Here is a 56918-nt window from a genome sequence, read left to right as displayed (position 1 = left end):
TACGGGACGATGTCCGGCCGTCCGGCCCCGAGGCCGGTGCCGAAGATGCCGCCGGTGCCCATCCCGAAGAGGGACTGGACGAGCTGGTAGCCCGACCCCAGCGGGTCGTCGAACGGGTGCAGCCAGATGTTGACGCGCACCCGGACGTGGCTGAACAGCTGGTAGGCGAGCAGGGCGCCGCCGACGAACCCGAGCAGTCCGATGATCAGCCAGGACACCCGACCGGTGGCCAGGTAGATCATCGTCAGCATCGTGCCGAACAGCAGCAGCGTGGTGCCCAGGTCGTTGCCGCGGACCAGCACGGCGAGCGCGACGACCAGGGCGACGACCAGCGGGCCCAGGTCCCGCAGCCGCGGCAGGACGAGCCCGAACACCTTCTTGCCGGCGGTGGACAGCACCGTCCGCTTGGCGGTGAGGAAGGCGGCCGCGAAGACGATCAGCGCGATCTTGGCGAACTCCGCGGGTTGAATGGAGAACAGCCCGGGGACCTTGATCCAGATCTGCGCGCCGTTGACCTGCGAGTACCGCGCCGGCAGCACGGCCGGGATCGCCAGGAACACCAGCCCGGCGAAGGCCAGCGTGTAGGCGTAGGACTGCAGCACGGTGTGGTCGCGGATGATCACCAGCACGAGCAGGAAGAGCACCAGGGCCAGCCCGGTCCACACCAGCTGCAGCGAGGTCTGCGACGTCGGCGGGTCCTCGCCGCGGTTGGCCGCGCTGACCTGGGCGGCCAGGTCGAGCCGGTAGATCATCACCAGCCCGAGGCCGTTGAGCAGCGCGACCAACGGGAGTAGCAGCGGGTCGGCGTACGGGGCGAAGCGGCGGATGAGCAGGTGCGCGACGGCCAGTGCGGCCAGGTAGCCGCCGCCGTAGGACGCCAGGTCCCAGCTGATCGTCCGGCTCTGGTTGAGCTCCACGATGATCAGCGCACCGGTGACCAGGACGGCGGCGAACACCAGCAGGCCGAGTTCGGCGGCGCGGCCGGTCGGGCGGGGTTCGTCGGCGGGGGGCGTCGTGGCGCCGACCCGGGGCTGGACGCCGGTCATCCGGTCACCCGGCAGGTGACGCCCGGCTGGGGGGCCGCGGAGGACAACGGTGTGCCCGACGAGGACGCGGGGGTCGTCGGGACGGTGGGCCCGGTGGCCGGGTTTCCCGGGGTGCCGTTCTCCTGGGTACCGGTACCGGTACCGGGTTCCGGGACGGTCTGCGCGGACGACGTCGGGTCGACCAGGGACGGGCCGGTGGACGTGGGCAGCGTGGCTCCGGTGGTCTCGGGGAACGTGCCGGCGCTCAGGGTGGCGGACACCGCGGGCGGGACGACGCAGGCGGGCAGCAGCTGCCCGGCCAGGCGGCTGACCACCCCGCGGGCGTCGGCGAGCGTGCCGGCCTGGATGCCGGCGACCACCTGGTCCTGGGCGGCCGGGACGAGATCGGCGACGAGCAGCGGCCGGCAGTCGTTCAGGCCGGGGGTGCAGGCCCCCTCCTCGGCCGAGTACAGCCGCCAGCCGAAGAGCGAACCGTTGACCCCGCGGAACACGGTGACCTCGTCGTCCTGCGCGGCGACGAAGTGCTGGCTCTGCACCCAGAGCAGCGACCCGCCGACGGCGACGGCGGCCAGTACGACCAGAGCCAGGGTGAACGCGCCCCGGCGACGCCAGCTGCGGGCCCGGGTGGGGGCGGCGAGGCCGGCGGCGGGGGCGGCGGCACCGGTGCGGACGGGCGCGGTGGCCGCGGTGTCCGGGTCGCTCTCGTCGTCGGCCCAGTCGTCGTCGGTGTCGTCCGGGTCGGTGTCGTCGTCGTCCTGGGCCCAGTCGTCGTCGTCCGGGGCAGTGACGAACTCCGGTCGGGCCGGCGGGTCCTCCGGGATGCCGGGCAGGGGCACCCGGGGCATCTCCTGGGTCATCCGCACGGAGGCGAACGAGCCGATCGGGCCGGTGGCGTCCGGGTCCTGGGCCGCCCAGGGTTCGTCGTCGACCCCGGTCTCGACGACGTCGGCGACGATGACGGTGATGTTGTCGGGGCCGCCCCCGGCCAGCGCCAGCTGGATGAGCGCGTCGGCGGTGGCGGCCGGGTCGCCCGCGTTGCCGAGCGAGTCGGCGACGGCCTCGGGTGAGACGACGGCGGGCAGGCCGTCACTGCAGACCAGGTACCGGTCGCCGACGCTGACCTCGCGGGTGGTCAGCGAGGGGTCGAGGTCGGTGCCGTTGAGGGCCCGGAGCAGCAGTGAACGCTGGGGATGGTGGGCGGCCTCGTCCGCGGTGATCCGGCCGTCGTCGATCAGCGACTGCACGAAGGTGTCGTCGTGGGTGAGCTGGTGAAGGACGCCGTTGCGGTACAGGTAGGCGCGCGAGTCGCCGACGTGGGCCATGCCGAGCCTGTCCCCGGCGAACAGCAACGCGGTGACGGTGGTGCCCATGCCGTCGAGTTCGGGATTGCCGTCGACCACGTCGGCGATGGCGGCGTTGCCCTGCCGGACGGCGGTGGCCAGTCCGCGCAACAGGTTGGTCGCGGTCGGCTGCTCGTCCAGGGGGGCGAACGCGTTCACCACCAGGCGGGAGGCCATGTCGCCGGCCGCGTGCCCGCCCATGCCGTCGGCCACCACCAGCAGGCGGGGTCCGGCGTACACCGAGTCCTGGTTGTTGGAGCGCAGCAGTCCGCGATCGGTGCGTGCCGCGTAGAGCAGCTCGTGGGTCATCGCGGCGGCCCCCCGGGGGTCCGGGTCACGGGCGCAGCTCGATCACGGTGCGCCCGATGCGAATGGGCACGCCGATGGCGACCGGGGTGGGTGAGGTGATCCGGGCCCGGTCCAGGTAGGTGCCGTTGGTCGAACCCAGGTCCTCCAGGAAGTACTCCTGACCCTGTTGCAGGATCCGGGCGTGCCGGGTGGAGGCGTAGTCGTCGTCCAGCACCAGGGTCGAGTCCTCGGCGCGGCCCATCAGGATGGGGCCCGGGCCGAGCTTGAGCCGGGTGCCGGCCAGCGAACCCGCGGTGACGACGAGCGTGCCCGGCACCATCCGCCCCGCCGGGGTGGGCACGGCGGGGCGGGCGGGGGAGGACTGCTCACGCCGTCGCCCACGGGAGGACTCGCGGCGGGCGATGACGTCGGCCCCGACGCGCAGATCGGCGCGGATGACCCGGATCGCGGCCAGCACGAACAGCCAGAGCAGGATGAGGAATCCGATTCTGGTGAGCTGGAGGATCAGTGCCGGCATGTGGATCCCGCCGTCAGGTCCGGCTCGAGAACCTGACAGCGGAGTGCCCCAGGCTGATCACGTCCCCGTCCGCGAGTTGCCAGGTCTGCACCGAGGACCCGTTGACGGTGGTGCCGTTGGTGGAACCGAGGTCGTGCAGCACGGCGGTGTGCCCGTCGAAGTAGACGTCGGCATGACGACGCGAGACGGAGGTGTCGGGCAGGCGGAACGCGGCGTCCTGCCCACGCCCCAGCACGTTGGAACCGCGCTGCAGCCGGTAGGTGCGGTTCGAGCCGTCCTCGACCGCGAGCACCGCGGTGGCCTCGCGCTCCGGCTGGTACTGCGCCTCGCCGTAACCGGCGCCGTACCCGCCCCCACCGGACGGCCGGCCCTGCTGGTCGTGGCCCTGCCCGCCGTACTGCTGGGCGCCGTACTGCTGGGCGCCGTACTGCTGGTCTCCGTAGGGCTGGCCGTACTGCTGCCCGTACTGCTGCCCGTACTGCTGGCCGCCGTACTGCTGACCGGCGTACTGCTGGCCGGAGGGGGCGACGCCGTACTGCTGGCCCGCGGGCGGCGGGGCGTACTGGCCCCCGTACTGCGGCGCGCCGGAGGGCTGGCCGTACTGCTGGCCGTCGCTCTGGCCGCCGTACTGCGGGGACCCGCCGTAGGAGTGGCCGTAGGGCTGCTGGGCGGGGTCCGGATATGCGGGCTGCTGGCCGTACTGCTGACCGTAGGGCGCCGGGTCGTACTGGGGCCCGTACTGGTTCTGGCCGCCCTGGCCGTGGTGCGGCGGGTCGTACGCGAGCTGGTCCTGATCGGCGCCCGCGGCGGGTCCGGCCTGGTAGGGAGACCCGGGGGTGAAGCTCGGGAGTGCGGTGCCGCGCTGATCCGCGCCGGCCTCGGCGTCCGGACCCGGGGCGCCGGCCCGGTCCGCCTGGTGCTCGGGCCGACCGTGGTCGGGCTGCTGCGACATCTGACCCACCCCTGCTCTCGGACTGCGGGAGCGCCGGTCGACATCGGGGTCGACCGACGAGCTGATGCGGAACTGACCGGTGTGCAGGGTCGCCGACTCCTCGAGGGTGACGGCCACGTCGCCGAAGGTGTCCCAGCCCTGCTCCTGCAGATACTCGTCGATCATGTCCGACAGGGCCGCCTCGACCTGGGTGCGCTCGCCGCCGAAGTGCTCGCGATCGGTCGGGCCCAGTGCCACGGAGTAGGCATTGGGGGCCACCGTCCGGCCCCCCTGCTGCTGCAGGTGGGCCTGGGCCTCCCCCTGGAGGGCGTCGGCGACCTCGGCGGGTTGCACCTTGCCGCCGAACAGGCGCGCGAAGGTGTTCCCGACGGCGCCCTGCAGCCGTCTTTCCATGTTCTGCAGTGCGCGCATCGCCACCCCCTCGTTCGCGGTCCCCTGGTCGCAGGACGGACCGATCGTAACGGTGACGTGTAGCTGCAGGGTCGGTTGCGTGGTATCCGCCGGATCGAGCCGTCCGAGTGGACGTGCCGGCCCGCCCGGACGGGGCCCGGGCCGGTGGTCCGGGAGTCCCCGTGGGGCGTGTTAACCTCGTTCCCGTCACTGGGCAAGTGGCGAAATGGCAGACGCGCACGGTTCAGGTCCGTGTGTCCGAAAGGACGTGGGGGTTCAACTCCCCCCTTGCCCACTCTGGTTGAGACAGACGACAGAGCCCCTGGCCGCGTGAGCGGCCGGGGGCTCTTGTCGTTGTCGGCTCGTGTCGTTATTGCCGGCAGGTCTGTCGCCGCCCGGGCGCGGCTCGATGTCAGGCCGTCGTCGTGGCGCCGGTGGTCGGTGCACCCGGCGCCCCGGACGGCGGTGTGCCCATCCGGCCGGTGGGCGGTGTGCCGCCGGGTCCGCCCGTGCCGCCGGTCGGCGGGGTGCCGCCCTGTCCGCCGCCCCCGCCGCCGCCGGGCACGGACCCGCCGGTCGGGGCGGTGGTGGTGTCCACACCCACGTTCAGACTGGCGGCGTACCCCTGGGTGACGTCGCCGGTCACGGACCCGAGTTGCAGAGCACCGCCGTCGTCGCCGAACACGTTGTCGGACTGCAGGGTGACCTGCGCGAGGTTGGCCGGGGACTCCTCGTAGCCCGCGGTGGCGTAGACCGCGTCGCAGACGTCCTTCGGCAGGGCGACCTGGGACGTGGCGATGGCCTTGGTCGCGTCGGTGATGGCGGCCTCGTCCGGGTAGACCTCGAAGTGGATGTGCGGCCAGCGGCCGCTGTAGCAGGCCGGGAAGACGCTGGTGTAGCTGACGACCCCGTCGGCATCGGCGATCTGGACGCCGCGCAGGTAGTTCTGGTCCGTGACGCCCTCGGAGTACATGGAGTACTCGCCAGCGGCGTTGCAGTGCCAGACGTACACGGCGACCCCGGCGAACGGCACCCCGCCGTTGGCCAGGTCCCGGATGGTCAACCGCAGGGTCATCGGCACCCCCTCGGCGGTGCCGGAGGACGCGCCGAAGCTGGAGCGGATGTCGCTGCGGACGACACCGCTCTCGGAGAGCACATCGGGGCCGTTGGAGCCGTCACCCGGGTACGGGCCGGCCGTCTCGTCGGGGATCTCGCTGCCCGATGCCGCGGCGGAGGAGGCGGCCGACGAGGACGCGGCCGACGAGGTCGCCGCCGCCGACGTGGTGGCGTTCGCGCTGGTCGCGGCCGTCCCGCAGGCGGCGAGACCGAGGCCGGCCACGCCGAGTCCGAGGGTGCGCAGCATCCGCCGCCGTCCCATCAGGGTGCCGATGTCGAAGGCCAGGCCCTGGTCGACGACCTCCTCGTCCGGACGGGGGAGCGGGCGGCCCTCGTGCGTGGGGACGGCGGGGGTGCTGCGCATGGCGGGTCTCCTGGGATCGGGGGAGGAATGACGGGCGGCGGTACCGGCACGCTCTCCGCCGGTCTGCACCCACTCTCGGCGGCCGGGCTCGGTCCTCGCTGTCGGGAGCCTGTGCCTCGGCTGTGCGCACGGACGCCGAAACCGATGGCCGGGAGCGGGGGCGTCGGACAGACTGCCCGGGTGTACCTGACCATCACCACCACGTCCGACGATCCCGACGCGCCCGCCACCGATCTGGGCTTCCTGCTGCACAAGCACCCCGGTCGGGCGCAGAGCTTCGCGGTGTCGGCGGGGACGGCCCACGTCTTCTATCCGGAGGCGACGGCAGCGCGGTGCACGGCGGCGCTGTTCGTCGAGGTGGACCCGGTGGCCCTGGTGCGGGGGCGGGTACCCGTCGCGCTCGACGGGTACGTCAACGACCGTCCGTACGTGGCGTCCTCCCTGCTCGCGGTGGCCCTGCCGCGGGTGTTCGGCAGCGCGCTGCACGGCCGGTGCACCGCCCGCCCCGACCTGGTCGGCCGGCCGCTGCCGCTGACCGTGCGCATCCCCGTGCTTCCGGCGGGGCGCGACGGGGACCTGGTGCGCCGGTGGTTCACACCGCTGGGCTGGACGGTGCGGGAGACCCGCCTGCCGCTGGACGAGGAGTTCGGTCAGTGGGGGCCGTCCGGGTTCGTGGACGCCGAGCTGACCGCGACCATGCCGCTGGACCGGGCGCTGACCCAGCTCTACGTGCTGCTGCCGGCGCTGGACGACGACAAGCACTACTGGGTCGGCGACGACGAGGTCGACAAGCTCGCCCGGGCCGGCGGCGACTGGCTCGCCCACCACCCCGAGCGCGACCTGATCCTGCGGCGGTCGCTGGCCCGTCAGCGGGATCTCGTCGACGAGGCCCGGACCCGGCTGACCGCCGACGACCCCGACGACCCTGACGACACCGACGAGAAGGGCGAGCCGACGGCGACGACGCCCGTGGCCGGGCCCGGCATGGCCCGGCTGCGGCTCGAGGCCGTGCTGACCGAGCTGCGGGCCGCCGGGGCGAACCGCGTCGTCGACATGGGTTGCGGGGAGGGACATCTCGTGGCGGCGCTGCTGCGGGAGGGTGCGTTCAGCGAGGTGGTCGGCGTCGACGTGGCCGCCCGGGAGCTCGCCCGGGCGGAGAAGCGGCTCGCGCTGGAACGCATGCCGGACGCCCAGCGGGCCCGGTTGCAGCTGCTCCAGTCGTCGGTGACCTACCGCGACCGGCGGCTGGCCGGGTACGACGCGATGGTGCTCATGGAGGTGGTGGAACACCTGGAACCGGAGGCCGTGCCGGCGCTGGTGCGCACGGTGTTCGCCGACGCCCGCCCGCGCACGGTGGTGCTGACCACGCCGAACGCCGATCACAACGTCCGCTATCCCGCGCTGGCCGGCGGGGGGATGCGGCACCCGGATCACCGGTTCGAGTGGACCCGGGCCGAGTTCACCGCCTGGACGGACGATGTCGCCGCGGAGCACGGCTACACCGTCCGGCTCGAACCGGTCGGCCCGGACGATCCCGAGGTCGGCCCGTCCACCCAGCTGGCCGTGTTCACCCGGGTCGACGCCGACGTGTCCGAGAGGCGGTCCGCATGAGCGCGCCCGACGTGGCCGAGAACGTGCTGGAGATCCCGGCCCTGTCCCTGGTGGTGCTGGTCGGTGCGTCGTCGTCCGGCAAGTCCTCTTTCGCCCGCCGGCACTTCGGGCCGTACGAGACGCTCTCCAGCGACGTGTTCCGCGGGATGGTGAGCGACGACGAGAACTCCCAGGCCGCCACCCGGGATGCGTTCGACGTGCTGAACGTGGTCGCCGGCAAGCGGTTGACGGCGGGCCGGCTGACCGTCGTCGACGCGACGAACGTGCAGCGGGACTCGCGTCGGCAGGTGCTCGAACTGGCCCGCGACCACGACGTGCTGCCGGTGGCCATCGTCCTGGACCTCCCCGAGAAGCTGCTGCAGGAGCGCAATCTCGCCCGGGCCGACCGCGTCCTGCCGCCCCGGGTGATCGGCCGTCACGTGAACGAGCTGCACCGGTCATTGCGTGGGCTGGCCCGGGAGGGCTTCCGCACCGTGCACGTGTTGCGGAGCCAGGAGGAGATCGACGCGGTCCGGATCGTCCGGGAGCCGTTGCGCAGCGATCGTCGGGACGACCACGGTCCGTTCGACGCCATCGGTGACGTGCACGGCTGCCTCGCCGAGCTCGTCGAGCTGCTCGACCGGCTCGGGTACGCGGTGGTCCGGGACGGGCAGGGGCGCCCGGTGGACGCGGTGCACCCGCAGGGCCGGCGGGTGATCTTCCTGGGCGACCTGGTCGACCGGGGTCCCGACGTGGTCGGCGTGCTCCGCCTGGCCATGGGCATGCACCGGGCCGGACACGCACTGGCGGTGCCGGGCAATCACGAGCACAAGCTGGTCCGGGCGCTGCGCGGCAGGGACGTGCAGCGCACCCACGGTCTGGCCGAGACCCTGGACCAGCTCGACCGGGAGTCGGCGGAATTCCGCGCCGAGGTCGCGCAGTGGTGCGACGGTCTGGTCGCCCATCTCGTGCTGGACGACGGGAAGCTGGTCGTCGCGCACGCCGGGCTGAAGGAGAGCTACCACAACCGCGCGTCCGGTCGGGTGCGCAGCTTCGCGCTGTACGGCGACTCGACGGGGGAGACGGACGAGTACGGCCTGCCGGTCCGCTACCCGTGGGCGCAGGACTACCGCGGTGCGGCGACGGTGCTCTACGGGCACGTCCCGACGCTCGAGCCGGAGTGGGTCAACAACACGATGTGCCTGGACACCGGCTGCGTCTTCGGCGGCCGGCTGACGGCACTGCGCTACCCGGAGCGTGAGCTCGTCTCCGTTGCCGCGCACCAGGTCTGGTACGAGCCGACCCGACCGCTGGGCCCGGTGACGCCGGCTGCGGAGCGCGCGCCGGACGCCCTGGACCTGGCCGAGGTGCTGGGTGCGCGGACGGTGGAGACGTCCCAGCACGGCCGGGTCAGCGTGCGGGCGGAGAACGCCGCCGGCGCGCTGGAGGTCATGTCGCGCTTCGCCCTGCCGCCGCGGTGGCTGCCGTACCTGCCGCCGACGATGGCACCGGTGGCGACCTCGTCGCTGTCGGACGTGCTGGAGCATCCGGCCGAGGCCTGGTCCGCCTACGGGGCCGCGGGGGTCACCCAGGTGATCGCCCAGGAGAAGCACATGGGGTCGCGGGCCGTCGTCGTCCTCTGTCGTGACAGCGCCGTCGCGACAGCGCGTTTCGGGGCGCAGGACGGGGAGACCGGGGCGGTGTACACCCGGACGGGGCGCGCGTTCTTCGACCGGCCGACCACCGAGGCCCTGCTCGCGAAGCTGCGGGCAGCGGTCGACGCGGCCGGGCTGTGGGACGAGCTGGGCACCGGGTGGCTGATCCTGGACGGTGAACTCCTGCCGTGGTCGGCAAAGGCGGTCGATCTGCTGCGCGGTCAGTTCGCGCCCGTCGGGGCGGCCGCCCGCTCCGTGCTGCCCACCGCCGTGGCCGGCCTCGAGCAGGCGGCCGCCAAAGGGGTGGACGTCGGGGATCTGCTGACGCGCACCCGGTCCCGGTCGGCGAACGCCGACGGCTTCGTCGCGGCATACCGGCGGTACTGCTGGCCCGTGGACGGGCTCGACGGGGTCGCGCTGGCCCCGTTCCAGCTCCTGGCCGCCGAGGGCTTCCTCGGCCGGGACCGTGACCACCTGTGGCATCTGGCCCTCGCCGACCGCCTGGTGGCCGCCGCCCCCGACCTGATCCGCACCACCCGTCGGCACCTGGTGGACACCGCCGACGAGGAGTCCTGCGCCGCAGGTACGGCGTGGTGGACGGAGCTGACCGCCGGCGGCGGGGAAGGCATGGTCGTCAAGCCGGTCGGCGCGACCCGCGGCCCGAAGGGCCTGCTGCAGCCGGGTCTGAAGGTGCGTGGTCGGGAGTACCTGCGCATCGTCTACGGGCCCGACTACACCGAGCCGGACAACCTGGTCCGGCTGCGGGAACGGCACCTCGGGCACAAGCGCTCGCTGGCCCTGCGGGAGTACGCCCTGGGCCAGGAATCGCTCGACCGGTTCGTCGCCGGCGACCCGCTGTGGCGGGTGCACGAGGCGGTGTTCGCGGTGTTGGCGCTGGAGTCCGAGGCGGTCGATCCGCGACTCTGAGGGCCGGCCGCACGGCCGGGACGCCCTGCGGCGGGCCCGTGGCACCCGGCGCGAGCCCGCGACCGGCTCACCGCACGACACCGCTCACCGACGGCCGACCACACACCAGGCCGTCGCGGTGACGACGAACGGCCCGACGGGGAGCCGCGCGGCGCACCGGTCGTGCAGCACCGTCCTGTCCCCCGGCGACAACCGGCCCAGATGGTCACCGGCCGGACCGACCCCGAGGGTGTACGGCCTCCACCACTGCTCGACGTCCTCGTAGGTCACGGACACGGTGAGCTCGGTGTCCGCCACGAGGGTGAGACCGGCACCGCGCGCGAGGGTCGCCAGCTGACCCGCTCCCGTGCCGGCCCGCCCGGACTCGTCCTCGACCCCGGGATGCAGGGCGCGGGCCTCGTCCCAGAACAGGGCGAGGGGCCCACGGCCGCCGGCGTGGTCCCACACCGTGGCGGCCACCGTCCCGCCGGGCGCGGCGACCCGCACCATCTCCCGGAACCCGGCGGCCGGGTCGGGCAGGAAATGCACGACCAGCGACGCCGTGACGACGGCGAAGGTGTCGGCGGCCCACGGCAGCGCCTCGGCCCGTCCGGTCCGGACGTCGATCCCGGGGATCCGGTCGGCCAGCGCCCCGACGAAGGATGCCGAGGGGTCCACGGCGCTGACCCGGCCGGTCCCCCACCGGTCGACGAGGCGGCTGGTCATCGCGCCCGGGCCGCACCCGACATCCAGGACGGGCCGCGTGACCGTCGTGGGCAGCAGGTCCACCAGCCCATCGGCCAGCGGCTCGCTGTAGCGGCCCATGAACATCCCGTACGCCTCGGCGGCGACCTCGAAACCCATCGGAGGATGCTCCACCCGGGCGACGGTGTCCGGGAAGGGCCGGACGGGCGACACCACGGGCCGGGGGAGTCCCTTCCTCTGGACGGCTCGACCCGTCGTGCGCCGATCGCCACGGTGAGAACCGTGCGCGCACAATGAACACCACCACCGGGGTGGTGGGCTCCCGGCGGGACGGGGGACCGCGGGCTGTCGCGGTCAGCGTGAGGTCGAGTCGCGGACGACGAGCTCGCCGCGCAGGGAAGTCCGCAGCGACCGGCGCGGTTCGGCCTGGGGCTGCAGCAGGCTCCGGATCAGCCGGACCGCCTCTCCGGCGACCGCCGACACCGGTTGGCGGACGGTGGTGAGCGACGGGGTGAGGAAGGAGGCCTGGGGTATGTCGTCCAGGCCGGTCACCAGCACGTCACCGGGAACCGAGACGCCCAGGCGGGCCAGCTCGCGCAGCAGGCCGGTGGCGATCTGGTCGTCGGCGCAGACGATCGCGGCCGGGAGCGGGCCGGCCGCGACGAGGGTGGATGCGGCCTGCGCCCCCCACTCCATGGAGAACTCGCCGTCCAGCACGTCGGCGACGGTGACGCCGTGATTCGCGGCCGCGACCCGCGTCGCCGTGGTCCGCAGGCGCCCGGACGAGTTCTGGGTATTCGAGGTGACCAGCGCGAGGTCGCGGACGCCGCGACCGGCGAGGTGGGCGACGATGATCTCCAGCGCGTGCATGTCGTCCAACCCCACCCAGTCGATGTCGACGTCGACGGCGCTGCGGTCGAGCTGGACGACCGGGACCTTGCGCTGGGCCTGGGCGAGGGCCGGCCCGGAGTGCACGGTGTCGCACGGACTGATCAGGATGCCGTCGACCGCGCCGTCGCACATCGACGCGAGACGCTGTGCCTCGATGGCGGTGTCGTCGCGCGAGGTGCACAGGTAGAGGTTCGTCCCGGTGCCGCCCAGGTGCTTCTCCACCTCGTCCACCAGCATGGTGAAGAACGGGTTGGACACCGACGGCACGAGCAGACCGATGTTGCCCGTCGCGTTCTTGCGCAGGGCGCGGGCGATCGGGTTCACCCGGTAGCCCAGGCGCAGGGCCGCGTCCCGTACCCGGGCCGCCGTGTCCGGGCTGACCGCGGTGGAGCCGCTCAGGGCCCGGGACACCGTCGCGGTGGAGACCTGAGCCCGCCGGGCCACGTCGGCAATCGTGGCGCTGGGCCCCCCGTCCGGCATGGGCGGAGCGTAACCCAGCCCCCGTGCGGCGGAGCCGAAGCGGTCTCATGACATCGTTTACAGAGGAGAAACAAAGCGTTCACGTGCGACGACGACGGGTTCCCGTAGAACTCTTGCAGGCGGTTGTGCAAACGATTACATTCGCCTCCACCCCGCGTTGGCCCGGCTGGACAGCCGATGAGAGAGGACCCGGACACCATGAAGAAGATCTCTGCGTTGGTCGCGCTCGCGGCCGCGTCGGCCCTGGTGCTGAGCGGCTGCTCGACCACCCAGTCGTCCACGACCGCGTCCAGTGCCACGAGCGCGTCGAGCGCCGCCGGCGACTCCGGTGCGGCCGCGTCCGGTGACGGGGTCAAGGTCGCGTTCGTCTCGCAGATCGAGGGCATCCCGTACTTCAACGGGTTCAAGACCGGCGGCGAGAAGGCCGCCCAGGATCTGGGGATCACCTACACCCAGACGGGTCCGGCCACGACGAACTCCGCCGAGCAGGTCAAGATCCTCGACGGCCTGGTCGCGCAGCAGTACGACGCCATCGCCGTCTCCCCGCTGGACCCGACGTCGATCAACAGCTCGATCGCCTCCGCCTCGTCGGCCGGCGTGAAGATGGCGACCTCGGACGCCGACGCTCCGGAGTCCGAGCGCGCGGTGTTCGTCTCCCAGGCCTCCGACGAGGCACTCGGCGGCACCGTCATGGACGAGCTGGCCAAGGCCACCGGCGGCAGCGGCCAGTACGGCATCATCTCCGGCGGCGCGGACACGGCCACCTTCAACAACTGGATCAAGGCCGCGCAGGACCGGCAGGCCGCGGAGTACCCGGGCATGGAGCTGGTCGGCGGCATCAAGTACACGACCGACACCGCCAGCGCCCTGCAGGAGGCGCAGAACCTGATGACGGCGTTCCCGGACCTCAAGGGCATCATCGCCATCCCGTCGACGGCCATTCCCGGTGTGGCGCAGGCCGTCCAGAACGCGGGGGCCGCCGGTCGGGTCGCGGTCACCGGCTTCGGTTCGCCGAAGACCGCCGGTGAGTTCCTGGAGTCCGGCGCGATGACCTCCACCGTGCTGTGGGACGTCGAGGACCTGGGCTACCTGACGGTGTGGGCGATGGACCAGCTGGTCGAGGGCAAGCCGTTCGCGGCGAGCAACACGGTGCCCGGGCTGGAGAACCCGGTGACCTACGACGAGTCGACCAAGACCCTGCTGCTGGGTGATCCCACCGTGTTCACCAAGGACAACTACGCGAAGTACGACTTCTGACCCCGGCTTCGCCTCGCGCGGTCGCCCCGACACCCAGCCCCCAGTCCACTCCCGATCCGGGACGGAGAAGCCATGAGCACGACCATCCTTCAGGCCCGCGGGGTCTCGAAACGGTTCGGCGCCACCCAGGCCCTGGACGACGTGTCCCTCACCCTGGTCGCCGGGGAACGGGTCGCCGTCATGGGCGAGAACGGCGCGGGCAAGTCGACCCTCATGAAGGTGTTCGCGGGTGTCCACACCCCGGACGCCGGGTCGATGGACCTGCACGGCACGCCGTTCGCCCCGCGGACGCCCACCGAGGCGATCCTGCGCGGGATCTCGACGGTGTACCAGGAGCCGGCGGGGTTCCCGCACCTGTCCGTCCTGGAGAACCTGTCCATGGGTCGGCAGCAGCACACGGCCGGGTGGCTGCAGAACGGGCGGATGCGGGACGAGGGGGTGCGACTCCTGGATCGCATCGGCCTGCCCGCTCGGACGCTGCGGCGGTCGATGGGAGAGCTGTCGCTCGCCGAGCAGCAGCTCGTGCTCATCGCCCGGGCCGTGGCCGCCGACCCCAAGGTGCTCATCCTGGACGAGCCGACCTCGATCCTCACCGACACCGAGTCCCAGCGGTTGTTCGGTCTGGTCGACGAGCTGGTGGCCGGCGGGGTCGGGGTCTGCTTCATCACCCACCGCTTCGACGAGCTCGATCGCATGGCCGACCGTTTCCTGGTCCTGCGCGACGGTCGTCTGGTCGGGGAGACCACGAACCCCGACCGGGACGGGTTGCTGGCCATGATGGGTGGCCGGGACCTGGGTGGGGCTCCGCGCCGCGCCGCTCCCGCACCGGCGCCCGCCCCGACCGGTGACGCCCCGCGCGTCCGGTCGGGGCCGGCGATCGGGGAGACCGTCCTGCGGCTCGACGGCTGGACCCTGGCCGGCACGTTCGAGGACGTCTCGCTCGACGTGCAGGCCGGCCGGATCACCGGCCTGTACGGGCTGGTCGGGGCCGGGCGCACCGAGATCGCCCTGAGCGTCCTCGGTGAGCTCGGGCACGACGCAGGGACGCTGGAGTACCTCGGTGCGCCGATGCGGCCGAGCGGCAGCCGGGCCGCCCTGGCCAAGGGCATCGCCTACCTGCCGGAGGACCGCAAGACGCAGGGCATCCTGCGGCACATGACGGTCGCCGAGAACGTCTCGATCGCGGCGCTCCCGTCGGTGACCGACCGGGGCGTGGTGAACCGTCGTCGGGAACGGGATCTGGTGGGCTCCTGGATCCAGCGGATCCGGATCAAGACCGCCGGCCCGGCGGCGCCGATCACCTCGCTGTCCGGTGGCAACCAGCAGAAGGCGCTGCTCGCCCGCCTCCTGGCCATCGATCCCCACCTCCTCGTGCTGGACGAGCCGACCCGGGGCATCGACGTGGCGACCAAGGCCGAGATCCACCGGGACATCAAGGCTCTGGCCGCCCAGGGGGTGGCCGTGCTGCTCATCTCCTCGGAGATGAGCGAGCTGCTCGAGCTCGCCGATGTCGTGCACACCCTGCACGAGGGCCGCATCACTTCCGTCCTGCACGGCACGGAGATCACCGAGCAGGCCGTGCTCCGCGGAGCCACCGGCGTGCTGGCCGCCGCGTCGGTCTCCGCTGTCACCCCCGCTGACACTCCCGCCGCCGCCGCCACCCAGGCGGCACCGAACGATCCCGAGGAGGCCCGATGACCGCGGTGGCCGTCGCGGCGCCCCCCGCCGCCCGCCGACTGGTGGTGCTGCGGCAGATCCGCACGTACCTGTTGCCCGTCCTGCTGATCGTGGAGGTGGTGCTGTTCGCACTCCTCTCGCCGCAGTTCCTCACCGCGCAGAACTGGGTCAACATCGCCACCAACTCGGCCGATCTGGCCCTGGTGGCGGCCGGGCTGACGCTGATCATCCTGATGGCCGGCATCGACGTGTCGACCGGATTCGCGGTCGGGCTGGTGGGGTGGTTCGTCGCCACCGGCATGTCGCAGGCCTACCCGCCGGTGCTGGTCCTCCTGGTCGCCCTGCTGATCGGGGCGGTGCTCGGTCTGGCCAACGGCCTGCTCACGGTCCGGTTGTCGATCCCCTCGATCGTCGCCACCCTGGGCACCAGCGCGATCTTCCAGGCCGCGCTGTTCTTCCTGTGGGACTCCACCGACGTGTTCGCCCGGCCGGTGTTCCCGTGGCTCTCGGGGCAGTCGCGCCTCTTCGGCATCCCGGTCGTCGCCCTCCTCGTGGTGGCCGTCTACGCCGTCCTGCAGATCGTCCTGTCCCGCACCGTGTTCGGACGTTCGATCTACGCGATCGGTTCGAACGTGGAGGCCGCCCAGCTGGCCGGCATCTCCATCAGCCGGGTCCGGCTCGGCGCGTACCTGCTGCTGGGCGCGCTGGTCGGGCTCGCCGCGGTGTTGTACTCCGCGCGCATCGGCGTCGTGCAGGCCAGTTCCGGCGGCGAGCTGACGATGCTGGCGATCGCCGCGGTGGTGGTCGGCGGCACCTCGATCCTGGGCGGCGAGGGTTCGGTGCTGCGCACCCTCGGCGGCCTGCTGTTCATCGCCGTGCTGCGCAACGGCGTGGTGCTGGCCGGTGTCCCGTCCCTGTGGAACGGCGTGCTCATCGGCCTGGTCATCCTGCTGGCCGTCGTCGTCAACGGCCTGGTCATCCGGGCCTCCCGCGAACGTCAGAGGAGTGTGTGACATGTCGACCGAGACAGACGCGAAGGACGTCAGGGATCGTCCTGCGCGGACCCGGTTCGTCGCACCGGCCTTCCTGAAGGACCGGCGGGGCGCCCTGCTCCTGCTGATCGTGCTGGCGATGATCGTGATGTCGCTCAGCTCGCCGTACTTCCTGCAGGTGCCGAACCTGCTGACGCTCATGCAGTACTCCGCCGTGGTCGGCATCCTCGCCCTGGGCCAGACGATGGTGATCCTGGGTGGGGGTGGCGGGATCGACCTGTCGATCGGGTCGATCATGTCGGCCTGCTCGGTGGTGTTCGGCATCCTGGCCGGGGAGCACGGGGTCAGCCCGTGGCTCGCGGCCCTGGTCGCCCTGGTCGCCGGGGCCGTCCTCGGGGCGCTGAACGGGCTGCTCATCACCGCGCTGGGCCTGCCTCCGCTCATCGTCACCCTGGGCACCTGGTACCTGTACGCCTCCGCCGCCCAGGTGGCCACCGGCGGCACCGACGTGTCGGGCTTCGACCGGGACGGGTTCACCCTGCTGGGCCAGACCTCGGTGCTCGGCGTGCCCTTCCAGGTGCTCTGCATCCTGGTCCCGCTGGGCGCGATCATGGTCTTCCTCACCCGCCGGACCGCCTACGGCCGCAACGTCTATGCGGTCGGCTCCAGTGATGTCACCGCCCGGCTCGCCGGTGTCCCCGTCGATCGCATCCGCATCTCGCTGTACGCGATCTCCGGGACGACGGCGGCCGTCGGCGCGATCGTCACCGCGTCCTGGCTGCTGAACGCCAAGTCCACCGCCGGGTCCGGGCTGGAGCTGCAGGCCATCACCATCGCCGTGCTCGGCGGCATCGCCATCACCGGTGGTCTGGGCCGGATCAGCGGCGTGCTCATGGCCCTGGTGCTCGTCGGCATCCTGAGCAACGGCCTGCAGCTGGCCGACGTCGGCTCCACGTTCCAGCGCGGGCTGCTCGGCGCCGTGCTCGTCGTGTCGATGCTCGTGCGCTCCCGCGCCGAGGCCCGTCGTCTCGTCACCTGACCGCACTCCGCACTCGTCACCTCCGCCTGCGGCCGACCCGCCGCCCCCGCACGAACTCCTCCGAACGAAGGGACCCCCACCCCATGTCACCCCGCAACGACGACGCCGTCCTCGCCGCGATCGAGGACCGCGAGGAATCGACGATCGCGTTCCTGCAGGACCTGCTGCGCGCCCCGAGCGTCAATCCCTGGTTCACCGACGCCCCCGAACACCTCGGTGAGGCCGCCGTGCAGGACGTCTTCGAGGCCCGCCTGCGGGCTCTGGGGGCCGACACCATCGACCGCTGGGAGCCCAGCGCCGACGCCCTGGCCCACCGGGCCGACGGCCCCGGCTACTACCCGGGTCGCGACTTCACCGGCCGGCCCAACCTGGTGGCCGTGTTCAAGGGCAGCGCCCCCACCGGCCGGTCGGTGATGATCCAGGGCCACTGCGACGTGGTCGAGGTCGGGTCCGGGTGGACCGAGGACCCGTTCGGCGGCGAGCGCAAGGACGGCCGGATCTACGGGCGCGGCGCGGTGGACATGAAGGGCGGGATGGCCGCGGCCATCGGCGCTCTCGAGGCGTTGCAGGCCACCGGGGTGCGCCTGAAGGAGGACCTGATCGTCGCCTCCGTGGCCGACGAGGAGGCCGGCGGCATGGGCACCCTGTCCCTGGTCGACCGCGGCTACCGGGCCACCGGCGGCGCCATCGTCCCCGAGGCCACCAACCTGAACATCGCCCCGCTCTGCCGGGGGATCCTCTGGGGTCGGGTGACCCTGCAGGGCCGGGCCGGACACATCGAACTGGAGCGCAAGCCCTGGCGGGAGGGCGGCGCGGTCGACGCCATCGCCTACGGCCACCTGCTCATGGACGCGATCCGCGAGCGGAACGCGCAGTGGGCGGACAACCCGGTGAAGAACCACCAGTACCTGCCGATCCCGTGCCAGATCTACGTGGCCCAGCTGGCCGCCGGGGAGTTCCCGACGACCTACGCCCGGGAGTGCACCATCACCTTCAACGCCCAGTACCTGCCGGGCCAGAAGGACGCCCACGGCCTGGGATCCACCGTCAAGGCCGAACTGGAGGAACTGTTCACCACCTTCGTCACCGGCGACGACTGGTTCGACGAGCACCCGCCGGTCATCGAGTGGCTGGTGGACGCCGACTGCGGCGAGACCGCCGACGACGAGCCCGTCGTCACCACCACCCTGGCCAACGCCCAGCGACTCGGCCTGCCCAGCGTCCTGCAGGGCTGCATGTCGCACACCGACATGGGTCTGCAGATCGACGACGGCACGCCGACGATCAACTTCGGCCCGGGCCACATGGGGGTGGCCCACCAGGCCGACGAGCACCTGCTGGAGACCGACCTGCTCGTCGCCACCAAGGTCTTCGCCCTCACCATCGCCGATCTCTGCGGCACCCAGGACTGACCACCGGCCCACCCGCCGCAACGACCACCAGCAGGAGAGAGACAGACATGGCGAGGATCTTGTTCGCAGGCGAGTCGTGGTCGGTGACCTCGACGCACGCGAAGGGCTTCGACACCTTCACCACCACCCACTACGCCGAGGGCGGCGACGCCATCATCGCGGCGTGGCGCGACGGCGGGCACGAGGTCACCTACCAGCCCTCGCACGTCGCGGCCACGGAGTTCCCGACCACCGTGGAGGAGTTGGACCAGTGGGACGTGGTGGTGCTCAGCGACATCGGCTCCAACACGCTCCTGCTGCCCGCGTCCACGTTCCAGGGCGGCCGCAAGCACGGCAACCGGCTCACCGCGCTGCGCGACTGGACGCTCGGCGGGGGCGGATTCGCCATGATCGGCGGCTACCTGACGTTCCAGGGCATCGAGGCGAAGGCCAACTACCGGACGACCCCGGTCGCCGACGTGCTCCCGATCGTCATGGAGATCGGCGACGACCGGGTGGAACGGCCGGACGGGGTGCGTCCGGTGATCACCGGGGAGCACGTGACGGTCGACGGGTTGGCCGGTGTGGGTGAGGAGCTGCCCGAGCTGCTGGGCTACCAGCGCTTCGTGGCCAGGCCGGGGGCGTCGACGCTGATGACCGTCGACGACGAGCCGCTGCTGGTGGTCGGCGAGGCCGGCCGCGGGCGGACCCTGGCCTACGCCAGCGACATCGGGCCGCACTGGGCGCCGACCGAGTTCACCGACTGGCCGGGGTTCGCCACGATGTGGCAGCGGGCGGCCACCTGGCTGGCCGGGCAGGACTGAACCGGCCGCGGTCGGACGGCGGACCCGGTGGGCGGGAGGCGGGTGTGATGACCCTGGCGGACGATCCTGTGCGGCTCGCGGTCGAGTTGATCCGGTGCGACACGGCCGGGCGGAACGAGGACGCGGCGCTGGACGTCGTCGAGGCGTGTCTGCGTCCCGCCGGGTTCGCCGTGGACCGCGTCCCGTGGCGTGACGGCCGGTCGAACCTGGTGGCGCGGTACGACGGGGGCGGTCGGCTGACCTTCGCCGCCCACGTCGACACAGTGCCCTTCGACGCCGATCGGTGGAGCGTCGATCCGCTCGGTGGCGAGATCCGCGACGACCGGTTGTTCGGCCGGGGCGCGAGCGACATGAAGTCCGGGGCAGCGGCGATGGTCTCGGCGGCCGTCGCCGCGGTCCGCGGCCCCTGCGCGCCCTTCTCCCTGGTGTTCACCTCCGCGGAGGAGGTCGGGTGTCTGGGGGCGGCGTCCGTCGCGGCCGCCGGGCTGCTCGCGGCCGACCCGATCCTCGTCGTGGGGGAGTCCACCGGGAACCAGGTCCGGTTCGGGCACAAGGGCGCCACCTGGGTCCGGGTGTCGGCCCGCGGGCGGTCGGCGCACGGCTCCCGGCCGGATCTCGGAATCAACGCCATCCACCTCCTCAGCGACGCGATCCAGCGCTTGCGGCAGGCGGAACGCACCGGTGGGCTCGGCGGGCCGCACCCCGTGCTCGGTGACCCCACGGTCAACGTGGGGACGATCCTGGGTGGTCGGCAGGCCAACCTGGTGCCCGACCACGCCGAGATGGTGCTCGACATCCGCACGGTGCGGGACGGCGACGTCCGCACCGTTCTCGACCACGTCGACGGGCCCGGGCTGACGTGGGACGAACAACTCGCGGTCCGCAGCGTCTGGACCGAACCGGACGACCCGATCTCGCGGGCCGTCCGGGCGGTCGCCGGGTCGGTCACCGCGACAGCGGGTCCGCCGGAGCCGGTGCCCTACTTCACCGACGCGGCGGTGCTGGCCGGGGAGGTTCCGCTGGTCTACATCTGCGGGCCGGGCGATCCCGACCAACCCCACACGGACGACGAGTCGTGCTCCGTCCGGGCCGTCGGCGAGAGCGCGCGGATCTACCGCGGGCTCCTGGCGGAGTGGACCGCCGGTCGGCTGGGCTGAGGCAGGGCAGCCGGCCCGGACCGCGAGCGGGACGACGGCCCGCCGCCGGGTGGGAGTGTGTCCTCCCACCCGGCGGCGGCGCATCACCGACCGACGCGCACCCGGAGCGCGGCGGCGACGAGATTCCCCAAGGCGGCGACGGTCTCGGCTCGACCCCGGGTCTTGAGTCCGCAGTCCGGGTTGACCCACAGCCGTTCCGCGGGCAGCACCGTCGAGGTGGCCCGCAGGTGGGCCTCCATCTCGTCGACCGACGGGACCCGCGGCGAATGGATGTCCCACACGCCCGGGCCGACCTCGTGGGGGTAACCCGCGTCGGCCAGTTCCGCACCGATCCCCATCCCCGACCGGGCGGCCTCCACGCTGATCACGTCGGCATCGAGATCGAAGACGGCGCTGAGGATGTCGCCGAACTCGGCATAGCACATGTGGGTGTGCACCGCGGTGTCCGTCGCGACCCCCGAGGTGGCCAGGCGGAACGCCCGGGTGGCCCAGTCGAGGTAGGCGGCGCGGTCGGCCCGGCGCAGCGGCAGCGTCTCCCGCAGGGCCGGTTCGTCGACCTGGATGATCGCCGTGCCGGCGGCGTCCAGATCGACGACCTCGTCCCGCAGCGCGAGGGCGACCTGCCGGGCGGTGTCGGCGATCGGGAGGTCGTCCCGGACGAACGACCACGCCAGCATGGTGACCGGGCCGGTGAGCATGCCCTTGACCGGCCGGTCGGTGCGGGCCTGGGCCCACGTCGTCCAGGGCACCGTCATCGGCACGGGTCGGGAGACATCACCGACGAGGATCGGCGGCCGCACGCAGCGGGTGCCGTACGACTGCACCCACCCGTGGTGGGTGACCACGAACCCGTCGAGCTGCTCGGCGAAGTACTGCACCATGTCGTTGCGCTCCGGCTCGCCGTGCACCAGCACGTCGAGGCCGAGCTCGGTCTGCAGGTCCAGCACGGCGGCGATCTCGGCCTGCATCGCCGACCGGTACCCGGCCGGGTCCAGCTGCCCGGCGCGCAGCGCGGCCCGGGCCCGGCGCAGGTCCCCGGTCTGCGGGAACGAGCCGATCGTCGTGGTCGGGAACAGCGGGAGGGGCAGTCGCCGCCGATGGGCCGCCCGGCGCTCGGGGTAGGGCGGCCGGACGAGATCGGCGTCGACGACGGCGGCCGCCCGGGCGCGCACGGCGGGGTCCACCACCACACCCGAGGTCCGCCGGTCGGCCAGCGCCACTCGGGCGGCGGCCAGTTCCGCCTCGACCGCCGACGGGCCGTCGGTGATCCCGCGGGCGAGCACGACCAGCTCGGCGAGCTTCTGCCTGCCGAAGGCGAGCCACGGCACCACCGCGGGGTCCAGGTGCTGCTCCGTGGTCAGGTCCAGCGGCACGTGCAGCAGCGAGCAGGAGGCGGCCACGTCCAGCGACCCGGCGAGATCACCCGCCCCGGCCGCCACGGCCAGCGCCGCGTCCAGATCGGTGCGCCAGACGTTCCGGCCGTCGACCACCCCCAGGACGAGGCGTCTCCCGGGCAGGCCGCCCAGCTCGCGCAGGGCCGCCAGGTCAGCGGTTCCGGCCACCAGATCCAGGGCGAGCCCGTCGACCGGGGAACCGACGAGCACCGGCAGGGCGTCCCCGAACGATCCGAAGTAGCCGGCCAGGAGGATCTTCGGCCGGGCGGGGACGGCGGTGAGACGGTCCAGCACCCGTGCGGCCAGGTCCAGCACGGCGGGCGGCTGGTCGAGCACCAGGATCGGTTCGTCGATCTGCACCCACGACGCCCCGGCCGCCTGCAGTCGTGCGAGCAGCTCCTCGTACAGCGGGAGAACGGTGTCCAGCAGGTCGAGCGGTGCGAAGTCCGCCGGGCTGTCGGCCGTGGGCTTGCTCAGCAGCAGGAAGGTCAGCGGCCCGAGGACCACCGGGCGGGTGGTCACCCCCAGGTCCCGGGCCTCGGCCAGCATCTCCAGCGGGCCGGACGGGTCCAGGGCGAACCCGGTGTCGGGCCCCAGTTCCGGGACCAGGTGGTGGTAGTTCGTGTCGAACCACTTCGTCATCTCCAGGGGCGCGACGGCGTCCGTTCCCCGGGTCATCGCGAAGTACCGGTCCAACCGGTCGGCCGCGGACTCCTGGCCGGGGACGGCGGCGCGGTGCCGGTCCGGGACGGCCCCGAGCAGCCAGGCGGTGTCGGCGACGTGGTCGTACAGCGAGAACTCCCCGGGGATCTCGGACAGCCCGGCGTCACGCAGCTCCACCAGGCGGTCGCGGCGCAGCTGCGCCGCGACGGCGAGCAGGCCGTCGGCGTCGGCCCGGCCGGCCCAGTACGCCTCGACGGCCCGCTTGAGCTCCCGGTCGGGGCCGTGCCGGGGGTAGCCGTGCACGGTGGCACCACAGGTGCGGGGGATGGGGGGAACGGTCATCGGAACTCTCCTTCGCGAGTTTCGAGATCGACCCGCGGAGAGGACGCCGACACACCCGTCCCCGGGCATGCGGGGACAGGGCAGCGGCGACGACCCACCCACGAGGTCGGATGCCACCGCCCCGTGGTCACGGGGCGGGCTCCTGGCAGGTCTTCGGACTCACGGGCACGGGCGGCACGGATGCCACCCACCTACCGGCCGTCGCTTCCCGGACGCCACGCGTCCAGTGCTTCATGACAGCTGTCGTTCCCGTTCACCGCTGCGGGGCAGTCCCGGATTCCCACCGGGTTCCCTCTTGCCTCGTCGACCCTGGACTGCGGGGGCGACGAACCAGATGCGGGGCCGACTGTAGCCGCCGCCGAGGACACGACGGGGTGACCGGGGCTGCGCCCGCCGACGTCGCCCTGGCACCCTGACCCGATGACCGAACTGAGCCGAGGAGCCAACGCCCCGCTGTCCGGGGGCACCGTCCGCATCGCCGTGGCCGGCGCCCGACCGGGGGCTGTCGACCTGATGGCCTTCCAGCTGACCGGTGACCGCGTGGTGCGGGACGACGCCGACTTCGTCTTCTTCAACCAGCCGGCCTCACCGGAGGGGGCGGTGCGACTGGTCGACGGGGCCACGCTGACCCTGGATCTGGCCGCGGTGCCGCCGGCGGTGCAGACGGTGGCGGTGACCGTCGCCCTGGACGACGGGCAGACCGGGTCGCTGGCGACGGTGTCGGGCCTCGCCGTGGCGATCACCGACGGGACGTCGACGCTCACCGCCCCGGCGAGCGGGCTGACCACGGAGCGGGCCGCCGTGCTCGTCGAGGTCTACCGGCGGGGCGAGGCGTGGAAGGTGCGCAGTGTGTCGGCCGGCTGGGCGCAGGGGCTGGCCGCTCTGGTCCGCGAGCACGGGGTCAGCGTCGACGACGAGCCCGCCGCTTCGGCGCCGCCCGCCGCACCGGCACCGGTGGTGTCACCGTCACCCGCCGCCGCCGCCCCGCCCGCCGTCGACGGCCCGCGCTCGGTGCCCGGGGAGGAGCGGCTGTCGCTGGTCAAGCGGCAGGCGCTGGACCTGCGCAAGAAGGAGGTGCACAAGGTCCTGCTGACGAAGGGGGCCGCGCAGGAGCGGGCGCGCATCGTGCTGGTGATCGACAAGACCGGGTCGATGTACGAGGAGTTCCAGTCCCGCCTGGTGCACCGGGTGGTGGAGCGCATGGTGCCGGTGGCCATCCAGCTCGACGACGACGGCTCGCTCGAGGCGTATCTCTACGCGGTGAAGTTCGCCAAGCTGCCCGATCTGCACGTCGCCGATCTCGAGGAGTGGCAGGAGACCTACCTGCACCTGAACGGCAAGCACGGTGGTATCGACTACAAGAAGATCGGCGGCTACAACGACGAGATCCCGATCCTCACCGAGGTGATGTCCTCGGTCGACGCCCGCGCCGGCAAGCCGACCCTGGTGCTGTTCTTCACCGACGGCGGGTTCGCCAAGAAGAAGGCCATCACCAAGCTGATGAGCGGGGCGTCGTCGCTGCCGATCTTCTGGCAGTTCGTGGGCATCGGCCGCAACGACTACGGCCTGTTGACCTCGCTCGACGAGATGGAGGGCCGGGTCGTGGACAACGTCGGGTTCTTCGCCCTGGACGACATCGACCGGGTGGACGACGCCGAGCTCTACCGGCGGCTGCTGGGGGAGTTCCCGGACTGGCTGAGGGCGGCCCGGACGGCGGGCATCCTGCGCTGACTGAGCCCGGGCGGGCGGATCTCGGGGGAGGATGAGGTCGTGGGCATCGAGAGCTACGACCGGGTACTGGGTCGCGCGAAGGCGCTGAAGAAGGAACGGGACACCCTCGCGGCCTATCTCAACGCCGACGAGACGGTGCTCGCCCGCAGCCTGGCCGAGGCCCTGGTCGACACCACCGCGCTGACCGCCACCCGGCGGCCGCTCCCACCGCTGGCCGTCCCCGTGGTGGAGGCGGAGGGAGCGGCCGAACTGATGACCGGCGGCGTCGTCCTGGTCATCACCGATCGCAAGCTGATCGCCGCCACCAGCACCGGCGGATTCCGTCCGCGGTGGGAGGCGCTGACCCTGCCCTACGGCCAGTTGGAGCCCGAACTCCGGGAGGTACCCGCCGACGGAGGCTCCACCGTGCTGATCGTGCCGACCTCGGGCCGCCGCGACTTCGGTGCCCGCTTCCGCGACGCCGGGCCGGCCGCCGACTGCGCCGCCGCCCTGCGGGAGGCCCTGGGCACCTACCGGCGGGAACGCATGGGTCTGTAGTCCACAGGCCCCGCGTGCCCGGTCCCACGGGTCGACGTGACCCGCGGGACCGGCTGTCGGTGCGGATGGATCAGGCTGCCGCGACGGCGATCTCGTTGGGGGTGGCCGGCAGGGTGGCATCGGCGACCACCTCGCCGGAGGTCAGGTCGACGGCCAGGATGCGCTGCTTCGCGGGTTCGGTCACGTAGGCGGTGTTCCCGTGCACGGTCAGCGCCGGGTGGGCGTCCTGCCACTCCTCCGGGGACGTCCACGGGTCGATGACGTCCCAGGACTGCCGGATCTCGCCGGTCGTGGGATCCAGGGTGTTCAGGGTGCCGTCCGCGCTGAGCAGCACGGCCTCGTCGGCCGGGCCCCGGGCCACGTCCCGCCAGGTGTACTCGACACCCGCGGGCAGGTCGACGACCTTCAGCGTGCCGGCGGTGGTGTCGATGAGGGCGAGCTCGGAGAGCAGGTAGCCCTCGCTGTCCGGGTCGCTGTTGTAGTCCCCGACGACCAGCGGGGAGGTCTCGCTGACGTAGGCGTTGCCCATGCGGCCGTAGGCGTCCGGCGCCTGCAGCTTGGTGAACGCACCCGCCTCGTACATCAGGACACCGTCCTTGCAGCCGAAGACGACGACCTCGTCGGCGGCCGTGCCCTCGCCGTGGACGGCGGGGCACTCCTCGCTGCGCGCGGTCTCCGTACCGTCCGGGCCCAGGACCCGCACCCCGGTCCGCCCGTCGGCCGTGCCCAGGGTGGACAGCACCGAGCCGTCGGCGAGTTCGATCGCCACCCCGTGGTGGGCGGCCTCCGAGGCGATGACCTCGGTCTCGGGCTTCGTGTCGGCGCTGAGGGCATCGGTGTCGAACGCGGTGATCTCGCCGGTGCCGTCGGCGAAGAGCACCGTGCGGCCGGCGTGCCGGACGACGTGGCCGGGGGTGTCGGCCGCGAACACCAGGTCGGTCAGGGCCGGATTACCGGTGCCGGAACCGATGTCGGTGCCGGCGTCGAGCACCTGGAAGCCGTCGGCGGTGGACACCAGCACATGACGGCCGTCGCCGGCCGGGTTCAGCCGGTTGAACCCGGCCAGCGGCAGATCGGCGGCCACCTCCAGCGTCGTACCGTCCAGCACCAGCACGCCACCGTCGTAGGTGAGCGCGACACGTGCTGTGGTCGCGGTGTTCCCGACCGCACCGGTGTTCGGGGCAGAACCGGTCGTGTCGGACGGGGAGGAGGACGAGGTCGGGGCGGCCGAGCCGCACGCGGTGACCAGGAGACCGGCGCCGGCCAAGAGGACGAACGGGCGGAGGAGGGAAGGGGGCTTCATGACGCCAGCTTATCGAGAAGCATTCTCAGGAAGCAAGCGCAGCGGTGATGCGGTCCGCGTTGCTGCGCATCATCTCGAGGTAGGTGGCCGCCCCGCTGTCTTCTCCAGTACCCGTTGCTGCACTGAGGGATTCGGTGAACAGGGGTACCACCTCGACCTGGACGTCGGCCTCGTCGGCGAGGACCCGCATGAGGCGCTCCGGTTGGGCCACGTCCGCGAAGACGACGTCGACACTGGCGGTCGCCATGTCCTGGATCAGGTCATCGAAATCGCTGGCACTCGGTGCGGCCAGGGTGGTCCCCCCGGGGAGAACCGTTCCCACCACGGTGAAGTCGTAGCGTTGGGCCAGGTACCCGAAGACGTTGTGGTTGGTGACCAGGGCGCGCCGGCTCGCCGGGATGGTGGCGAACAGCTCCGCGAGGTGCGCGTCCAGGTCGCGCAGCTCTTGCCGGTAGGTTTCGGCGGAAGCGTGCAGGGCGGGTCCGTCCACGGCGTCGAGGGCGGCCAGGGCCGGTTCCAGGGCGTCGAGGACCTGCAGCATCCGCCGGGGATCGGTCCACAGATGCGGGTCGGGGCCGGACATCTCGTCGTCGGTGTAGGCCACCGTCTCGACGTGGTCGCCGGCCACGAACCGGGGCACGCCGTCGGCCGCGGCCGCGTCCAGGTGATGCTGGACGCCCTCCTCCAGGCCGAGCCCGTTGGACACCAGCAGATCGGCCCCCCGCAGCCGGGCCGCTTCCTGGGCGGAGATCTCGAAGGAGTGCGGGTCCGATCCGGGGGGCATGAGCACGAGCACGTCGGCCTGGGCGCCGATGACCTCCCGCACCACGTCGCCCAGGATGTTGGTGCTCACCGCGATCAGCGGGCGGTCCGGGGCGGATGCGTCTCCCGAACACCCGCCGAGCAGCAGGGTGGCGGTCAGGAGCGCCGGCAGGAGCCGGTGGCGGGCCCTCATCGACCCAGCTCCGCGAAGAACATCGGCACCGCCGGGGTCGGGAACTCACGGGAGATGCGGCCCCCGTCCCCGTGGTCGATCTCCAGCAGCCGGCGGCCGGCCGGGTCGTTGACGTAGGCCCGCGCGGCGTCCACCTCGAGGGTGACGGCGGTGGCCAGCGCCGGGTCCGCCAGGCTGGCGGCCAGCAGCGGGTCGGTCGTCGCGGTGGTGGCGCCGGTCTCGGCGTCGAGCACCAGGATGCGGCCGCTCCGGTCGACGGCGACGACGGCATGGTCCCGGTCGTCCACCGCGGTCACCGCGACGAGGGGCTCGTCGGTCTCCAGGAGCGACCAGGTCCGTTCGCGGGTGTCCAGGATCCAGGCGCCACGGTCACCGGCGACCGCCGCGACCACCGGACGATCCTTGCGGGCCCGGAACACGGTGGCCCGCTCCGCCGCGGAGACCGCAGTGGGGTACGCGATGTGCTCCAGGGAGACGGGCCCGCCGCCCTCGGTGTCCGCGACCGCGAGGACCGCGCCGTCCGCGCAGCCGACGACCACGCCCACGCGGCTGGTGATGGTGCCCGCCGCTGCGGGGCAGGCGATCTCGGCCCCGGCCACGGGAGCGCCGGCGCCGTCCAGGACCCGGACGGTGTCCGGAGCGGTGTCGGGCCCCCCGGCGACGGTCTGCACGAGGTGGTCGCCCAGGGGGACCAGGAGCCCGTCGGCCGGGACATCGGTGACCTCGGCGACGGGGACGACGGTGCCGGTGCCGAGCGCGGTCCCGTCGAGCACCGTGGCCGTGCCGCCCGCTGGGTCGGTCACCGCGACCCGTGAGGTGGTGGCGGTCGCACCGGCGCCGTCGATCTCGCCGACCAGCCGGGGTTCGGCGAGGTAGTAGTGGGAGTGGTCGCCGTGCGGAACGGTCCAGGCGCCGCCGTCCAGCACGGTGAGCCCGGACGCCGAGGTGGCGAACAGGTAGCGGCCGTCGGTGCTCACGGTGGTGGGAGCGGGCAGGTCGGGCAGGTCGACCGGGTCGCCGGTGAGCAGGTCGATGCCGGTGGTGGTGCCGTCGGGGGCGACGACGGCGAGACGGAGTGGCGGCTCGGTCATCTCGACGGCCCCCTCCACCCAGCCGTAGGTGTCGCCGGTGGACTCGTCCGCCCCCGGAGTGCCCGGGCCTGGTTCGGTGGCGGACGTTACGGCCGGGGTGGCGCGGATGGGCTCGCCGGGGGCGCAGGCGGTCAGGGTCAGGCCGGCGGCGAGAACACCGGCGGCCCACCGTGGACGGGACAGACGGACGGGCACGGAGAGGATCCTTTTCTCGGGTGACGGGAGTCGGCCGGGGTGGTCAGCGGCGGAGCAGCGGTGTGCTGTCGGCGGCCGGTGGGACGGCCGGTGCCGCCGTGACGGGGCGGGTCCGCCGGGCCGCGCGGAGCAGGACGGACAGCGGGTAGGACGCGACGGCCAGCACCGCGATCGATGCCCCGGCGGCGGTGCCGGCGTGCCAGGAGAGCAGCAGTCCGGCGACGACGGCGACGGCGCCGATGCCCGCGGCCACGGCCATCGAGGCGGCGATGCCGGAGGTCCACGGCCGGGCTGCCGCGGCCGGTCCCACCAGCAGGCCGACGACGAGCAGGCTGCCGACCGCCTGGTACGAACTGACCACGGCCAGGGTCACCAGGACGGTCACCGCTATGCGGCCGACGTGGGGCCGGAGCCCCAGCGTCGCGGCCTTGGCCGGGTCGAAGGCCAGCGCCACGAACGACCGGTGGAAGCCCGCGGCCAGCGCGACCGTGAGCAGGACGGCCACGGCCAGTTGGACCAGGTCACCGCCCCGGATGGCCAGGACGTCGCCGAACAGGACGGCGGTCAGATCGGTGGCGAACGAACGGGACCGCGAGACGATGAGGACGCCGAGGGCGAGCATCCCGACGAACAGCAGGGCGATCGCGGTGTCGTCGGACAGCCGCCGGTTGCGGGTGAGCAGGCCGACCCCGGTGGCCATCGCGCCGGCACTGACCGCCGCCCCCAGGATGCTGGGGAAGCCGAGCAGGGCGGCCAGGGCGACCCCGGGCACCATGCCGTGGGCCAGGGCCTCACCCAGGAAGGCCGACCCGCGGATCACCACCCAGGTGCCGGCGACGCCGCAGATGCCGGCGACGAGCAGCCCGCCGACGAGGGCGTGCAGCATGAACGACGCGGAGAACGGATCGAGGAGCCAGGACACCCGGGAACCGTACATGAGAACGATAATCGTTCGTTACGATGCCGGGTGTGACGGACAGCGTGCGGGTCATCGGTGTGAGTGCCTTACACGGACGGGTTCTCGCCGTCGACCGGGTGGACGCGGTGTTCCGCGCCGGTGCGGTGACCGCGGTGACCGGAGGCAACGGGTCCGGCAAGTCGGCGCTGGTCGCGGTGGTCGCCGGCGTGCACCCGGCGGCCCAGGGGGAGGTGGTGCGACCGCCCGGCGGTGTCGCCCTGGTCCCGCAGTCCTGGTCGGCCGACCGCCCCCTGCCGCTCAGCGTCCGGGCCGCGGTCGCCATGGGTCGCTGGCACCGCCGCGGCCGGTGGGGGCGACTGTGCACGGCGGACCACGCGATCGTCGCTGATGCGATGGAGCGCCTGGGGGTGACCGACCTGGCCGGACGCCAGATCGGGGCACTGTCCGGGGGGCAGCGGCAGCGGGTCCTGGTGGCCCAGGGGCTCGCCCAGCGGGCCCCGGTGCTCCTGCTCGACGAGCCGACCGCCGGTGTCGACGCCCCGGCCCGTGCGTGGATCGAGGACGCCCTGGCCGCCGAGGCCGATCGCGGCACCGTCGTCGTCCACATCACCCACGACCCGGCCTCGGTCGAACGGGCCGGGTACCGCCTGCATCTCGAGGCCGGCCGGGTGGCGGCGCCGGTCCCGCCCACCGCCGGCGCTGGGATCGGCGTCCGGTCTTGACGTGCCGCGCCCGGTCGGGCCCACTGGGTCGGTGGCCTTCGCGTACCCGACCCATGTCGTCGCCGCGGCACTGCTCCTCCGCGACACGGCCGGCGCCGTCCTCATGGTGCGGACCGCCTACCGCGAGCACCTGGTGCTGCCCGGCGGGCTGGTCGAGAACGACGAGGCCCCGGCCGTCGCCGCCGTGCGGGAGGTCCGGGAGGAGACCGGGCTGACCTGTGCGGCCGCCAGACTGCTGGCCGTGCAACACATCCCGGTGCGCCCCGCTCTCCCCTCCACGCTGCAGCTCATCTTCGACACACCGCCGGTCCCCGTCGGCGTCGCCCTGGTGTTCCCGCCCGACGAGGTCACCGAACTGTGCTGGCTCGCCCCGGCCGACGCCGCGGCTGCGGGCGGTCGGTGGGGCGCCGAACGCATCACCGCCGCGCTGGCGGCGCAGGCGGACGGGGTGGTGCGGTACCTGGACGGGTGAGACGAGCGGGCGGAATGACGGTCGATCGTCGGCGACCTCGATCCAGCTGCCCTTTTCCCGTTCAGTCATTGTTGATCACGGATTGCGAAATGTTTTCGAGATTCAGAGGGTGACATTCACGATCGGGTGACCGTAGGTTGAGCCGGCGGACCGCCGAATGTCGGACGGTCACCATCCGGGGGTTCCATGCGCATCAGGTCCATGCTCGCTGCCCTACCGATCGTCCTGTTGTCCCTCACCGCGTCGCCCGCATGGGCTGCCGCACCCTCCGGCCCGCCCGTCGGGTCGCTGGATTTCGTCTCGCTCGGTGCCGACGGCAGCCTGACCGTCCGGGGGTGGACCGCGGACCCCGACACCCTGCGCGAGTCCATCGGCGTCCACATCTACGTCGACGGCGTGCGGGGATACCCGTACCGGACCGGCAGCGAGGCGCGTCCGGATGTCGCCGCCGTCGTCGGGGCGACGCAGGCGGGCTACCGGGTCACGCTGCCGCCCCAGGGGCCGGGGCCGCACACCGTCTGCGCGTACGGCATCAACACCGGTCCTGCCGCCCCCAATGCCCAGGTGGGTTGCCTGACATACGGTGTCGACCGTGCCCCGGTCGGCAGCCTGGACGTGGCGGTCGGGCAGCCGGACGGGAGTGCCACCGTCGCCGGATGGGCGACCGACCCGGACGATCCGGCCGCGCCGCTCGCCGTCCACTTCTACGTGGACGGACGATTCGCGGGCGTGACCGCCACCGACGGCCCGCGGGCGGACATCGCCGCCCTCTTCGGTGCCCCCGCTGCCGGGTACCTGACGGCGCTGCCTGCCCAGGGCCCCGGGAGGCACACCGTCTGCGCCTACGGCATCAACATCGGCACGGTGGCGCCGAACTCCCAGCTGGGTTGCGCCACCTACGGCCTCGACCGGACCGCGATCGGCAGCCTCGATGCGGCGGTCCAGATCGACGAGGCGAACGTGCGGGTCGCCGGATGGGCGACCGACCCGGACGATCTGGCGGCGCCGCTCGCCGTCCACTTCTACGTGGACGGACGCTTCGGCGGTTCCACGTCCACCGGGGGCGTGCGGCCCGATGTGGCCGCGATCTTCGGTGCCCCCGCAGCCGGTTACGAGGCCACCGTGTCCGCGGCCGGCATCGGATCCGGGTCGGGTCAGCATCGGGTCTGCGCCTACGGCATCAACATCGGCAACCGGGCGCCCAACCCCGAACTCGGGTGCCTCACCTTCGGCACGCCCATCGCCCCGCCGCCGGTGGTCACGCCCCCGCCGCCGGTGGTCACGCCCCCGCCGCCGGTGGTCACGCCGCCCCCGGTGGTGACGCCCCCGACGACGCCCGCGCTCATCGACTACCCCAATTGCGACGCGATGCACCGCGACCACCCGCATGGGGTGGGGCGACCCGGTGCTGTCGACAGACCGGTACCCGGTGTCCTGAACTTCACCGTGTCGCAGGCGTTGTACGACCTCAACAGCGAGAGTGACCGGGACAAGGACGGCGTCGCCTGCGAGGCCTGATCGCAGCAGGCGGTCCCTGGTGTGCAGTGCGGACGCTGGGGGCCGCCGACCCTCCGTCGATGCTCACTGCCCGAAGCTGAACCGCAGGTGAGCGTTGATGATCTGGTTGAGCCGTTTGCCCATGTGACCCAGCAGGGGTGGGTCCGGCTCGGGCGGTTCGACGAGCAGGATCCAGGTCAGGTCGGTGCCCGAACGGGACGGCCGGTCGGCGAGGTCGAAGCGCACGACGGCGTCGGGGCGGCGGAGCCACAGGCCCGTCCAGGTCACGACGCCGGGTGCTTCGGCCTGCGTCTGTGGTGGCCGCTCGTCCCACTCCAGGACGAGCCACCGCGGCGTGCCACTTCCCGGTCCCCGGACCGGTCGACCTCACCGCTCCGACCATCGGCCCGGCCCCGGGCACATCCGTCACCGTCCCCGCCGTCCCGGCCCCCACCCTCCCGGGAGGTGCCGCATGACCCTGCCCGTCGATCCCAGTGCCATTCCCGACTCCGGTGGCGACGTGCCCACCGCCGGCATCGGGCGCCGTGCCTGGCGGAGCCTGCGGCACGACATCCCCGCCCTGCTCTCGCTGGTCGTGCTGGTGCTGCTGGCCCTGGCCGCCCTGCTCGCCCCGCTCATCGCCCCGCACGACCCGCTGGCCACCTCGGTGGACGGCCTGCAGATCACCGGCGGGCCGGTCGGCCCCGGCCCGGGCTTCCCGCTCGGCGCCGACCCGAACGGGCGGGACGTGCTGTCCCGCCTGCTGTACGGGGCGCGGGTGTCGCTGGTCATCGGCATCCTGGCCAACGGCCTGGCCACCGTGGTCGGCGTCCTGGTGGGCATGGCCGCCGGCTACCTGGGCGGCTGGGTCGAGACGGTGCTCATGCGGATCACCGACATCATCATGTCGTTCCCGATCCTGCTGTTCTGCATCGCGCTGATCTCGGTCACCGGGCCGAGCCCGCGCAACGTCATCATCGTCATCGCGGTGATCTACTGGACCTCGCTGGCCCGGATCATCCGCGGGCTGGTGTTGAGCCTGACCCAGCGCGAGTTCATCACCGCAGCCAGGACTCTCGGGCTGTCCCACCTGCGGATCATGTTCCGGCACATCCTCCCGCACCTGGTGCCGGCGATCATCGTCTACGCCACCCTCGGGGTGGCCTCGTCCATCCTCATCGAGGCGTCGCTGTCGTTCCTGGGCATCGGCGTGCCGATCCCGGACCCGTCCTGGGGCCAGATGATCGACCAGGGCCGGCAGTACTTCCAGATCGCGCCCTGGCTGCTGTTCTTCCCCGGCATCGCTCTGGTCCTCACCGTGCTGGCGTTCAACCTGGCCGGCGACTGGTTGCGCGACCTGCTGGACCCCCACTCCCAGGAACGGCGGTAGACCATGCTGCGCTACCTGTTCCGGCGGCTGCCACAGACCCTGATCGTGCTGTTCGGTGTGGTCACCCTGGCCTTCCTGATGACCCACGTCGTCCCCGGCGACCCGGCCCGGCTCATCGCCGGGCCCAATGCCTCGGCCGAGACGGTCGCATCCATCCACCGTCAGCTCGGTCTGGACCAGCCCGTGCTCACCCAGTACTGGAACTACCTGATCGGGCTGCTGCACGGCGATCTCGGCACCTCGTTCGCGTTGCAGAACAAGTCGGTGTCCGGGCAGATCCTGCAGGCCCTCCCGGTCAGCGCCATGCTCGCGATCGGCGGCGTGTTCTGGGAGGTGATCCTCGGTGTCCCCACCGGGATCATCGCCGCGTACCGGCCGAAGAGCGTGCTCGACCGGATCACCACGTTCGTCTCGCTCATCGGGCTGTCCGCGCCGCCGTTCTGGCTCGGGCTGCTGCTGCTCTACGCCCTGGCCTACAAGACGTCGGTGTTCCCGCTCACCGGGTGGGGCCCGCCGTACATCACCTACCTGATCCTGCCGACCCTCACCCTCGGCATCGGCGGGGCCGCCTGGTACGCCCGGCTCACCCGCGCGTCGATGATCGACGTGCTGGCCAGCCCGTACGTGCAGATGGCCCGGGCCAAGGGCATGCCGGAGCGGACGGTGGTGCTGCGGCACAGCCTGCGCAACGTGCTGACCCCGCTGATCACCATGCTCGGCCTGGATCTCGGCTACTTCCTCGGTGGCGTCGTCGTCATCGAGTCCATCTTCGGGCTGCCCGGCGTCGGCAAGCTGACGTTCGACGCCATCGGCAGCCTGGACATCCCGATGATCACCGGCGCCGTGCTGTTCGCCGCCGTCTTCATCGTCGGGATGAACCTCCTGGTCGACCTGGCCTACGCCCTCATCGACCCCCGGGTGCGGCGCTGACGTGCCCACCCGTGCCCGCACCACCACGCACCCACCACCGCCGAACCCGTCACCCCCGTCACCCGTCACCACCCCGACAGACCGCCCCCACCCGGGGCAACGAGAGGAACACCAGATGAGCCAGGACACGTTGCGGGTCGCCGTCGTCGGAGCCGGACGCTGGGCCCAGCGGGCCCACATCCCGGGCTGGCAGCGCGATCCCCGCGTCGAGGTCGTCGCCCTGGTCGACACCGACGAGGCGGCGCTGGCCCAGGCCGGTGAGCGTTTCGGGGTGAGCCGGCTGTACACCGACTACCGGGACGTGCTCGCCGACGACACCATCGACGTGGTCGACGTGGCCACCGCCAACACCGCGCACTTCGAGATCTCCGAGGCCGCCCTGCTGGCCGGCAAGCACGTGCTCTGCGAGAAGCCGGTGCACCACGACTACACGCAGACCCAGCGGCTGGCCGATCTGGCCAGGGGCAAGGGCCTGAAGACCAAGCTGGGCTTCACCTTCCGCTACGCCCCCGCGGTGCAGTACGCCCGCCACCTGATGGAGAGCGGCTTCGTCGGGACGCCGTACATCTTCAACGGGTACGAGCAGAACAGCCAGTGGATCGACCCGCAGACCCCGATGCGCCAGGTGAACCCGAAGGCCGACCCGGCCGTGCTGGCCACCTCGTCGATCGAGGGTTACGGCGCGCCGATCATCGACATCATGCACGAGTGGGTCGGCGCCGAGCTGACCTCCGTGGTCGGCACCATGCGCAACTTCGTGCCCGAGCGGGTGGTGGCCGCGACCGGCGCCATGCAGCGGCTGAACATCGACGACGGTGACATGTGGGTCTGCGAGTTCGCCAACAACGTCATCGGCTCGATCCAGTCCTCCTACGTGACGGTCGGGAACTTCCCCGGCATCGAGGCGCGGATCTTCGGTTCCGAGGGCGCCATCATCGTGCGGCTGGTCGCCGAGGAGGGCATCTGCCAGACGATCAGGACGGCCACCAAGGACCAGGTGGAATTCGTGGAGCGGGAGATCCCGCAGGAGTTCTTCCCCGAGGGCGGCGACTCCCGCGAGGACTGGGACTTCCTCTTCTACTCGGCGCTCTGCGCCGACTTCGCCACCGAGATCCTGTCCGGCGGGGCGCAGAACCAGGGTGACTTCGCGCAGGGCGCGCTCGTCCAGGAGACGATCAACGCCTTCGAGGCCTCCCACCGCACCCGCGCGTGGGTGGACTTCCCGCTGCAGACCGCCGTGGCCGCACCGGCCGAGGCGTCGGTCGACGGTTCCTCGAACGGTGCGTCGAACGGTGTCGTCACCGCCGGGGCCGCATCGTGACGGCGCACGACTGGGGCTCGCTCGCCGACGACGCCGCGGCCACCGTCCTCATCGACTCCGCGCTGTCCGTCGCCGACGGCGCCGCCGAGTTCGCGGACGTCCGGCTGATCGAGGGCGAGGAGCTGCGGCTGTACAGCCAGCTCGGCGCCGACCCCGACGAGCGTCGCGAGCACACCATGGGCATCGGGGTGCGCGTCCTGGTCGACGGCACCTGGGGTTTCGCGGCCCGTCCGGTCCAGGACGCCCGGGACGCGGAGACCGCCGCCCGGCAGGCCCTGGCCACCGCCCGGGCCAGCATCGGGACCAGCGCCCCGGTCCACCTGGCGCCGATGGCGGCGGCCAGCGGCCGGTACGAGACGGAGGTGGCGATCGATCCGTTCGCCGTCGACGCCTCGGTGCGCCAGGCCCTCCTCGACGAGGTGCTGGCCAACGCCACCCGGCCCGCCGAGGTGGTGGCCGCCCAGGCCGGTGTCAACGCCAAGCGCCAGCACCGGCATGTGGGCAACAGCGAAGGCTCCCGCCAGCACCAGCACTTCCTGGAGACCGGCGCGGGCCTGCTGGCCAACGCCGTCGGGCACGGCGACGTGCAGCGACGCTCGTACCCGAACTCGTTCCACGGCAACACCGCCGCAGCGGGCTGGGAGTACATCGCCACGCTGGACCTGGCGAACCAGGCGATCCGGGTGGGGGAGGAGGCGGTGGCTCTGCTCACCGCGCCGATGGCCCCGGCCGGGAACGCCGACGTGGTGATCGGCGCGCAGCAGGTGTCGCTGCAGATCCACGAGTCCTCCGGGCACGCGCTGGAGCTGGACCGCATCCTCGGCGACGAGGCGAACTACGCGGGCACGTCGTTCCTGTCGGTCGAGGACATCGGGTCTCGGCGGTACGGCTCGGACGCCGTCACCATCACCTCCGACCCGACGATCCCGGGCACCCGGGGCAGCTTCGCGTTCGACGACGAGGGCACCCCGGCCCGGCGCACCCGGCTCATCGACCGGGGGATTCTGGCCGCGACGCTGTCCAACCGGGACGCCGCCGGTCGCAGCGGTCAGCAGCTCACGGGTGCCGCCCGGTCCGACGGCTGGGCCTACCTGCCGGTCTGCTTCGCCACCCACGTCTACCTGGAACCGGGACAGGGCTCGCTCGACGAGCTGCTGGAGCGGATGGGCGACGGGTACTACATCGACGACAACCGCAGCTGGTCGATCGACAACCGGCGCTGGAACTTCCAGTTCGGCACCGAGGTCGCCTACGAGGTGCGGGCCGGCAAGCGCGGCCGGCTGCTCAAGAACTTCTCCTACGGCGGCATCACCCCCGAGTTCTGGGGTTCGGTCGAAGCCGTCGCCGGCCCCGAGGAGCTCCGCATCTTCGGCTACCCCTGCGGCAAGGGCGAACCCAAGCAGTGGGGATTCCTCAGCCATGCCGCCGCACCGATGCTGGTGCGCAACCTCCGGATCGGAGTCGCCTGATGTCCACCTTCGCACCCCCGCTCGACCCGGCGCGGGCCCTGGAGGTCGCGCAGCGGGCCGTCCGCGACTGCCCGGCGGACGCCGTCGAGGTCACCGTGCTCGGCCGGGCCGGGGAGTACACCCGGTTCGCCGGTGACCGCATCCACCAGCCGCAGGACATCACCGAGCTGACGGTCAGCGTCAAGGCCATCGTGAACGGGCACGCCGCCCGGGCCGCGACGACCAGCCTGGACCGGGTGGCCGAGACCGCGCGCGCCGCGGCTGATCTCGCCCGCGGACGGGCTGCCGCGGCCGGTGCGCCCGGCCATGCCACCGTCGGGACGCCGGGGCCGCTGCCCGAGCTGTCGCTGTGGCACGAGGACACCGCCGCGTTCGACGCGGGCGCCCGGGTCGCGCTGGCCGGCCGGGCGATGCGCGGCGGGGCAGAGGTGGGCGGGGTCGCCGCCGGCATGATCGGCCGCGCGCTCACCCAGATCGCCGTGGCCACCAGCAGCGGGACCGCCGTGCACGCGGAGGCCACCGAGGCCTCCGGCTCGCTCACCGTCAGCGTCGACGGGGGCACCGCGCACTGGGTCGACCTGCACCGGTCTTCCGATGCCCTGCGCGCCGGGGACGCCATCGACGCCGCCGTGCGCCGGGCCCTTGCCGGTCGCGGCCGGATGCCGATGCCGGACGGCGAGTTCACCGTGGTGCTCGGCCCGCAGGCGGCGGGTGAGCTGCTGGGCTTCCTGCCCGACGTCGGGTTCTCCGGTGAGCTGGCCGCCGCCGGGGTCGGCGTCTGCACCGACCCCGGAGCCCGGCGGGCGAGCGAGCTGATCACCGTCGGGGACGACGCACTCGCCCCCGTCGGCCTGCCCATCCCGTTCGACTTCGAGGGCACACCCAAGCAGCGGGTGCCGTTCCTGCAGACCGGGGTGGTGGGCCGACCGGTCACCGACCTGGCCACCGCCGCCGCCCTGGGGGAGACCGTCAACGGCGGCCGGTCCACCGGGCACGCCCACATCGCCCGCGAGGAGGTGCCCTCGCCGGTGGCCGCGAACATCGTCATGCCGGCCGGCCCCACCCCCGAGGCCGACCTGATCGCCGGGGTGGAGCGCGGCGTCTACGTGGAACGCTTCTGGTACACCCGGCTGGTCGACCGCCAGGCCTCGACGATCACCGGCGTCAGCCGGGACGCCTGCTTCCTCATCGAGGACGGCGAGCTCGCCGCACCGGTGGACACCGGTCGGTTCACCCAGTCGGTCCTGGGGTTCCTGGGGTCGGTGGACGGGGTGGGCGATCAGGTCCGCTCGCAGCCGGTGATGAACGTCTGGAACGGGTCGGTCAGCGCTCCGGCATTGCGCGGCAGCGGTTTCCGGTTCGGCAACCGGCCGCTGCCCGACGGGCAGGACTCCTGATGGCCGTCCGCACCAACGCCGACCGCCTGGTCACGCAAGTGCTCGCCGGTGAGGTCTGGCCGGCCCTGGCCGACCGGCACGGCTACCGCGTGGACGCCGACGGCACCCCGTTCCTGCTGCCCGGCATGGGCGGGGTGACCCTCGGCGTGCACCCCGGTGACGAGGCCACCGGCTGGGCCGGCGACCACGTCGAACCGGGCCTGTCCGTCCGGCACGCCGAGCCGGGCGCCAACATGGCGCTGCAGTTCCTCTCGTGCGTCGGCAATCTCGTCACCGTCCGCTCGGGCCCCGCGGCCGGGGCGACCGGCCGGGTCATCGGGCAGCACGCCTACGTGCTGGTGGACATGGCCGAGGACGTGCTGCGCGAGGTGTGCACGGGGGACCCGGTTCTCGTCACCGCACGTGGCCAGGGCCTGCAGCTGCTCGACCACCCGGACGTCGTCGCCAAGAACCTCGACCCCGGTCTGCTCGACGGCCTCCCGATCAGCACCGGATCCGACGGGCGGTTGCAGATCTCGGTCGCCGCCCGGGTCCCTGCGTCCGCGGTGGGCGCCGGGGCCGGGATGCTCTCCGAGTTCGCGAACACCGACCTGATGGGCGCCTACGCCGGCCAGGGCGACGACCTCAGCCTGGGGCTGGAGGGGCTGCGCATCGGCGATCTGGTCCTCCTCGAGGACCAGGACCACCGGTACGGGCGAGGTTTCGCCGAGGGGTTCTCCACGTTCGGCGTCATCAGCACCGGGCACTGCCGGCTCTTCGGGCACGGCCCCGGCCCGTCCACCCTGCTGTCCGGGCCGGCCGACGCCTTCACCGTGCTCGACGACCCGTCGGCCAACCTCGCGTCCGCCCTGGCCGGGATGGGCGCAGCATGACCAGCCACGAGGGGAATCTGATGAGCGTGCCGAGAACGGTCGGGGTCAACCTGGCCGGTTTCATCGAGAGTCCCGAGTTCGGGGGCACGCCCTACCGGATCGGCGCCGACGGCCGGCCGTACGTGCCGGTCGGGGACGGCGGGATCGTGCTCGGCGTCCAGCTGGGGGACGGCGTCTTCGACCACGTCGGCGACCACCTCGCTCCCGGCGTCACGCTGATGCACCCGGATCAGGGTGCCCGGCACGCGTTGACCTCGTTCTCCTGCGCGGGCAACGAGGTCGTCGTGCGCGGCGGGGCCGCAGCCGGCGCCGTGGGTCGGGTCCTGGGCAAGCGGGGCGAGGCGGGTCGCGTCATCGTCGTCTTCCCGTCCGGCGTGCTGACCCGGCTCGCTCCGGGCGACCCGGTGATGGTGCGCTCGCACGGGCAGGGCAGCGTCGTGCCGTCCGGTGCCGCCGCCGGCGGCGTGGTGATGGTCAACGCCGATCCGGCCCTGCTCGAACGGGTCGGGATCGAGTTCGGCGACCAGGTGGGCGTCCCGGTCCGCGGAGTCGTCGACTCCCGGGTGGTGGGAAACGGCATGGGGCGGCCCGTCGAGCAGTGGGACGTCGACCTGACCCTGACCGCCGCCACGGCGGACCGGTGGGGGATGGCCGGGCTGCGCCTGGGTGACCTCGTCGCGGTGGAGAACCTGGACGTCCGGCACAACATCGGCTTCCGGCGCGGATGGATCACCGTCGGCGTCGTGGTGCACGGCGGAAGTCCCCAGCCCGGGCACGGGCCGGGCCTCATGCCGGTGCTCTGCGGACCGGCCGATGCGTTCGACCTGCGCAGACAGCCCGACTCACACCGTGGGGTGACGGTCGATCGCCTAGAGTTTTGACCGTGAGCGTGAGCGAGCCGAGCGGCCTGGAGACACCGACGTCCCCGGTCGCGCACCTGTCGCTGCCGGAGTCGGTGCACCGCATCCTGCGCCGACGCATCCTGAACAACGAACTCGGCTCCGGAACCCGTTTGGTCGAGGCCAATCTCGCGCTCGAGCTCGGCGTCAGCCGGTCCACCGTGCGGCAGGCATTGGTGCAGTTGTCCCAGGAGGGGCTGGTCGAGATCAGCCCGCGCCGGCACAGCGTGGTCACCCGCATGTCGTACGCGGAGATCGACGACGCCTGCTACGCCCGGTTCGTGCTGGAGGAGGGCGCCCTGCGCGCCGTCGCCGACGACCGGCTCACCGTGCTGGCCGACGAGCTCGACGAGGTGGCCGGGTCGATGGCCCAGGCCGCCGCGGCCGGGGACCTGGCCGCCCTGGTCGACCTGGACACCCAGTTCCACGGTTGCATCCTGCGGGAGTCCGGCAAGCAGCGCCTCGCCCACCTGTGGGGCATGTTGAACGGGCAGATGGGCGCGCTGATGCGCAGCTCCATGGAGGACCAGCGGATCGACCTCGCCGAGGCCGAGCGCCGCCATCTCGGGCTGGCCGAAGTGGTCCGCCGCTCCGACCGGGCCGAGATCAGCGCCAAGCTGTGGGAGCACTACCTGCGCCGACCGGCGGATCCGGGGGACTGACCACCGCGTCCCACCGCCCCGCCCGCGCGGACCGGAGGACTCATCAAGGACGCGTAGGTTCGCCGCCGTGAACGACATCGAACCGTCGGCGGCCGTGCTCCCGCCGGCCGTGCTGCTGGACTACGACTTCGGAGATCTTCCCGCCTCGGCGGCCCGGTACCTGGTGCAGGAGGTGGCCGAGGCGACCGAACGGGTGACCGACCCGGCCGTCGTCGAGGTGGACGGCTGGGAGTTCGGGGCCACCGACGGGCGGATCCACCTCTGCGGCCCGGACGAGGCGGAGATGTGGCGGCTGGTGCGGCCGATCGTGCAGGCGGGCTGGTTCTGGCCGACGTCCGTCGTCATCCGTGGGGTCGCCGAGGTGCGGCGCACCCTCATCCTGTCCACGCCGGCGGACAACGCGCGGCGCCGCGACGGGGGCCCACCCCGCGGCTGAGGTCGCAGGTCAGCGCGGCCGGTCGAGAGACCGCAGAGCGTCCAGCATCTCGGCGCACACCACGCCCAGGGACCGGTCGTCGTCCGTGGTGGTCCACTGCGCGAAGGCCACCGTGAAGACGGTGATGCCGGACTCGGCGGCGAGGGTGGCCGCCGGTTCGGGGATGTCGCGCTCGCGCAGGGCCCGGGCCAGCTCGACGGCCACCCCGGCGAGCTTGTGCCGCTCCCGCTCCACCAGGGCAGGGGTCGCGTCGATGACGGTCTGGCGCAGCCGGGCGTAGGGCCGTCGTTCGGCCGGGAACCAGCCGGCCGCCGACGTCAGGCAGGCGGCGACGACATCGAGCGGGGCGGCGTCCGGTGCGGCCGCGTCGAGCCCGGCCAGGAAGGCGCCGACGAAGTCCTCCTGCCCCATGAACAGGACCTCGCGCTTGTCCCCGAAGTGCCGGAAGAAGGTCCGTTCGGTCAACCCGGCGGCGGCGGCGATCTCGGCGGCCGTCGTCCGGTCGAAACCCTGAGCGCTGAACAGCTCGAGGGCGGCCTGTTGCAGCCGTTGCACTGCACCGGGTTCCCATCGCGCCACCCCGTCAGTCTAGGGCCGACAGATCCTTGATGACAGCGGCTGACATCAGGCGTAGCGTGATGTCAGCCGCAGACATCAGGTGCGGCACGGTCCGGCGGATCCGCTTCGCCGGCGAGAGAGGGAGTGCGTCATGCAGGTCTTCGTCACCGGTGCGTCGGGATGGATCGGGTCGGCCGTGGTCGACGAGTTGCTCGCCACCGGCCATCAGGTCACCGGGCTGGTCCGATCCGATTCCGCAGCAGCGGCTCTCGCCGCCCAGGGCGCCCGCGTGCGCCGTGGCGACCTCGACGACCTGGCCGGTCTGCGCGCCGGGGCCGAATCCGCCGACGCCGTGATCCACTTGGCCAACAAGCACGACTTCGCCAACCCCGCGGTGTCGAACGCGGCGGAACGCGCGGCGGTGCAGACCTTCTCCGACGCCCTCGTCGGCAGCGACCGGCCCTTCCTGCTCGCCGCGGGCGCGGCCGGGCTGGCGTCGGGACGCCCGGCGACGGAACGGGATGTGTCCCCGTTCCACGGACCGGACTCCCCGCGGGGCGGCGCCGAGAACCTGGCCCTGGAGTTCGTGGACCGCGGAGTCCGCGCGGTCAGCGTCCGCTTCGCTCCCACGGTGCACGGGATGGACGACCACGGCTTCATCGCCGCCATCACCGCCGCGGCCCGGCAGAAGGGGATCTCCGGCTACCCCGGCGAGGGGACGAACAGCTGGGCCGCGGTCCATCGCAGCGACGCCGCCCGTCTGGTCGCGCTCGCTCTGACCGGGGCTCCCGCCGGGAGCATCGTCCACGCCATGGCCGAGCCGGCCATCTCCACCCGGGACATCGCCACGGCGATCGGCGCGGCCTGGGGCCTGCCCGTCGGTCCGATCGCCGCCGACGAGGTCGCCGACCACTTCGGCTGGATCGGGTCGTTCTTCGGGTTGGAGATGTCGGCGACAAGCGTGGCCACCCGCGAGCTGCTCGGCTGGACGCCGACCGGGCCGACGCTGCTGGACGACATCGCCGCCGGGGCCTACGGGCGGGCCGCCTGAGCGGCCCCCATGATCGATCGGGCCGACCCCGGGGGTAGAACAGATCCATGACCGATCCCAGCGCTGCGTCCGTGACCCGATCCGATCACTCCATCGTCGTCCGGGTGCAGGCTCCGGTCGCGGCCGAGACGGTGTTCGCCCGGCTCACCGACCCGCAATGGCACGTCCGGCTGGACGGGTCCGGAACGGTCAGGGGGGCGGTCGACCCGCACCAGATCACCGCGGCCGGACAGAAGTTCGTGATGGAGATGTACTTCGAGGATCGTGGGCACTACCGCACCGAGAACACCGTGCTGGAGGTGGTTCCCGGGCGGCGGGTCGCGTGGACCGTCGCCCGGGTGGGCAACCCGCCGGCCGGGGTGCGGTGGCAGTGGGACGTCGAGCCGGCCGACGAGGTGGACGGCGCTGCCGGATCCCTCATCACCCACACCTACGACTGGGCGGAGGTCACCGACCCGGTGATCCTGGGCCGGATCCCCCGGGTCAGCGCCGAGGAGATGGAGCAGACCATCGCCCGGCTGGTCGACGCGAGCCGCTGACGTCCGCCTACGGTTCTGCGGGGAGGGGAAAGCGGTCGACCGGGCGCTGTCTCCCCGCCTAGCGTGACCCGGGTGACCGGTCAGCCCCCTCTCGACGTGACCCCGGCCGACGCCACTCCCCGGCGCGGGCTCCGGGTGCCGGCCGCGGTCCGGCCGTTGCGGCACCGCGACTTCCGCCTGCTCTGGGCGGCCATGGCCGTGTCCCTGATGGGCGTCGGGGTGTGGGTGGTCGCCGTGGTCTGGCAGGTCATCGCGCTGGGCGGCGGCCCGGCGCAGCTGTCCGTCGTCGTCGGCGTGTACACGATCGGGATCCTGCTCAGCGTGCTCCCGGCGGGTATCGCCGCGGACCGGCTGCCGCAGCGCTCGGTGATGCTCTCCTCGCTCCTGCTCAGCTCGGTCGTCCTGCTCGGCGTCGCCGCACTGTCGTTGAGCGGGGTGCTGCAGCTCTGGCACCTGGCCGCCGGTGCCCTCGTCCTCGGTGTGTCCGAGGGGCTGTTCCTCCCCTCGTACACCGCGTTGCTGCCGAACCTGTTGCCCGAGCACGAGTTGCTGGCCGCGAACGGGCTGGAGGGAGTGTTGCGCCCGCTCGCCCAGAACGCCGCCGGTCCGGCGCTGGCCGGGGTCCTGGTCACCGCCTTCTCGCCCGGTCTGGCCATCGCCGTGGACGGGGTGGCGTTCCTGATCGCCGCGCTGTGTCTGAGCAGGGTGCGGCACCGGCCCGGTCCGCGATCGGCGGAACGGGCGGCCGTGTCGGTGTGGGGCGACCTGCGCGGCGGCTTCCGCTACCTGGTGCAGACCCGCTGGCTGCTCACGACCCTGCTCTTCGCCGTCGTGCTGGTGTTCATGGTCATCGGACCCATCGAGGTGCTGCTGCCGTTCGCCATCCGCGAGCTCGGCAGCGACGCCAACGGGCACGCCCTGGTGCTGGCCGCGTTCGGCATCGGCGGCGCCGTCGGGGCGTTGCTGGTGTCCTCACGCAAGCTGCCGCGGCGCTACCTGACGGTGATGATCTGGTTGTGGGGCCTGGGTTCCGCCCCGATGGCCCTGCTCGGCATCGTCGACGCCCTGTGGATGATGGTCGCCGCCGTCGTCCTGGTCGGCGTGACGTCGCAGGGCGCCAACGTCATCTGGGGCACCCTGCTGCAACGCCGGGTGCCCGACGGCATGCGCGGGCGGGTGTCCAGCCTGGACTTCTTCGTCAGCCTCATCCTCATGCCCGCCTCCATCGCGGTGGCCGGCCCGGCCGGGGCACTGCTCGGCATCCCGCTGGTCTTCGCGCTGGCCGGCCTGGTGCCCGTCGCGTTGTCCGCCCTGGCCTTGTGGCTGGGCCGACTCAAGGCCGACGAGTTGGCCCACCCGCTCGACCACTGAGCCGGCCACCCGCGCGGGCGCGCGCCGATCGGGGGACCGCGATGTCCCCCGGTCGATCCACCGTTCACCGGACGTCGGCGATCTGCCTCCCGCGGCACCGTGGCGATCAGCACCGGGAACACCCGGTCGGCCCCCCGCCCCGCAGGAGCACCCCATGTTCGAGACCCGCCCCGTCCCCTCCACCTACCGGCCCGGCATCGTCACCGGAGCGGTCATCCTCGTCGCCGCCGGCGGGCTCGGTGCCCTCGCCGCCGGCATCGCCGCCCTGACCGTGGTGAACGCCGCGGCGTCCGTCGGGATGCTGTTCCTCCTGTGGGGCGCAGCCTTCCTCGGGGTGGCCCACGGCCTGTCCGCCGGCCGGGAATGGGCCCGGACGACCGCCGCGGCCATGTCGGTGGTCGAGCTGCTCGCCTGTGTGTTCCTCGCGGTGCGCACGGACGGGCTGGTGCACGACGGGGCGATGGTCGCCGGAACTCTGAGCGTGGCCGTCCTGGCGATCCTGTGCACGCCGCAGGCCGGCGCCTTCTTCCAGATGTCCCCGGTGACGCCGGCCGTCCCGCGGCCCCTCGTCGCCACGCCCGGGGTCCGCTGACCCCGGTCGGGGTGCTCAGTCCGGCGTCGACCGCCCGCGCTCGGCCTCGCCGCGCTCCACGCAGAACTCGTTGCCCTCGGGATCGGCCAGCACGGCCCACCCGGGGCCATCGGGGTCGCGGCGGTCGTCGAGGAGGGTGGCGCCGAGCACCAGGAGCCGATCGACCTCGGCATCCCGTGTGCCCTTGGTGGGCCGCACGTCCAGGTGCACCCGGTTCTTGCCCGCCTTGCCCTCCGGGACCCGGATGAACAGCAGGCCGGGCCCGCCGGGGAGCTCGACGAGGACCTCGTCGTCACCGGGCTCGTCCTCGTCGCTGACCGGATGACCGGTCACGGCGCTCCAGAAGGTGGCCAGCGCGAACGGGTCCGCGCTGTCGATCGTGATGTGCACCAGTGCGCTGGGCATGGCCGCTCCGCTTCTTCCTCGCGTTCCGCTGCGGTCACCCTGGCAGACGGCGCGGGCGCCCGCAGCCGGACCCGTCGGGCCCGCCCCTCGCCGGGCCCGGTGAGCCTGCATCCGCGTGGCGCTCGCTCAGAGCACCCGACGACGCAGGCGCAGCCACCCCACCGCCAATACAAGCCCGGACAGCACCAGCAGGCCGCCCGACCAGAGCGTGCGGACGATCCAGAAACGGGACTCGGGGATGGTGTCGGTGTACCGCCCGGCTATCCCGGCCAGGGCGTAACAGCGGTCCAGGGTCTCGGTGCCGTCCGGGTCCTCGACGGCCGACTCCGGCTGCTCCCACAACACGCAGTTGCCGTCCCAGGTGATCGGATCACCGGCGGCGTCGGTGTACCCGTTGCGGAGGAACCACGCCCCCTGGGGAAACATCCGGGCGGACTCGCCCCTCGACACCGGTTCCACGGTGCGGTCCGCCGTGGCCAGGTGGGGACGGGCGAGCTCCCCGACGTAGACGACGGCACAGCAGAGCACGCCGGCGACGACGATCGCCCCGACCGTGGACCGCCCCAGGACGCCCGCCGTCATCCCCGTCGCGGCGGCCACGATGCCGATCACCGCCGGGCGGAACGACGTGGCCAGGAAGTCGGACGGACCCATGTCCATGCCGGCCTCGGCGAACGGCCAGTACCGGAAGGCCCAGGTGGCGGTCATGCCGACGGCCAGCAGCACGAGGGCGAGCGGAACGAGCACGACCAGCACCTTGGCCACCCACCACCGGGTGCGACCGACCGACTGGGTGAGCGCGAGCACCTGGGTCCGCTGTTCGAACTCCCGCGCGAAGACCGGGGCCCCGGCCAGCGCCCCGAGTCCGATGGCCAGCAGGACCACCCCCAGATGCAGGATGCCGTAGGACTCGCCGAACCGGGTGTAGACGACCTGGTCGATGACATTCTGGCAGTCGCCCGTGGGCTGGACCGAGAACGGTTGCGGGCAGGACGGACCCGCGAGGTCCTGCAGCTGAGCCACGGCCCGGTCGACCATGATCCGGTGGACGATCAGCGCGGCCAGGGCGAGGACGCCGAGGCCGGCGATGAGCACGAGCAACGGACGGTGCAGCCGGGCGGCGACCCGCAGCACCCCCGGCCATCCTGCGGAGCGGGACGCCGTGCGAGGGCCGACGGAGGTGGTCACAGGACCCGCCGGCGCAGTCCGAGGTACCCGGCGGCCAGCACCAGGCCGGAGAGGAGCAGGACCCAGCCGGCCCAGACCACCCGCAGGAGGCCGAACTTCGACGCCGGGAGCACATCGCTGTAGTCCGAGGAGATCCCTTGCTGCGCCAAGCACCGCGCGTAGAGCACCTGGTACTGCTCCTGTGACGGCGGGTCCTCGGTCGGCAGGAGGCCGAGGTTCTCGCATGCTCCGCTCCATTCGATCGGTTGGCCCGCGGCGGTGAGATATCCGGAGTCGACCCAGAGGACGTCATCGGGGATGACCGGCACCGACGTGTCCATGACCGGCTGCTCGTACCGATCCGCGGTCAGCATGTGCGGCCGGAGGTACTCGCCGCCACTCACCACCGCGACGGTCAGCAGGACGGCGGTGAGCACGGCGGCGACGGTCGACCGCCAGAGGATTCCGGCGGACAGTCCCAGCGACATGGCCAGAACGGCCACCGCGGCGGGGATGAAGGAGCGGCTGACGAAGAACTCCGTCGCCATGGGTCGGTCGGCCCAGGCGAAGACATCCAGCGACCAGCTCGACACGGCGCCGACGGCCAGCATCACCGCCACCACCGGGACCAGGACGACGAGCACCTTCGCCGCCCACCAGCTCGTGCGCCCCACCGACTGCGTGAGTGCCCACACCTGGGTGCGCTGCTCGAAGTCCCGCGCGAACACCGGCGCGCCGGCCAGCGCCCCGGACAGCGCACCCAGTCCGACGCAGGCGAGGGCGAGAACAGCGCTGGTCAGGCGGAAGTCGCGGTGAAGGGCGTCCTGGACGAAGGCCTGGCAGAGCGGGCCCGTCGGGCCGTCCGTCCGGCACTCGACGGCGGTGGCCAGGATCCGGTCGCTCTCCTGCCCGGCCCGGACCCGGACGAGCACGAGCAGTCCGATCAGGAGGACGCCGAGCGTCGCGCAGCCCGACACCAGGGCGCGGTGGATCCGCCAGACGGCGCGCAGCAGGCTGGGCCGATGCTCCGGTGCCGCTGTCGGCGTCACGCGGGGTTCGCTCGACACGGCCGGGCCGCTCATCGCGTCACTCCGTCCGCGGGCGGGCGGGCGCCGTCGCGGTCGATGCGCAGGTGGGCCATGACGACCTCGTCCAGGGTGGCGGGCGCCTGGGACCAGCCCACGGGCAGCGGCGGGGGTGTGCCGTCGAGCAGGACGGTGGTCTGCCGGGCGGCGTGGTTGATCTCGACGACGCCGGACGCAGGCAGCCAGCCGAGGCCGCCGACACCGTCGGCCGTGCCCGGTCCGACGAGTACCTGGTGGGAGCCGAGGATGTCCTCGACGGCACCGTTCAGGGTGATGCCGCCGCTGCGGACGAGCAGCAGATCGTCGCAGGTGTCCTGGATCTCGCTGATGATGTGTGAGGACAGCAGCACCGTCATCCCGGTGTCCATCACCTCGGTGAGCAGGGTCTGCTGCATCTCCACCCGGGCCAGCGGGTCGAGATCGGCCAGGGGTTCGTCCAGCAACAGCACGCTGGGCCGGCGGGCCAGTACCAGGGCCAGGGCGAGGCGGCTGCGTTGGCCGCCTGACAGCGACCCGATGCGGGCCGTCATCGGCACCTGCGCGTCCTCGATGAGCCGCAGCGCGCGGGGCTCATCCCACCGCCGGTTGAGCCGGCCGGTCACAGTCACCATGTCGCGGACCCGCATGCGCCGGTAGAGGGGCTTGTCCTGGGCGAGATAACCCAGGGCGGGGTGCATGGCCTTCGTGTCCACCGTCGCGCCCCGCACGTCGATGCGGCCCTCGGTGGGTTCCAACAACCCGGTGGCCATCGCCATCAGGGTGGACTTCCCGGCCCCGTTCGGGCCGACCAGGGCGGTGATCCGGCCCTCCCGCAACGCGAACGAGCAGTTTCGCAGAGCCCAGCCCCGGCGGAACCGACGGCCGACATCCACCGCTTCCAGGGGGGTCTCGACCGCTGTCGTGGCGCTCATCGGATGCCTTCCGCGTCGGGGTACGCCTGGTCGGTCCAGGCCTTCATCAGTGCTTCGGTCTCGTGCCGGGCCAGACCGGACCGACGGGCCTTCTCCACCCAGGCGCCCAGCTCCGCGCCGAGGGCGGAGTGCTGATCGCTCTCCTCCCGGGCGAGGTCCCGGGTCACGAACGTGCCGGCCCCGGCCCGTGCCTGCACGAGCCCTTCGCGTTCCAGCTCGCGATAGGCCTTGAGCACGGTGTTGGGGTTGATCGCCGTACTGGCCACAACTTCTCGGGCCGTGGGCAGTTGATCACCGACGTGCAAGCGTCCCAGCAGCAACGCCTGCCTGGTCTGCTGGACGATCTGCAGATAGGTGGCCACCCCCGCTCGCCGGTCGATCCTGTACTCGATCACCGCGATTACACTAGTCAGTTAGTGAATTAGTGCAAGGGCGGGATCCGGGAGATGTGCGGGGGAGCGCCTGGGGGCGGTGGGTGTGCACGCGCCTGGGTCTGTCGTTCGCGCCCGCGATGCGGGGCGCGTTCACGCAACCGGGGCGCGTAGGGGTTCGGGGTCGGGGCGGTGGGTGTGCACGCGCCCGGGTCTGTCTTTCGCGCCCACGATGCGGGGCGCGTTCACGCAACCGGGGCGCGTGCGCGGCCGGGGTCGGGGCGGTGGGTGTGCACGCGCCCGGGTCTGTCGTTCGCGCCCGCGATGCGGGGCGCGTTCACGCAACCGGGGCGCGTAGGGGTTCGGGCTCGGGGCGTTGGCCACGCCCCGAGCCGTCGACCGCCCCCCGAGCTCAGCCCTCGCGCAACCAGGCCCGCACGGCATCCCCGTCCCCGTCGAGCACCGGGGGTGCGCGGTGGTCGAGCTTGGTGGTCTCGACGTCCGCACCGTCGAAGAAGCGCAACGGTGATCCGGGAAGGGTTGTCGTCCCCAGTGTCTCGTGCTCGACGTCGACGAGGAGGTGCTGGGAGCGGGTCTGTTCCCACTCGTACACCTCGCCCAGCGTGCGGACCTTGCCGGCCGGGATGCCGGCGGCGTCGAGTCGGGCGAGCAGCGGTGTGCTGTCCTGATCGGCGAACGCGGCTTCCACCAGGGCGATGACCTGGGCCCGGTGCTCCACCCGGTCGGGGTTGGTGGCCAGCCCGGCGGCGTCCGGGTCGAGGTCGAACTCCGTGCAGAACCGCCGCCACAGCGTCTCGCTGCCCACGGCGATCTGCACGGATCCGTCGGCGCAGCGGAACAACCCGTACGGGCAGATGGACGGGTGGTGGTTGCCCTGGGCGTGGCCGACCTGCCCGGCCACCGTCCACCGGGTCCCCTCGAAGGCGTGCACTCCGACGATGCCGCCGAGCAGGGAGGTGCGGACCCGCTGCCCCCGGCGGGTGGTCGCCCGTTCCACCAGCGCAGCCAGCACGCCGACCACCCCGTACAGGCCGGCCAGCAGATCTCCGACGGGAACGCCCACGCGCTGCGGGTCGTCCGGGCCGGACCCGGTCAACGACATGAGACCGGCCTCCCCCTGGGCGATCTGGTCGTAGCCGGCCCGACCGCCCTCCGGACCGTCGTGTCCGAACCCGGAGATCGACAGGGTGATCAGCTCGGGATTGAGCGCGGTGAGCCGGTCGGTGCCGAAACCGAGGCGGTCGAGCACACCGGGACGGAAGTTCTCCACCAGGACGTCGGCCCGCTCCAGCAGGGCGCCGAGGGTGCTCCGGCCGTCGTCGGACTTCAGGTCGAGGACGATGGACTCCTTGTTCCGGTTGCAGGACAGGAAGTACGTCGACTCAGCGCTCGCCGCGGGATCGTCGGGCCGGACGAACGGCGGGCCCCAGCCCCGGGTGTCGTCACCCGTGCCCGGGGTCTCCACCTTGATGACGCGGGCACCGAGATCGCCCAGTACCATGCTGGCGTGCGGTCCGGCCAGGGCACGGCTGAGATCGACGACGACCAGCCCCGCGAGCGGGCCGGCGGTCATCGGGCGGGCGGCGGTGCAGAGGTCATGCCCCAGTGGAGCAGACCACCGACCGGACCGCCGGTCAGGAGAACCACATGCCGCCGTCGACGACGATGGACTGGCCCGTCATGTACGCCGCGTCCGGGGAGGCGAGGAACGACACGACCCCGGCCACGTCGTTCGGGGTCTCCAGGCGGCCCAGCGGGATCACCCCGAGCATCGCCTGCATCTCCGAACCCAGCTCGGTGCCCTTGCGCTGCGCCAGGGCCTGGTCGATGGATTCCCACATCGGGGTGTGCACGACGCCCGGGCTGTAGCAGTTCACCGTGATGCCGTGCTCGGCCAGTTCCTGCGCCGCCGACTGGCTCATCCCGCGGACTGCGAACTTCGACGCCGAGTACGCGGCCTGGAACTTGCCGGCCCGGTGCGAGGCGACGGACGCCGCACCGATGATGCGCCCGCCGCGGCCCTGCTCGATCATCTGCTGGGCCGCCGCGCGGTAGCAGTGGAACACCCCGGCCAGGTTGACGTCCATCGTCGTCTTCCACTGCGCCGCAGTGGTTTCCACCAGCGGAACGGTGATCGCGATCCCGGCGTTGGCCACCATCACGTCGAGCCCGCCGTGCGCCTCGACGTGATCGGCGACGGCGGCGTCGACCGCGTCCGGGTCGGTGACGTCCACGGAGAGCGGGATCGCCGTCCCCCCGGCCGCGGTGATCTCGGCGGCCACACCGTCCGCGGCGGCGCGGGCCGAGCCCAGATCGGCGACCGACACGGCCAGACCGTCGCCGGCCAGGCGCAGGGCGATGGCCCGGCCGATGCCGCGGGCGGCCCCGGTGATCAGGGCGGAACGCTGGGGGGTGCTCGTCGTCATGGATCCTCGCCTCGTCGCGGTGTCGTCCGTCGGGTGCCCGACCCCGGCACCGTATCCACTCGCGGGATCGCCGGGTGACAGCGCTCCCGGGCGTCGCACCTCGGGGCGCTCAGAGCCTGGTCAACCCGATGATCAGGAAGACGGCCCCGGCGACGAGACAGACCCAACCGAGGATGCGCATGTACCGCGCGGAGTAGATGAACAGACTCGACGGGGACTCCTGCCCGGGCGCCAGGCTGTGTCGACGATTCCACCGCGACAGTGGGCCGGCGAAGGCGATCAGGAGGGCGCCCATCACCAGGCCCGTTCCGGCGAGACCCCACAGGTAGTCCAGGCTCACGAACTGCTCCTCCCCGGCGACGACGGCCCCGGTGTGATCATGCCCAAGCCGGCCCACGCGGACGACGCGGGCCTGGATGACGCGGGTGTCGGGCCGCGCCGGTCAGGGTGTGGCGGTCAGGTGGGCCCGGTCGGCCCGCGGGGCCCACCACTGCCCCCGGGGGCCGCGGGCGGCGGTCAGGTCGGGGACGGGCGGGAAGGCGGCGAGCACCGTGTCGACCAGGTGCGTGGGCAGCCGTCGCCGCCACATGGCCCACCACGCGAACACCGGCACCGGCGCGACGAGGGGCACCCGCCGAACGCCCGGGACGGGTGGCGCCGTCATCAGGGAGCCGAAGAACGACGCGGGGGCGCGGCCCTCGGTGACCTGTTGCACCCAGTGCGTGAAACCCATCGTGGAACCGCCGTAACCGATGTCGAGGCCGAAGTCCGCGGCGAACTCGTCCAGCAGCTCGGTCCACTCCGCGGGAGCGCCGGTCATCGGGAACCACAACGGATGATCGGTCAGCTCGGCACAGGCCACCTCGTCGCGGTCGGCCCAGGGGTGGTCGGCCGGCACCAGCACCTCGATCGTCTCGATCAGGGCCGGTCGTCGGTCGAGGTCGGCCGGCCAGGGCGACGGCACGGGGCCGATCCGGCCGAGGGAAATGTCGGCCGTGCCGCTGCGCAGGGTCTCCACGACGGTGCCGGCCCCACGGGTCACCGCCTCCAGGTTCAGGTCCGGGCGAGCGGCGGCGAGCCGGCGGACGAGGGGGAGTGGAGCGAGGTTCTCGTCGAGGACGTCGATGCGCAGCGGCCCGGTCCGGGACTGGACGGAGGCGACGGCGGCGTCGATCGCCTCCACCGCCCGGCGGGCGTCGGGCAGCATCCGTTCCCCTGCCGCCGTCAACGCGACCCGGTGCCGGTCCCGGTCGACCAGCCGGACCCCCACGGTCTCCTCCAGTCGGGCGATCCGTTTGGACACCGCCTGCTGGGTCAGGAACAGCTCGTCGGCGGCTCGGGAGAAGTGCAGGCCGTCGGCCACCGCGACGAAGGCACGCAGCAGGCCGGTGTCGAGGTCCACTCCGCCATCCTTCGTGACAACCAGGGGTTGTCAACAACGTGCCGACGGGTGTTGGCCGGACGAGGTCGCCCGGGCGTGAGCTGGGCGGGTCCTGCCACCGACCCCCGGGAGACGCCATGACCCTGGCTCCGGCACCACCCCACACCGCCCGGTCCCCTCGCGCGACGGCCCGGCCGTCGGCGCTCCAGCGCCTCGGCGTCGGGTGCGCCCGCCGGCCCTGGCGGGTGATCGCCGGTTGGGTGCTGGTCGCCACCCTGGTGGCCGGGCTCGCGGCCCTGGCCGGCGGCAGCTTCCGGGACGAGATGACCGCGCCCGGGTCGCCGAGCGACCGCGCCACGCAGAGCCTGCGCGCGAGCTTCCCCGACCAGTCGCGCGCCACCGCTCGGGTGGTGCTGACCTGGCCGGACACCCCCGCCCCGGGGCCCCGGGACGCCGTGGTGCGGCAGGTCACCGATGCGCTCGCGGCGGTGCCCCGGATCGACGGCAGCTCGGTGCGGCTCGACGGGGCGGGCCGGACGGCGCTGATCGACGTCCGCTACGACGCCCCGTTGGCCGACCTGGACGCCGCCGGGCTGACCGACGCGACCACGTCCGTCGTCGGCGAGGCCGTCCCGGCCGGAGTGGGTGTCGCGGTGGGCGGGGAGCTCCCGGAGAGCGTCCAGGGGCCCGACGGCACCGCCGAGCTGATCGGGGTGGCCGTCGCGCTGCTCGTCCTGCTCCTGGTGCTGCGATCGGCCTGGGCTGCGTTGCTGCCGCTGCTGGTGGCCGGAGCCGGGCTCGGGGTGGGTCTCGGGCTGATCATGCTGCTGTCCGCGGTGGTCAGCCTGACCAGCGTCAGCCCCACGCTGGCCAGCATGATCGGGCTCGGCATCGGGATCGACTACGCCCTGTTCATCGTTTCCCGGCACCGCAGCGCACTGGCCGACGGGGTGATGCCCGTGGACGCGGCGGGGCGGGCGGTCGTCACCGCCGGCCGTGCCGTCTGCATCGCCGGCGGTGCGGTCCTGCTCGGCATCTGCGGCCTCGCGTTCAGCGGCGTCCCCGGCTTCGCCTGGATGGGCATGGCCACCGGGCTGGTCGTCCTGACCACCGTGCTCGCCGCGCTCACCCTGCTCCCCGCCCTGCTCGGGCTGCTCGGGCACCGGGTGACCGGCCGGGGGCGTCACGACGCGGACGTCGCCGAGTCAGCCCGGGCCCGGCGGTGGGCCCGCCGGGTGGTCCGCCGTCCCGTTCTGGTGGCGGTGCTGGCCACCGCCGTCCTGCTCGCCCTGGCCGCGCCGGCCCTGGGTATGCGGCTCGGCCAGAACGACGCCGGCAGCGAGGCGCCGTCGGCCCCGACGCGGCAGGCCTACGACGCGGTCGCGCAGGGGTTCGGCCCCGGTGCGAACGGCCCGCTCGTCGTGGTCGCCGAGCGGGACCGGCTCTCCGACGCGGACATCGTCGCATTGACAACGGGTCTGGCCGGCACCCCGGGCGTCGCCGGGGTCGGCGCGGTGCAGGAGTCGCCGGACGGGAACATCGCGGTCCTCGTCCTCACCCCCACCACCGGGCCGCAGGACGCAGCCACCGCGGACCTGGTGGAGCGGGTCGCGGCGTCGCTCCCGGCGGGGGCGGCACTGACCGGGCCCACCGCGGCGATGCTCGACCTGACCACCACGCTGTCGGCCCATCTGTGGCAGGTGGTGCTGGCCGTCCTGGTGGCGACCTTCCTGCTGCTGCTGGTCGTGTTCCGGTCCGTCCTGCTCGCGGCGAAAGCGGTGGTGGTCAACCTGTTGTCGATCGGCGCCGCGTACGGGGTGATGACGCTGGCCTTCCAGACCGAACCGGGCGCGGCGCTGATCGGCCTCGGCCAGCCGGTGCCGATCGCGGCGTGGGCGCCGGTGGTGCTCTTCGCCATCCTGTTCGGCCTGTCCATGGACTACGAGGTCTTCCTGCTGACCTCGATCCAGGAACGTCACGAGCAGGGCGCGGGTGCAGCGGACGCGGTGGTCGACGGCCTGTCCGGGACGGCTCGGGTCATCGTGTCGGCCGCGGCGATCATGGTGGCCGTGGCGGCCGGCTTCGCCCTCGATCCGGGGGTGATGATCAAGATCATCGGGGTCGGGCTGGCCGTGGCCATCCTGCTGGACGTGACCGTGGTCCGGATGCTGCTCGTCCCGGCCGCGGTCGCCGCCATGGGTGAGGCCAACTGGTGGCTCCCGCGCGGGCTGCGGTGGCTGCCCCGATCGGTCGCCCACGGGGCCGAACCCGGATCCTGTCCGCCGACTGCAGGACGACGGTGAGAGGGGAGCGGCTGCGACGTGAGATCGGTCGGATCAGTGGTCGACCAGGGTCCGGCTCATCACCCGGCCGATCGGATCGGCGACCTCCGGGTGGGCGAGGTAGCGGGCGATGGAGTGGGGTTGGTCGGCGTTCTCGACGCGGACGTCGGTGAGCGGGTCCCCCCAGATCGGCCGGAACGGGTGGCCCAGGGCGACGACGTCGTTCACGTCGTAGGCGGTCAGCCAGGGCACCCCGGGGTTGGTGCGGCCGGGGGTGCGCAGATTGCGCTGCACGGCCTCCAGGGCCAGCGGCGAGCCGGCCGTCACCCACAACCGAGTCCGGGAACGGATGTCCGGGTCGTCGAGCAGGTCGCGGGCGACCACCGTGCCGAGGCTGTGGCTGACCACGACGAGGTCACCGGTGGCCGGTACCGCGGCCCGGACGATCTCCAGCACCCCGTCCCGGGCTCGGGTCAGGTAGACCGCGACGTCCTTGAGGAAGGCGCCGATGATCTGCTGGTCGACCCGGGTGTGGTCGGCCAGCCACCGCAGGGCCGTGCGGGCCGGACCCCAGGCCAGCAACGCGTCCAGACCCTCCGGTCGGATCATCCCGGCCTGGAGGGCCAACTGCGCGATCAGTTGCCGTTCCACCAGGCCGGCGTCGGCGGGCAGGTCCGGGTGCAACGGTCCCGGCACGCCGGGGGCCGGCAGCGACTCCAGCTGCACGTGCGCGCCGGTCCGGGTCAACTCGGCGGTGACCCGGTGGAGCTCGTCGGCGTAGAAGGGGAACGCCACGGTGGGATCGCCCAGCGGGGCGCGGCCGGCGGCGACCAGGCCGGAGTCCAGGGCGGTGAGCCAGTCGCCGCGCAACACCGCGGGGTCGCGGAACTCCTGGCCGCGACCGTGCAGGAACACCAGGGTGGGGGTCATCGGGGTCTCGTCTCGTGTGGGGTGCGGATGGGG

General features: G+C 72.8%; 51 protein-coding genes, 1 tRNA gene, 1 pseudogene and 1 riboswitch (1 of these 54 only partly in view). Of the genes and pseudogenes, 29 read left to right on the top strand and 24 right to left on the bottom strand.

From position 1 onward, the window contains the following. The 4 genes in view from J2S58_RS10830 to J2S58_RS10815 are tightly spaced (at most 25 nt apart) and all read right to left on the bottom strand, a layout consistent with a single transcriptional unit that may run on beyond the window. On the bottom strand, positions 1 to 1046 hold the 5' portion of the coding sequence (locus J2S58_RS10830; protein ID WP_306828198.1) for an FtsW/RodA/SpoVE family cell cycle protein. Its footprint begins 451 nt before the window's first position; 1046 of the gene's 1497 nt are visible here — the first part of the coding sequence; it begins with the start codon at positions 1044 to 1046; its stop codon lies off the left edge, out of view. Then, positions 1043 to 2695, bottom strand: a complete 1653-nt coding sequence (locus tag J2S58_RS10825) for a PP2C family protein-serine/threonine phosphatase (RefSeq protein ID WP_306828196.1) — start codon at positions 2693 to 2695, stop codon at positions 1043 to 1045. The genes J2S58_RS10830 and J2S58_RS10825 overlap by 4 nt, the downstream gene beginning before the upstream one ends. Before the next feature lie 25 nt (positions 2696 to 2720). Continuing rightward, positions 2721 to 3212 carry an FHA domain-containing protein FhaB/FipA gene (locus tag J2S58_RS10820; RefSeq protein ID WP_306828193.1) on the bottom strand — a complete coding sequence of 164 codons (492 nt, stop codon included), beginning with the start codon at positions 3210 to 3212 and terminating at the stop codon, positions 2721 to 2723. 13 nt (positions 3213 to 3225) lie between these two features. Then, positions 3226 to 4575 (bottom strand): DUF3662 and FHA domain-containing protein, encoded by a 1350-nt coding sequence (locus J2S58_RS10815; RefSeq protein WP_306828191.1) that lies wholly within the window; start codon positions 4573 to 4575, stop codon positions 3226 to 3228. A 191-nt stretch (positions 4576 to 4766) separates the two neighbouring features. Here J2S58_RS10815 and J2S58_RS10810 point away from each other — a divergent pair. Then, positions 4767 to 4849: transfer RNA gene (locus J2S58_RS10810), tRNA-Leu, on the top strand. 117 nt (positions 4850 to 4966) lie between these two features. On the opposite strand, the gene J2S58_RS10805 is transcribed toward J2S58_RS10810, so the two are convergent. Further along, positions 4967 to 6034: an intradiol ring-cleavage dioxygenase gene (locus J2S58_RS10805; RefSeq protein WP_306828189.1), complete on the bottom strand. Its 1068-nt coding sequence runs from the start codon at positions 6032 to 6034 to the stop codon at positions 4967 to 4969. 180 nt (positions 6035 to 6214) lie between these two features. Here J2S58_RS10805 and J2S58_RS10800 point away from each other — a divergent pair, with 180 nt between their 5' ends. Together J2S58_RS10800 and J2S58_RS10795 are read left to right on the top strand one after the other, a co-directional pair. Beyond that, positions 6215 to 7645 carry a 3' terminal RNA ribose 2'-O-methyltransferase Hen1 gene (locus J2S58_RS10800; RefSeq protein ID WP_306828187.1) on the top strand — a complete coding sequence of 477 codons (1431 nt, stop codon included), beginning with the start codon at positions 6215 to 6217 and terminating at the stop codon, positions 7643 to 7645. Continuing rightward, positions 7642 to 10206: a polynucleotide kinase-phosphatase gene (locus tag J2S58_RS10795; RefSeq protein WP_306828185.1), complete on the top strand. Its 2565-nt coding sequence runs from the start codon at positions 7642 to 7644 to the stop codon at positions 10204 to 10206. Before J2S58_RS10800 ends, J2S58_RS10795 begins: the two co-directional genes overlap by 4 nt. An 84-nt stretch (positions 10207 to 10290) precedes the next feature. On the opposite strand, the gene J2S58_RS10790 is transcribed toward J2S58_RS10795, so the two are convergent. Both J2S58_RS10790 and J2S58_RS10785 read right to left on the bottom strand, forming a co-directional pair. Beyond that, positions 10291 to 11049: a class I SAM-dependent methyltransferase gene (locus J2S58_RS10790; RefSeq protein WP_306828183.1), complete on the bottom strand. Its 759-nt coding sequence runs from the start codon at positions 11047 to 11049 to the stop codon at positions 10291 to 10293. 195 nt (positions 11050 to 11244) lie between these two features. Beyond that, the gene (locus tag J2S58_RS10785; protein WP_306828182.1) at positions 11245 to 12261 is read right to left on the bottom strand and encodes a LacI family DNA-binding transcriptional regulator; all 1017 of its coding nucleotides are present in this window, start codon (positions 12259 to 12261) and stop codon (positions 11245 to 11247) included. Between the two features lie 177 nt (positions 12262 to 12438). Between J2S58_RS10785 and J2S58_RS10780 the strand changes: the two genes are divergently transcribed. From J2S58_RS10780 to J2S58_RS10750, 7 genes are all read left to right on the top strand, one after another. Further along, positions 12439 to 13518, top strand: coding sequence for an autoinducer 2 ABC transporter substrate-binding protein (locus tag J2S58_RS10780; RefSeq protein ID WP_306828180.1), 1080 nt, complete (start codon positions 12439 to 12441; stop codon positions 13516 to 13518). A gap of 72 nt (positions 13519 to 13590) precedes the next feature. Then, a complete protein-coding gene (locus J2S58_RS10775) occupies positions 13591 to 15216 on the top strand; it encodes a sugar ABC transporter ATP-binding protein (protein ID WP_306828178.1) in 1626 nt (541 codons plus the stop codon). Next, a complete protein-coding gene (locus J2S58_RS10770) occupies positions 15213 to 16208 on the top strand; it encodes an ABC transporter permease (protein ID WP_306828176.1) in 996 nt (331 codons plus the stop codon). The genes J2S58_RS10775 and J2S58_RS10770 overlap by 4 nt, the downstream gene beginning before the upstream one ends. Position 16209: 1 nt before the next feature. Further along, positions 16210 to 17226 (top strand): ABC transporter permease, encoded by a 1017-nt coding sequence (locus J2S58_RS10765; protein ID WP_306828175.1) that lies wholly within the window; start codon positions 16210 to 16212, stop codon positions 17224 to 17226. A gap of 83 nt (positions 17227 to 17309) precedes the next feature. Further along, the gene (locus tag J2S58_RS10760; RefSeq protein WP_306828172.1) at positions 17310 to 18638 is read left to right on the top strand and encodes a M20/M25/M40 family metallo-hydrolase; all 1329 of its coding nucleotides are present in this window, start codon (positions 17310 to 17312) and stop codon (positions 18636 to 18638) included. Positions 18639 to 18685: 47 nt separating this feature from the next. Then, positions 18686 to 19441, top strand: coding sequence for a glutamine amidotransferase (locus J2S58_RS10755; RefSeq protein WP_306828170.1), 756 nt, complete (start codon positions 18686 to 18688; stop codon positions 19439 to 19441). Between the two features lie 47 nt (positions 19442 to 19488). Then, positions 19489 to 20598 carry a M20 family metallopeptidase gene (locus tag J2S58_RS10750; RefSeq protein WP_306828169.1) on the top strand — a complete coding sequence of 370 codons (1110 nt, stop codon included), beginning with the start codon at positions 19489 to 19491 and terminating at the stop codon, positions 20596 to 20598. Positions 20599 to 20681: 83 nt separating this feature from the next. Here the strand turns inward: J2S58_RS10750 and metE are convergent, their stop codons facing one another. Beyond that, complete coding sequence (gene metE / locus J2S58_RS10745) at positions 20682 to 22997, bottom strand: 5-methyltetrahydropteroyltriglutamate--homocysteine S-methyltransferase (protein ID WP_306828166.1); 2316 nt, start codon at positions 22995 to 22997, stop codon at positions 20682 to 20684. 127 nt (positions 22998 to 23124) lie between these two features. After that, a riboswitch (cobalamin riboswitch) is annotated at positions 23125 to 23347 on the bottom strand. 70 nt (positions 23348 to 23417) lie between these two features. On the opposite strand from metE, the gene J2S58_RS10740 reads away from it, so the two are divergent. Continuing rightward, complete coding sequence (locus J2S58_RS10740) at positions 23418 to 24728, top strand: VWA domain-containing protein (protein ID WP_306828164.1); 1311 nt, start codon at positions 23418 to 23420, stop codon at positions 24726 to 24728. Between the two features lie 39 nt (positions 24729 to 24767). Next, positions 24768 to 25265, top strand: coding sequence for a hypothetical protein (locus J2S58_RS10735; protein ID WP_306828161.1), 498 nt, complete (start codon positions 24768 to 24770; stop codon positions 25263 to 25265). 70 nt (positions 25266 to 25335) lie between these two features. On the opposite strand, the gene aztD is transcribed toward J2S58_RS10735, so the two are convergent. Genes aztD through aztB form a run of 4 tightly spaced genes read right to left on the bottom strand, consistent with a single transcriptional unit; the run spans position 25336 to position 29731 of the window. Continuing rightward, positions 25336 to 26568 carry a zinc metallochaperone AztD gene (gene aztD, locus J2S58_RS10730; RefSeq protein ID WP_306828159.1) on the bottom strand — a complete coding sequence of 411 codons (1233 nt, stop codon included), beginning with the start codon at positions 26566 to 26568 and terminating at the stop codon, positions 25336 to 25338. Positions 26569 to 26593: 25 nt separating this feature from the next. After that, positions 26594 to 27523, bottom strand: coding sequence for a metal ABC transporter substrate-binding protein (locus J2S58_RS10725; RefSeq protein ID WP_306828157.1), 930 nt, complete (start codon positions 27521 to 27523; stop codon positions 26594 to 26596). Beyond that, the gene (locus J2S58_RS10720) at positions 27520 to 28809 is read right to left on the bottom strand and encodes a hypothetical protein (RefSeq protein WP_306828154.1); all 1290 of its coding nucleotides are present in this window, start codon (positions 28807 to 28809) and stop codon (positions 27520 to 27522) included. Before J2S58_RS10720 ends, J2S58_RS10725 begins: the two co-directional genes overlap by 4 nt. A gap of 43 nt (positions 28810 to 28852) precedes the next feature. Next, on the bottom strand, positions 28853 to 29731 hold the full coding sequence (gene aztB, locus J2S58_RS10715) for a zinc ABC transporter permease AztB (protein ID WP_306828152.1): 879 nt from the start codon (positions 29729 to 29731) through the stop codon (positions 28853 to 28855). A 47-nt stretch (positions 29732 to 29778) separates the two neighbouring features. Between aztB and J2S58_RS10710 the strand changes: the two genes are divergently transcribed. From J2S58_RS10710 to J2S58_RS10700, 3 genes are all read left to right on the top strand, one after another. After that, entirely contained in the window at positions 29779 to 30450 is a 672-nt protein-coding gene (locus J2S58_RS10710; protein ID WP_306828150.1) for a metal ABC transporter ATP-binding protein, read from the top strand. Between the two features lie 31 nt (positions 30451 to 30481). Further along, positions 30482 to 30922: an NUDIX domain-containing protein gene (locus J2S58_RS10705; protein WP_306828148.1), complete on the top strand. Its 441-nt coding sequence runs from the start codon at positions 30482 to 30484 to the stop codon at positions 30920 to 30922. A 201-nt stretch (positions 30923 to 31123) separates the two neighbouring features. Next, on the top strand, positions 31124 to 32440 hold the full coding sequence (locus tag J2S58_RS10700; protein WP_306828146.1) for an excalibur calcium-binding domain-containing protein: 1317 nt from the start codon (positions 31124 to 31126) through the stop codon (positions 32438 to 32440). A 63-nt stretch (positions 32441 to 32503) separates the two neighbouring features. Here J2S58_RS10700 and J2S58_RS10695 read toward each other — a convergent pair whose 3' ends face one another. Then, entirely contained in the window at positions 32504 to 32707 is a 204-nt protein-coding gene (locus J2S58_RS10695) for a hypothetical protein (protein ID WP_306828144.1), read from the bottom strand. A gap of 184 nt (positions 32708 to 32891) precedes the next feature. Between J2S58_RS10695 and J2S58_RS10690 the strand changes: the two genes are divergently transcribed. The 9 genes from J2S58_RS10690 (at position 32892) to J2S58_RS10650 (ending at position 41795) form a co-directional block, all read left to right on the top strand. Next, complete coding sequence (locus tag J2S58_RS10690) at positions 32892 to 33809, top strand: ABC transporter permease (RefSeq protein ID WP_306828142.1); 918 nt, start codon at positions 32892 to 32894, stop codon at positions 33807 to 33809. Positions 33810 to 33812: 3 nt separating this feature from the next. Further along, positions 33813 to 34739, top strand: coding sequence for an ABC transporter permease (locus J2S58_RS10685; protein WP_306828140.1), 927 nt, complete (start codon positions 33813 to 33815; stop codon positions 34737 to 34739). A gap of 115 nt (positions 34740 to 34854) precedes the next feature. Further along, positions 34855 to 36060 (top strand): Gfo/Idh/MocA family protein, encoded by a 1206-nt coding sequence (locus tag J2S58_RS10680; protein WP_306828137.1) that lies wholly within the window; start codon positions 34855 to 34857, stop codon positions 36058 to 36060. Next, entirely contained in the window at positions 36057 to 37529 is a 1473-nt protein-coding gene (locus J2S58_RS10675; protein WP_306828134.1) for a TldD/PmbA family protein, read from the top strand. The genes J2S58_RS10680 and J2S58_RS10675 overlap by 4 nt, the downstream gene beginning before the upstream one ends. Next, on the top strand, positions 37529 to 38926 hold the full coding sequence (locus J2S58_RS10670) for a TldD/PmbA family protein (protein WP_306828132.1): 1398 nt from the start codon (positions 37529 to 37531) through the stop codon (positions 38924 to 38926). Before J2S58_RS10675 ends, J2S58_RS10670 begins: the two co-directional genes overlap by 1 nt. Next, positions 38926 to 39798, top strand: coding sequence for a DUF4438 family protein (locus J2S58_RS10665; RefSeq protein ID WP_306828130.1), 873 nt, complete (start codon positions 38926 to 38928; stop codon positions 39796 to 39798). Before J2S58_RS10670 ends, J2S58_RS10665 begins: the two co-directional genes overlap by 1 nt. A 20-nt stretch (positions 39799 to 39818) precedes the next feature. After that, on the top strand, positions 39819 to 40679 hold the full coding sequence (locus J2S58_RS10660) for a DUF4438 family protein (protein ID WP_306828128.1): 861 nt from the start codon (positions 39819 to 39821) through the stop codon (positions 40677 to 40679). A 2-nt stretch (positions 40680 to 40681) separates the two neighbouring features. Further along, positions 40682 to 41359 (top strand): GntR family transcriptional regulator, encoded by a 678-nt coding sequence (locus tag J2S58_RS10655; protein ID WP_306828126.1) that lies wholly within the window; start codon positions 40682 to 40684, stop codon positions 41357 to 41359. 67 nt (positions 41360 to 41426) lie between these two features. Further along, positions 41427 to 41795 (top strand): hypothetical protein, encoded by a 369-nt coding sequence (locus J2S58_RS10650; RefSeq protein WP_306828124.1) that lies wholly within the window; start codon positions 41427 to 41429, stop codon positions 41793 to 41795. Between the two features lie 9 nt (positions 41796 to 41804). Here J2S58_RS10650 and J2S58_RS10645 read toward each other — a convergent pair whose 3' ends face one another. Continuing rightward, positions 41805 to 42374 (bottom strand): TetR family transcriptional regulator, encoded by a 570-nt coding sequence (locus tag J2S58_RS10645; protein ID WP_306828122.1) that lies wholly within the window; start codon positions 42372 to 42374, stop codon positions 41805 to 41807. Positions 42375 to 42504: 130 nt separating this feature from the next. Here J2S58_RS10645 and J2S58_RS10640 point away from each other — a divergent pair, with 130 nt between their 5' ends. From J2S58_RS10640 to J2S58_RS10625, 4 genes are all read left to right on the top strand, one after another. Then, the gene (locus J2S58_RS10640; RefSeq protein WP_306828120.1) at positions 42505 to 43404 is read left to right on the top strand and encodes an SDR family oxidoreductase; all 900 of its coding nucleotides are present in this window, start codon (positions 42505 to 42507) and stop codon (positions 43402 to 43404) included. A gap of 47 nt (positions 43405 to 43451) precedes the next feature. Next, a complete protein-coding gene (locus J2S58_RS10635) occupies positions 43452 to 43943 on the top strand; it encodes an SRPBCC family protein (protein WP_306828117.1) in 492 nt (163 codons plus the stop codon). Between the two features lie 156 nt (positions 43944 to 44099). After that, positions 44100 to 45314: an MFS transporter gene (locus J2S58_RS10630; protein WP_344470088.1), complete on the top strand. Its 1215-nt coding sequence runs from the start codon at positions 44100 to 44102 to the stop codon at positions 45312 to 45314. A 154-nt stretch (positions 45315 to 45468) separates the two neighbouring features. Next, positions 45469 to 45906 carry a hypothetical protein gene (locus J2S58_RS10625; RefSeq protein WP_306828113.1) on the top strand — a complete coding sequence of 146 codons (438 nt, stop codon included), beginning with the start codon at positions 45469 to 45471 and terminating at the stop codon, positions 45904 to 45906. Positions 45907 to 45921: 15 nt separating this feature from the next. On the opposite strand, the gene J2S58_RS10620 is transcribed toward J2S58_RS10625, so the two are convergent. The 9 genes and pseudogenes from J2S58_RS10620 to J2S58_RS10580 form a co-directional block, all read right to left on the bottom strand. Continuing rightward, positions 45922 to 46311, bottom strand: coding sequence for a VOC family protein (locus tag J2S58_RS10620; protein ID WP_306828111.1), 390 nt, complete (start codon positions 46309 to 46311; stop codon positions 45922 to 45924). A gap of 126 nt (positions 46312 to 46437) precedes the next feature. Beyond that, positions 46438 to 47445, bottom strand: coding sequence for a hypothetical protein (locus J2S58_RS10615; RefSeq protein WP_306828110.1), 1008 nt, complete (start codon positions 47443 to 47445; stop codon positions 46438 to 46440). 50 nt (positions 47446 to 47495) lie between these two features. Next, on the bottom strand, positions 47496 to 48560 hold the full coding sequence (locus J2S58_RS10610) for a hypothetical protein (RefSeq protein WP_306828108.1): 1065 nt from the start codon (positions 48558 to 48560) through the stop codon (positions 47496 to 47498). A gap of 407 nt (positions 48561 to 48967) precedes the next feature. Further along, positions 48968 to 49474: pseudogene (locus J2S58_RS19205) on the bottom strand (ATP-binding cassette domain-containing protein); the annotation flags it as partial. Then, positions 49471 to 49869 (bottom strand): GntR family transcriptional regulator, encoded by a 399-nt coding sequence (locus J2S58_RS10600; RefSeq protein WP_306828103.1) that lies wholly within the window; start codon positions 49867 to 49869, stop codon positions 49471 to 49473. The pseudogene J2S58_RS19205 and the gene J2S58_RS10600, both read right to left, overlap by 4 nt. A 388-nt stretch (positions 49870 to 50257) precedes the next feature. Continuing rightward, positions 50258 to 51439, bottom strand: coding sequence for a CaiB/BaiF CoA transferase family protein (locus J2S58_RS10595; protein WP_306828100.1), 1182 nt, complete (start codon positions 51437 to 51439; stop codon positions 50258 to 50260). Between the two features lie 61 nt (positions 51440 to 51500). Then, positions 51501 to 52292, bottom strand: a complete 792-nt coding sequence (locus J2S58_RS10590; RefSeq protein WP_306828098.1) for an SDR family oxidoreductase — start codon at positions 52290 to 52292, stop codon at positions 51501 to 51503. Between the two features lie 109 nt (positions 52293 to 52401). Next, positions 52402 to 52632, bottom strand: coding sequence for a hypothetical protein (locus tag J2S58_RS10585; protein WP_306828097.1), 231 nt, complete (start codon positions 52630 to 52632; stop codon positions 52402 to 52404). 102 nt (positions 52633 to 52734) lie between these two features. Next, positions 52735 to 53694, bottom strand: coding sequence for a LysR family transcriptional regulator (locus J2S58_RS10580; protein ID WP_306828095.1), 960 nt, complete (start codon positions 53692 to 53694; stop codon positions 52735 to 52737). 116 nt (positions 53695 to 53810) lie between these two features. On the opposite strand from J2S58_RS10580, the gene J2S58_RS10575 reads away from it, so the two are divergent. After that, positions 53811 to 55976 carry an MMPL family transporter gene (locus tag J2S58_RS10575; protein WP_306828093.1) on the top strand — a complete coding sequence of 722 codons (2166 nt, stop codon included), beginning with the start codon at positions 53811 to 53813 and terminating at the stop codon, positions 55974 to 55976. 33 nt (positions 55977 to 56009) lie between these two features. On the opposite strand, the gene J2S58_RS10570 is transcribed toward J2S58_RS10575, so the two are convergent. Beyond that, positions 56010 to 56885 (bottom strand): PGAP1-like alpha/beta domain-containing protein, encoded by an 876-nt coding sequence (locus tag J2S58_RS10570; RefSeq protein WP_306828091.1) that lies wholly within the window; start codon positions 56883 to 56885, stop codon positions 56010 to 56012. Between the last annotated feature and the right edge of the window lie 33 nt (positions 56886 to 56918).

The organism is Nakamurella flavida, assembly GCF_030811475.1.
Classification (GTDB): domain Bacteria; phylum Actinomycetota; class Actinomycetes; order Mycobacteriales; family Nakamurellaceae; genus Nakamurella; species Nakamurella flavida.
The sequence above is the reverse complement of the archived record's forward strand: the minus strand, read 5'-3'. Positions and strand labels throughout refer to the sequence as shown.

What these genes read in the sequence shown, in the direction of transcription:
- J2S58_RS10825 (WP_306828196.1), bottom strand. Translation starts at nt 2,695, where the DNA reads ATGACCCACGAGCTGCTCTACGCGGCACGCACCGATCGCGGACTGCTG.
- J2S58_RS10820 (WP_306828193.1), bottom strand. Translation starts at nt 3,212, where the DNA reads ATGCCGGCACTGATCCTCCAGCTCACCAGAATCGGATTCCTCATCCTG.
- J2S58_RS10815 (WP_306828191.1), bottom strand. Translation starts at nt 4,575, where the DNA reads ATGCGCGCACTGCAGAACATGGAAAGACGGCTGCAGGGCGCCGTCGGG.
- J2S58_RS10805 (WP_306828189.1), bottom strand. Translation starts at nt 6,034, where the DNA reads ATGCGCAGCACCCCCGCCGTCCCCACGCACGAGGGCCGCCCGCTCCCC.
- J2S58_RS10795 (WP_306828185.1), top strand. Translation starts at nt 7,642, where the DNA reads ATGAGCGCGCCCGACGTGGCCGAGAACGTGCTGGAGATCCCGGCCCTG.
- J2S58_RS10790 (WP_306828183.1), bottom strand. Translation starts at nt 11,049, where the DNA reads ATGGGTTTCGAGGTCGCCGCCGAGGCGTACGGGATGTTCATGGGCCGC.
- J2S58_RS10785 (WP_306828182.1), bottom strand. Translation starts at nt 12,261, where the DNA reads ATGCCGGACGGGGGGCCCAGCGCCACGATTGCCGACGTGGCCCGGCGG.
- J2S58_RS10780 (WP_306828180.1), top strand. Translation starts at nt 12,439, where the DNA reads ATGAGAGAGGACCCGGACACCATGAAGAAGATCTCTGCGTTGGTCGCG.
- J2S58_RS10775 (WP_306828178.1), top strand. Translation starts at nt 13,591, where the DNA reads ATGAGCACGACCATCCTTCAGGCCCGCGGGGTCTCGAAACGGTTCGGC.
- J2S58_RS10770 (WP_306828176.1), top strand. Translation starts at nt 15,213, where the DNA reads ATGACCGCGGTGGCCGTCGCGGCGCCCCCCGCCGCCCGCCGACTGGTG.
- J2S58_RS10765 (WP_306828175.1), top strand. Translation starts at nt 16,210, where the DNA reads ATGTCGACCGAGACAGACGCGAAGGACGTCAGGGATCGTCCTGCGCGG.
- J2S58_RS10760 (WP_306828172.1), top strand. Translation starts at nt 17,310, where the DNA reads ATGTCACCCCGCAACGACGACGCCGTCCTCGCCGCGATCGAGGACCGC.
- J2S58_RS10755 (WP_306828170.1), top strand. Translation starts at nt 18,686, where the DNA reads ATGGCGAGGATCTTGTTCGCAGGCGAGTCGTGGTCGGTGACCTCGACG.
- J2S58_RS10750 (WP_306828169.1), top strand. Translation starts at nt 19,489, where the DNA reads ATGACCCTGGCGGACGATCCTGTGCGGCTCGCGGTCGAGTTGATCCGG.
- metE (WP_306828166.1), bottom strand. Translation starts at nt 22,997, where the DNA reads ATGACCGTTCCCCCCATCCCCCGCACCTGTGGTGCCACCGTGCACGGC.
- J2S58_RS10740 (WP_306828164.1), top strand. Translation starts at nt 23,418, where the DNA reads ATGACCGAACTGAGCCGAGGAGCCAACGCCCCGCTGTCCGGGGGCACC.
- aztD (WP_306828159.1), bottom strand. Translation starts at nt 26,568, where the DNA reads ATGAAGCCCCCTTCCCTCCTCCGCCCGTTCGTCCTCTTGGCCGGCGCC.
- J2S58_RS10725 (WP_306828157.1), bottom strand. Translation starts at nt 27,523, where the DNA reads ATGAGGGCCCGCCACCGGCTCCTGCCGGCGCTCCTGACCGCCACCCTG.
- J2S58_RS10700 (WP_306828146.1), top strand. Translation starts at nt 31,124, where the DNA reads ATGCTCGCTGCCCTACCGATCGTCCTGTTGTCCCTCACCGCGTCGCCC.
- J2S58_RS10690 (WP_306828142.1), top strand. Translation starts at nt 32,892, where the DNA reads ATGACCCTGCCCGTCGATCCCAGTGCCATTCCCGACTCCGGTGGCGAC.
- J2S58_RS10685 (WP_306828140.1), top strand. Translation starts at nt 33,813, where the DNA reads ATGCTGCGCTACCTGTTCCGGCGGCTGCCACAGACCCTGATCGTGCTG.
- J2S58_RS10680 (WP_306828137.1), top strand. Translation starts at nt 34,855, where the DNA reads ATGAGCCAGGACACGTTGCGGGTCGCCGTCGTCGGAGCCGGACGCTGG.
- J2S58_RS10670 (WP_306828132.1), top strand. Translation starts at nt 37,529, where the DNA reads ATGTCCACCTTCGCACCCCCGCTCGACCCGGCGCGGGCCCTGGAGGTC.
- J2S58_RS10665 (WP_306828130.1), top strand. Translation starts at nt 38,926, where the DNA reads ATGGCCGTCCGCACCAACGCCGACCGCCTGGTCACGCAAGTGCTCGCC.
- J2S58_RS10660 (WP_306828128.1), top strand. Translation starts at nt 39,819, where the DNA reads ATGAGCGTGCCGAGAACGGTCGGGGTCAACCTGGCCGGTTTCATCGAG.
- J2S58_RS10640 (WP_306828120.1), top strand. Translation starts at nt 42,505, where the DNA reads ATGCAGGTCTTCGTCACCGGTGCGTCGGGATGGATCGGGTCGGCCGTG.
- J2S58_RS10635 (WP_306828117.1), top strand. Translation starts at nt 43,452, where the DNA reads ATGACCGATCCCAGCGCTGCGTCCGTGACCCGATCCGATCACTCCATC.
- J2S58_RS10625 (WP_306828113.1), top strand. Translation starts at nt 45,469, where the DNA reads ATGTTCGAGACCCGCCCCGTCCCCTCCACCTACCGGCCCGGCATCGTC.
- J2S58_RS10620 (WP_306828111.1), bottom strand. Translation starts at nt 46,311, where the DNA reads ATGCCCAGCGCACTGGTGCACATCACGATCGACAGCGCGGACCCGTTC.
- J2S58_RS10610 (WP_306828108.1), bottom strand. Translation starts at nt 48,560, where the DNA reads ATGAGCGGCCCGGCCGTGTCGAGCGAACCCCGCGTGACGCCGACAGCG.
- J2S58_RS10595 (WP_306828100.1), bottom strand. Translation starts at nt 51,439, where the DNA reads ATGACCGCCGGCCCGCTCGCGGGGCTGGTCGTCGTCGATCTCAGCCGT.
- J2S58_RS10590 (WP_306828098.1), bottom strand. Translation starts at nt 52,292, where the DNA reads ATGACGACGAGCACCCCCCAGCGTTCCGCCCTGATCACCGGGGCCGCC.
- J2S58_RS10575 (WP_306828093.1), top strand. Translation starts at nt 53,811, where the DNA reads ATGACCCTGGCTCCGGCACCACCCCACACCGCCCGGTCCCCTCGCGCG.
- J2S58_RS10570 (WP_306828091.1), bottom strand. Translation starts at nt 56,885, where the DNA reads ATGACCCCCACCCTGGTGTTCCTGCACGGTCGCGGCCAGGAGTTCCGC.